Source organism: Acinetobacter sp. 778_lipA (assembly GCF_058242985.1).
In genome coordinates, this window is the sequence record NZ_JBZAYT010000001.1 from 2,422,029 (window position 1) to 2,479,699 (window position 57,671).

A 57,671-nucleotide genomic window follows, 5' to 3' on the forward strand; every position below is an offset into this window, starting at 1 on the left:
CTTGATTTTCGCAATCACTTTTAGATAACCGTCACGACTTTCAATAAATGCCAATTGGTATAAATCGACAGGATTATGGATACTTTTAATGGTAAAACACCCATTAAATGCATCACATTCATTTTCATCAAAAACCAACGTCAACCCAAGCAAATCTTTTAAAAATGGAGATGGTAGCTCCAACCCTTCAAAAGAAATATTTGAATCTATCAATTCATGCGCATAATAAAATGGGCACAACTGAAAGCTGAGATTATAACTATTAGAATATTTGCATTTAGACAAAATAGCTAAACGTGGACTTAATAACTTTTTCTCAAATTTAGCCATTAATTCATCACTAAAAACATCTATCACTCAACAAATAACAATGCCAAACGTACCTGATCATAGCCCATTTTGGGACTGGTTAAATCAACGATTGGACGCAATTTAATCGCACCATCATCATTAAAATGACTTGGATCTTGACGTTTCTTCAATTTTTTATAGATCACACGAATTTTTTCTACAACTTCTTCACCAGGATTTGCAATCGAGATATCTAAACCTTGCTCTCGATGTAAACGAGCCAAATGATTGATAATCGTCGCAGGAGTTAATCCACGTTCAACCGCAATATCCTGAATCTCATACCCACTCTCGAACAATTCACGTGTTTCATCAAGTGTTGCCGAGGCATAATTGGTTTTACCACTATTACGCGCCAGCTTCTTCTCATTACGTTCAATCTCAGTGGTATTTAAAGTCCCGCCACAATGACGAATAAAAGCATTGTGCTGTGAAGTTAAATCTGAATCTGCATAATGCACTTCGGCTTCATTAGATAACTCTTGAAAACGGCGATCTGCTTTAATTGCAAGACTATCCAGTTCCAATGCCTGATCATTAAAACCTAACAATCTTAAACCCTGAATCGATTTAAGCCGTGATAAAGCCACATAACCCTGACCTTTTTCAAAAGTATGGCTTAAGTTGATTTCCGCAGCTTCCAAGGTCATCCCTTGTGATTTATGAATAGTAATCGCCCAAGCTAATCGTAATGGTACTTGTTGTAGACTGGCGATGGTTTTACCACCTTCATTGTCAACAGACCATGTTTCTGGCGCAACCAATAAGGTTGTACCATCGGTCATTTTGACTTTAGGCAACATTCCCAGTTCATCGTCCTCTTCAAAACCAATAACTTCACCTAAACTACCGTTGATATAACCCATATCGAAGTTATTTTTAACGAACATGACTTTGGCATGTTTTTTAAGCGTCAACTCGTCAGGCGCACGTACAGAAGATTTCAATGTTTCGATCAGCTTTTCGTTACCATCTGTCACCGCTACAAATTGATGATCATCCCCTTCAATCGCATTGAGATGCTGAAAGTTGATGCTATCCACATCCATATTGTGGGTATACAAACGCGTGTAGGTATCACCAATGTCTTGATTACGGGTATCTTGTAGCGCTTGAATATGCTGTGGCTGAATATTCTGGGCACGAATCGCATTGAGTACGTCATTCAATGCCGAATCATCTTGACGATGCTGCTCTGTCAGGTAGCAAACACGAAATTTTGCTTCAACCCAAGCGGTTGACATAAAACAAAATTTATCTCGATTTAGTTCGCTGTTTTTACCTACAGGTGGCAACTGGAAAAAATCTCCGGCTGCAATCACTTGAATTCCACCGAAAGCATCATCAGATTCTTTAAAATATTTTAAAACTTGATTGACTAAATTTAGCTGTTTGGCATGTAACATTGAAATTTCATCAATGATCAAGACTTGGGCATTTTCTAAATGCTCTTTTAAGTATTTACGCTCTTTCATACGCTTCAAATCATCATCAGTCAGCGTATCTTTGATCCCAATACCTGCCCAAGTATGAATCGTCATACCATTCATATGTGTTGCTGCAATCCCCGTAGATGCTGTAATTGCAACAGGGACTTTGCGTGCTTTTAAATAATTGATGTACTGATTAAGCGTATAGGTTTTTCCTGCACCAGCAGATCCAGTCAAAAAGACATTTTCACCCGCTTTCATAAGTTTGAGTGCAGTTTCTTGTTTCATAACAGCCTTGAATTACCTAAACAGGATGGGACGGCTATAGCCTAACGATTTTTGTATAAAAAGTTAAGCCAAATGCATCACGAAAAGTGAATTAAAGCCAAGCAGCCCACTTAAAAATGATCTGCGTCAAACTATAAGTTTCCCAATTCTTCATTGGGTTGAATACTGCTTTTCCATTTTAAATGCTGATTTACATCATCAATAAAAGCTTGAGCTTTCAATATATAGAACTCATCAGGAATAAGATTATTGGGTAAACGCAATTGATCAAAGACCAAACGTCCTAATTTATAATAACAACCCAAAGTCATTTCCTGCGTCGCATCATCAACTTTCGATACATGAAATGCTACATATTCTCGATCTACAATCCGCGCACAATAGGACAATGCCAAACAGTGTTTAAACACCAACGACTCTTGAATAATTCGTTTTAGGCTATTCAGTTCCTCATAGCACCACTCATCAAAATAAATCTTTTGCATTGGTGCAACGCGATCCCAATGATCTACATCTATTTTTTCTTTAAGTGTCGATAAGGTATCAACAAAATAATGATGTTGATGCCAACGCTGTGCTTGCTGATATAGACCAGACCAAGTGACATTTCGCTCTATATCGTGATGATCATTAAATAAATGCATCACATAGTCCAAAACAAAGCTGTCGTATATACTAGGGTTAGATGCACGACCGATCTGCATGTGTTTCAGTTTTTTACGAAAATCATCGACTGTTATATTGTGCTTTTGCAACTGAATAAAGAATTCAGCATGTTGTTGTCGTTGCGGATCAATAAATTTAATCAGTTGTTTGGGCAAGCCCTGAGCAATGTGTTGTACAAACAGCATAAATGCTTGAATGATTCGATTTATCTTAAGGTATATTTTTTTATACATCTGCGGTTGATCTGCCAACATCAACGCAGCAAAATCTAACCATTCTTCGATATATAAATAAGAATGAGAAATCGTTTTCTTATTCGATTTATTTTCAATCTCTGTTTTTAAAAAACTATAACGATTGTTCTTTGGGTTTTTTTGCCATTCATTTGTAATTGCAAAGGAATGGCATTCAATTAAAAATAGCCGTGCTGCAATATTTTTAAAATACTTTAAAACACTTACAGTGACTTCAGGATAAATCTTTGAAGTATCAATCAAACTTAATGCTGTGATTGTGATCCGGACATTGGGGTCCTTTATATGTCGGCTAATCCAATCATTGACCTGTTCATCTTGTTTAAATAGCCAATTTGCAGTGCGCTTAAGACTACAAATTGGAATTTGTGGAACTTGATCCTGTTCCCAATATTCAGCATCTTTTTGTAAAAAGTGCTGCTTGCTCAATAAATCCTGATATTGCCAAAAACCGCGTTTCATATATTTTGCATAAGCAAGCATTTGCGGTTGTTGTTGAGCATGTACCGCCAGCAATTGATAACTTGCAAAATACTGGCTGAGTTCTTTTAAGCGTAATGATTCTGGGTGAAAAATCTTTAAAATACGCAAATAATGCGCTGGAATAAACTGATCTAAAGAAAAAATGGCCTGTTGAAATTTGGGTACCAATGACTGAATCGGTAAAAACTCTTGACCCAATACAGAATTAATCAGCACTAAATGCTTAATGTTAATTTCAACACTTAAAGGAATCGCTTTACCATATTTGGCAAAATCAGAAACATAGGCATAATCAAAATATTCATAGTGCAGCAAAATTTGATCAATACGCTCTGCATCTGCTTCACTAATATTATATAAATACTGCTCTACCCGATTTTCACCATCCACCCACTCAAAAACCTGCTCAATCAGCGTTTGGCGGATGATTTGGGCTTTGGTCTTTAAATCAGTTGGATGTATCTCATGATATTTTGTTGTATAAAAATAAATATTTTCTGAGAAATATTGAACAAAACGATTGATATTAATTTTATTTTCTAAACAACGCGGTAACTTTTCAAAATTTAAATCAAAAATTAAACCCTTTTCTTCATCAAAGTAGATATTGAGTAACTGATTTGCCAGACTGAATTGATGCTGCTGTGGATCAAACTGGAAAAAGTTGTGCGCAGTAATCTCGGACAAATAGTCAAATTGATCAAGATAAATCTTATTTAAATTTGCTGAAACCTGAAGTAATTCTTGAGCAGCAAGCTGGTGTCTATCTGGCAGCTGCTCCTGAACTGTCTGCACCATATTTGCCTCAATCCATCTCTTACATATATTGAATTTATTAGGGTCTGTTGACACTTCTTCTATGTTTGCGACAACGAGTTTTTTTAGACGATTCGAGGCACGAAATACGAAATTTAGTCAGCTAAATGAGTAGTTCGTAACGACGTAGCGACAAAAAAACTCTAGTCCCGAAGGGTTATGGTTAAAATTATCTCAGTCTGTGTTATGAAACTCGAAAATAGTCTCGCTATTCTCTTCGTTTCATGCCTTGCCTGCTCAATTTTAGCCTACAACGCAAGCCATTTATGAAATGTTAACAGACCCTATTGTAGGCGAACAATTTTACAAAACAAATTGAATTCCAATTATCTTTTGCAAAAGTTTGTTTAAACTGAGCTGTGATCGTGTAACGGGTTTTATCTTTATTGATTCTAATTTATCCATTCTTTATTCATTATTTAAAATCTATTTTAATTATATGTTATTTATTCAATTAAATTTTTATAAAAAAGATCCCCTTAGTTTTCAAAAAAACTAAGGGGATCTCTATCGCAACACATTTGAAATTTTCACTAAAATTTAAAATAAATGCATTGCAGGCTTAATTAAGAATGTACAGGCTTTGCCCCCATACGCTCTTCAATCAAGTCATAGCACCATTGGAAAATAAAGGTATACACCAAAATACAGGTGGTCATTCCAAAATCCAATAAAATTGCTTGCCACAAAGACATATCCATTGCGTAAGCAACCATTGGAATCGTGGCTAACATCAAACCACCCTCAAAACCAATGGCATGTAAAATACGTACACCAATGGTACGTTTAAGTTTTCTCTTACGTTCAAATTGTTCAAAGAAATGGTTAAACACCATATTCCAAACCACTGAAGTCACGGCCATCGCAACACCTAATACACCAGTAACTTCCATTGGCACTTCAAAAATAAAACTTAATGCAATCGCTATGATCACCAACAGGATGACTTCATAGCTTAATGCATGAATAACCCTTCTTTTGGAAATCATCATTTAAAACTACTCTTTTTTGATTCGATGGATGCATTATATTTTTATAATATTGATCAATCGAGTCAGGTTCTTTCAATTTTATTGAAAGGTTGTATAAATTGGAGTAAATTTAATGATTGAAGAATTAAACAGAATGGTGCCAAGCGCATGAATATTAACCAAGAACAACTCACCATCTTTAAAACGGTGATGGAAATAGGTTCATTTTCAGCAGCAGCCCGACAGCTTGGCAAAGTCCCCTCCGCTGTCAGTATGTCTATCGCCAACTTGGAAATAGACTTAAATCTAAAACTCTTTAATCGTGTGGGACGTGAACCAATCCCTACGCCTCAAGCCCAACGCTTATATGAAAAAACTGAACAACTGCTGGTAGAAATGAATCAGTGGAAACAACAAGCGATTGCACTTAGCGAAGGCTTGGAATCCTCATTAAATATCGTGGTGGTTTCTGAATTACTGCATACAGACTGGGCTGAATACATTGCACTGTTGGGAGAGCATTTTCCAACTTTAGAAATTAATATCTTCTCAGCACCACAAGAAGATGCGCTGAAAATGCTGATGAATCAGACTGCACAACTGGCATTGATGTTTGAACGTGAAATACTTGAAAGCCGTGAGCAATTTGTCGAATTTAAAAAAGAAGCCTTGGTTCCTGTTTCAGCTATTCATCATCCATTATCAGCACATAAACAAGTTACTTTTGAACAAATCCTACAATCCAGACAAATTGTCGTGGCAAGTCGTGATCGAACCATTAAACCTGAACTGCTTTATTCTAAAAACTATTGGCGGACGGACAATCACCACTCAGCATGTGCTTTAATTTTAAAAGAACTGGGTTGGGGAGTACTTCCCTTAGAAATGTTTAATGAAAATCCTGAGCTTAAACATAAGTTAAAAATCTTGGATTTGCTCGATTTCACACCAAAATTTGAATATTTTGTGGACTTAGTCTGGAGTCGTGAGAGCAATTTAGGCTCAGCTGCTCGTTTTTTGATTAATCACATTCGAAATCAAAGAATTCATACAAAATAATAGGCCTTTCAGTACATTTTCCTCTTTTGCTCAAATCGCATTGTGTTATAAATAAATCACAAATATTTTAACTAAGAAATAATCGGTAATGACACAATCTGCATTAGATCAATTAAAACGCTTAACCACTATCGTTGCTGATACAGGTGATTTAAACGCAATTCAACAATTTCGCCCTTTGGATGCAACGACTAACCCGTCACTCATTACAGCAGCAGCACAACAGCCTGAAAGTCGTGAGCTGATTGAAGATGCCTATGCTCAAGCAAAAAAAGAAGGTTATGAATTAGATGCACTCGTTGAACGCACCATCGATATTCTCACCGTCAAACTGGGTGTCGAAATTTTAAATATTGTAGAAGGTCGTGTCTCAACAGAAGTGGATGCAGCCCTTTCATATAATACCGAAGAAACCATTGCCAAAGCCAAAGAGCTACTTGCGTTGTATAAAGAATATGGGATAGACCAAGATCGTATTCTGATCAAGATTGCCTCTACATGGGAAGGTATTCAAGCAGCAAAAGTGCTAGAAGCAGAAGGCATTCATTGTAACTTAACGCTACTTTTTGGTTTACATCAAGCCAAAGCATGTGCAGATGCAAGGGTTACTTTGATTTCTCCATTTGTCGGTCGTATTTTAGATTGGTTTAAAAAAGCTGAAAATGTAGAGAGCTATCCAATTGAGAAAGATCCAGGCGTATTATCTGTTAAACAAATTTATCATTACTACAAGCAACATCAAATCAAAACTGAAGTGATGGGCGCAAGCTTCCGTAGCATTGACCAAGTTTTAGGTTTAGCAGGTTGCGACCTTTTAACCGTTGCACCGGGTCTGCTAGAAAAATTGAAAAATGATCAACGTCATGTGGTTTCTCAACTTAGCTTAGACACTGAACAGACTGCTCAAGAACATCAAGAGATCTCTAAAGCTGAATTTAAACAACAATTGGAAGCTGATTTAATGGCATTCCAATTATTGCAAAGCGGGATTGACGGTTTTATCAAAGCGCGTGAACAACTTGCATTATTATTGCGCCAATCTTTTGGTCTAGATGCTGATTTTATTGACTAATCTATGTATTTAGAATGATTTATATAAATCTAAATTGTAGATGCGCTTTTGGTTAAAATTGCACTAAAATCGCTCACACTCTAAAGCCGAGTTTGTTATCATAACCACTCGGCTTTTTTTATTTCGCTTCTCTTATACAGTGAGAATGTTGTGTTTGGTATTACCGATATAGTGACATATATACTAGGGACTATTTTTATCGTCATTTTACCCGGTCCCAACTCATTGTATGTCATGTCAATTGCCTCTCGATTTGGAATTAAAACGGGCTATATCGGTGCTTTAGGCGTATTTACAGGAGATTTAATTCTGATTCTCTGTACTGTTTTAGGTGCTGCCTCTTTACTACACGCCTTTCCCTGGTTATTTATCATTCTCAAAGTTGTAGGTGCAAGCTATTTGTCTTATCTCGGTATTCGTTTACTGATCGCAAGTATCAAAACTTGGCAAAACAAACCACAAACGCTGCAAACAAATACATCCAATACTGCAACTCACGAACAATTCCATCCATTTCGAACAGCGCTAACCATTAGCTTACTCAACCCAAAAGCAATTTTATTTTATCTCTCGTTCTTTGTTCAGTTTGTTGATCCCGATTACCCTTACCCCGCTTTAAGCTTTGCGGCACTTTCTGTGATTCTGCAAATCATCAGTATGAGTTATTTGACGATCTTGATCTTCTCAGGCGTTAAGCTCGCCACTTTTTTCAATACACGCTACAAAATTGCTGCAGGTTGTGTTGCCTGTGTAGGTTTACTGTTCTGTGCTTTTGGAATAAAGCTTGCTGTTTCAACAATGTAACCTGATTTAGTTAAATAAATCTCCCAATTAAAACATTCGGTGGTGTTTCAAAAAGTATGCTGGCATTAAACGAATCCATTATTGATATAAAAGAATACTAAATCAAAGGCTTTGAAATGATTTTCAAGCTTTTTGGAGAAGTTGCAGCTTCTCCTAAAGCCTCGCCTGATTCGATGCCGTAATCGACAATTATTGCCTTCTATACCCACAGTGAAAAATTTACCAATCAACTGTTTGCATTCTTTAAAGGTCGTAACAAAGCTATCCCAATGGTCACTTGATATACATGTATAGCTTACACCTAACTGCTTCAATTTTAATTTAAGTCGTTTTGCAGTGGCTAAATCTCGGTTACCCCATACATAAGCAACAATTTCACCTGTTTCTCGATGATAGGCATAAATTAGCCATTGTTTATTTTGCTTATGACCAACAAAAGTCCAAAACTCATCTACTTCAAGGGTTTCATAATGACTTTGCTGTGCTCGAAGTTGATATTTTGATTGGCTAAGTGTCCGTAGAACTTTACCGATACTTACTCTTTCAATTTCTGCTATATCCCTGACACCACTGCCTCGCACCATGAGGTGTAATATTTTGGTTTTGATACCTGAGTGACAGCCTTGATAACTGAGAGCATGATCACCAATAAATTGACGTCTGCATATTTTACATTGGTAATTTTGCTTACCATCTACTTTTGTGCCATTTTTCTTTATACTGTCACTTAGGCAGGCTGGACACTTGATTTCTAGAGTTATTCGCATTTCTCTATTTTATCAAAATCCAACCTGCTTTTTTTCAGCATACTTTTTGAAACACCACCAAACATTCTTTTTTGAATCGTTCTTTTGGATAAACTGCGCTTTCTATTCAAGGCAATATCTAATCTTTATCAATGGGTAATCTATAGTCAACCTGTCAAAAAAATCAGACACAAGAATACAACCTCTCTCAATTAATTATTTTTTAATTAAATCAATTACATGAAAAGACTTTTTTGATTATAAAAGCTTGTAATACCACAGCTTACATTCAACGTTTAAATACCTTTGCGTTGGCGATGCCTCCCTTTTTAGAGATAAAAAGGGACAAAAATCTTTTGCTGGGCGAAGGCTATGTCCTGTACCCCCGCCCAACGGCGACATCCATGTCGCCCCACAGTAGGATCACCAACTATAATTCAAAAGTATCAAAAATGAATTGGTGCAAATCACTTATATGAATAATTAGGTGGTTTGACTATACATTGTTTTCAACTAAGATAGTTCTAGATTAAAAAAGCCATATTCTCTCATAATGATAATCTAATCAGTTTTATATTTACTTTTTATATTTAATTCCAATTAACCCTATAAGCTTTAAAATGATCCCTGTATGATGGTTGCATTTTCAACCATTCAATCCAATTTAAAAGCAAGGGATCATGCAAAAGTTACTCCTAGACTTCTCTATACCTGCTGTATTTGCAGGTTTCATTACTTTTTTAATTGGTATCAGTGTTTCGGCTGTACTCGTCATACAAGCAGCTCAATTACTTGGCGCAAACCCTGAACAAATTACCTCTTGGTTTTGGGCACTCGGTTTAGGTATAGGTCTTTCAGGATTAATTCTTTCTTGGAAATTCAAATATCCTGTTGCCACCTCATGGTCAACCGCTGCACTTGCACTCATCATTGCCACTGCCAGCGGCTACTCACTCTATGAAGCCATTGGTGCTTTCTTAGTGAGTGGTTTACTGACCGCCACACTAGGCTTTTTAGGCATATTTGAAAAAATTATTTCGTATATTCCTCAGAGTTTGACCAGTGCCATGCTGGCAGGTGTATTACTCAAGTTTGGTATTGCTCTATTTGCCAGTATGCAAAACGACTGGGCATTTATTCTCAGCCTTTTGATGGTTTATATCGTCACTAAACGGCTATGGGCTCGTTATTGTATTGTGATTACCGTGATCGCAGGAATTATCATTTGTCCATTTTTTATGGAGTTTCATGTTCCAACCTTACAGTGGGGATTGGCAAAACCAGTATGGATGACACCTGAGTTCACATGGTCTGCAATTCTCGGATTGGCACTGCCTTTATTTGTAATCAATATGGCATCTCAGTATTTACCAGGGATTGCGATGATTAAAAGTTATGGCTATAAACCCCATGTTAACCAACTTATTGGTTGGACAGGTACAGCGCAGACTTTGCTTGCACCATTTGGCTGTTATACCGTGAATATTGCTGCAATCAGTGCTGCAGTCAGTCTGGATGACCAAGTTCACCCAGACCCTGCGAAGCGCTATATTGCTGGCATGAGCTGTGGTTTCTTTTATATTTTGATGGGGCTATTTGCGGCAACATTGACAAGTCTATTGATGTCTTTTCCACATCTTTTTATTGTGGCATTAGCGGGGATCGCCTTGTTTGGTACGATTAGCCATAATATTGCGATTGCATTTCATGAAGTCAAAGATCGTGAAGCCGCACTGCTCACCTTCTTATTCAGTGCATCAGGTGTTCAGTTTTTTGGGATTGGTTCCGCTTTTTGGGGACTCCTATTTGGCTTCGCTGTTTCGTTTATTTTAAACTTTAAACTTAAAAAATAGCATTTTGATCAATAAGATGAATGGAGGCTCATTCATCTTATTTTAAATTTTCAATTGTCGAATCAAAGCAAATCGAGAAGCGATAGACAAAAAAAAGCTTACCCTAGGATGGGTAAGCTAGAAAGCTTGGAACAACAATAGAAACTACAGCGAGAATCTGGAAGCTATCTTAGCGATTGGTTAATATTTAAACCAATACTTAAAAACACTTATTGGATATTTCTTAAACGGAAATATCTCCAGAAATAGTCACATTTCTATTAAATAAAGTGATAACAATATCATTTTTAAAGATAAAAAAACAATAAATCATCGATCACAATTCATTCAATAGACTAAAGTCTAAAGTTCAAATTTCCGGGTAGCTTCCAGTGCCTTCAGGCCACGGTGTAAGCAACTCAAAGCCCGTATCTGTGACTGCAACCATATGTTCCCATTGCGCTGACAGTGACTTATCCGCAGTGACCACAGTCCAACCATCTTTCAACTCTTTGACACTGGATTTCCCCGCATTAATCATCGGTTCAATGGTAAAAACCATACCCTTTTTAAGCACTAAGCCCTGCCCGGGTTGACCATAATGTAATACGTTAGGTTGCTCATGATAAATCTTACCAATCCCATGACCACAATATTCACGAACGATCGTATAACCTTCACGTTGCCCAACTTGTTGAATCGCATGACCAATATCCCCAAGTGTTGCACCGGGTTTAACCATATGAATTCCAGCCACCATCGCTTCATAAGTCGTTTCAACCAGTCTTTTCGCTTCAGGTTTAACTGTACCCACATAGTACATACGACTGGTATCACCAAAATAACCATCTTTGATAATCGCAACATCTATATTGATAATATCACCATCATTTAAAACCTTGTGTTTTGATGGGATACCGTGACAGACCACTTCATTTGGAGAAATACAGGTGGTTTTGGTATAACCATAATATCCAATATTTGCAGGGATCACTTTCAACGTATTGACAATAAAATCATTGCAAATATCGTCTAAATACTCAGTCGTCACCCCTGGCTTCACATATTCACCAATCATTGCTAAAACTTGAGCAGCTAAACGCCCCGACACTCTTAATTTTTCAAGGTCTTGTTCGGTTTTAATGGTGACTGTAGAAGCTTTCATTGGATCTGTCCGCAAAAGTGAAAAAATATTATATGCCTTTTCAATACGTTTAGGGCAATTTACCGCCTATCATATTCAATAAAAATGCAAAATCAAGCACACAAATTTTAGAATAAGTATAATTTCTCCCTATAATGTTCTTTCACACTCTATATTTTTTAAAAATTTTGATTTTTGAAAATTAACTGTGAATCATCCACATAAATATAATCAATATAACTAATTGGTTAAAATTTATAAAAAATGGGAATATTATCCATAAAATAAAATACAAAAAATAAGCTATTTCTACTAAAATCGCTGTTTTGCTTTTTCAACCACAGTTTATGACTAATCTCCGTACCAAGGATATTATTGCTTTAGGCTTTATGACCTTTGCCTTATTTATTGGGGCAGGCAATATTATTTTTCCACCCATTGTTGCTCAACAAGCCGGTGAACATGTATGGCTCGCAGCGCTTGGTTTTCTAATCACGGCTGTAGGCTTACCTGTTATTACCATTATGGCACTTTCTAAAACTGAAGGTTCTATTGCGATTTTAAGCTCGCCTTTAGGTAAAGTCGCAAGTTTAATACTGACCGTAGTATGTTATCTCTCGGTTGGACCATTATTCGCGACACCACGTACCGCAACTGTTTCTTATGAAATTGGTTTTTCCTCATACTTTGGCAATGGTGGTACAGCATTATTTATTTATAGTGTTATCTATTTTGCATTTGTGACTTTAGTTTCTCTTTATCCAAATAAATTATTGGATACAGTGGGTCATATTCTTGCACCACTAAAAATTGTTGCACTCGCAATTTTAGGTATTGCAGCATTTCTGATCCCTACTGGTTCAATTTCTCCTGCAATCAACAATTACGCAACCAGCCCTGTTTCTGAAGGTTTTGTGAATGGTTATTTAACCATGGACACTTTAGGTGCTTTGGTTTTCGGTATTGTGATTATTCATGCCATCCATTCTCGTGGTGTAACAGACAAAAAACTCGTAACAAAATATGCCATTATTGCAAGTTTGATTTCTGGTGTAGGTTTAACGCTGGTTTATCTCAGCTTATTTAAACTAGGTTTAGGCAGTCATGATGCTGCTCCAAATGCTGAGAATGGCGCAGTGATCCTGCATGCTTATGTTCAACATGCTTTTGGTGACTTAGGCTCTTTATTCCTTACAGCTTTGATTTTTATTGCATGTATGGTTACTGCGATTGGCTTAACCTGCGCATGTGCTGAATACTTCTCTGAATTGACAAAAATTCCATATAAAGTTTTAGTGATTATTTTGGTGTTATTTTCATTGGTGATTTCAAATCTAGGGTTAACCAAACTGATTGCTTTTTCAGTGCCTGTACTCAGTGCAATTTACCCACCCGCGATTGTGGTCATTCTATTAAGCTTCTTTTGGGGTAAATTCAATAACCCAACCACGGTTATCGCACCTGTCACTGGCATTGCATTTTTATTTGGTCTTATTGAAGGAATTAAGGTCACAAGCTTTAAAGATAGCTTACCTTTGATGATTCAAAACTTACCGTTAAATGAACAGAACCTTGCATGGGTGATCCCATCATTGATCATGTTAATCATCTGTGTCGTAATTGATAAAATTAAAAAATAAAGCTTTTTAATTATCATCCTTAAAATTTGATTTTACCCAAATCTTATTTTAACAGTGATCAATAATTGTCATGTTTACCCCACAGGCCGTTATTGTTTGCGACACAATTTTTAAAACATTTTTTGATCCATCTTAGCACTTCAAGTATTTATAAAATGTACCTAAATAGATCAAATCAAGTTTTGCTCTATGTGTATAAGAACATTTGTCGAAAAATTGAAAAACTCAATTTTCTCTTCATAAAGCTAAATTCAGTAGACGCTTGCATTTTTTTTATTGGTTTAACACCTATTCTTGCTAAAATTGAATTATTTTGAAAAAAAATTGTCTTTTTTTCGATTTTTGCATAAATATTGCATAATTTTTTATCAACTTTAGTCGAAAACACTTTCAAGACCTATTAAGTTATTGTATTTTATTTTGATAACTAGCTCACACTACTTCAACAACTATTACGCCATTTATCAAAAAAATTACACATATTTTCATTTTTTATAAAATAATCATCACTTGTAATAAATATGTCATAATTATTTTGAATAATAGAGGTATTTGCTCTTGAAATAATTATTAGATATGGTACAAATGAATAAACCAATCCAGACTAAAACAATGTGGTTTTTGTCGAGCAGACAGGAGGGATGGAGATGTTATCAATACATTTCAATAAGCAAGTCTTCATTAATTCTTTGAAGACAAATACGAAACTGGTCATCTATCTAAGTACAACGCTTGCACTTTTAATGACACTATTAATTCATGGACTCATTCAAGGAAATTTAAAACCTGAATTTTTTGCCTATGCATTAGTCGTTTCTGCTGCCTTCTATGTTTGGGATGTAGTCGACCATAAATCTCGTAAACTTGCGAAGATTACAGAATAAAAGATGGATGCCATGCATCCATCTTAAATAAGAAAATTATTAAAATAAAGTAATAAACATTCCAAGTAATAATCCACCAGTCGCAACAATCTCCCCTAACACCAACAATACCATTGCTATACGTAACAATATTTTCGGTAATTGCACTGTTCCTAATTGATGTGGTTGCTTAAATTGGTTGGTCGTATCTTTCAAGAAACCATGCAAAACATAACTGGCGATTGAAAAACTAAAAAAGAATAAATTGACCAAAACAAATATCAAATTTATTGTTTCAGTCCAGCTTGAACAATAGGCCATCACCGCTAAAATCAAAGTGGCTGGAGCATAAAGCAAACTACTGCGATGTGCGATATCAACATAATAATGCGCTCGGGCAATTTCTGAACGGCTGATTTGGTAATACTTCCAAACGCCTGTCAACATGCCTACCCATAGATAAATTCCACTAAATATTAACGCTAACTTTACCGACAAATCCAAACTCACAAAATCCATTTAAAACACCTTTATTCAAATTACTTAAAATATTTTTTATTGCATTTGACTCAGAAGTCATACTTTTAACAAGTTTCTTTTTGGAACTTGTGTAAAGTAATCATTAAAGCATACTCATAGAATTGTTATGAATACATTTGAAAATTTAACCATAACTTGTGCAGATAGCTATAGCTTAACTGCACGTTTTTATCCGGCAGAACAATCAACTAATCGTTTGCCTATTTTGGTTTGTCCTGCCACAGGTATTACTCAGAGCTTTTATCATCACTTTATAGAGTGGCTTGCTCAACAAGGTTCAGATGTACTGGTTTTCGATTTCCGTGGTATAGGTGACTCCTTACATGGTCCTATTCGTCAGTCCACAGCAAGTATCCAAGATTGGGGACAACTGGATATTCCTGCTGCTATTGAAACTTTGCTGAATAAGACAGGCAAAGAACAAGTCATACTCTTAGGTCATAGTGCTGGGGGGCAATTACTAGGCATTGTTTCCAACTACAAGAAAGTAGCTCAAGTGATTGCAATTTCAGGCTCTACAGGACATGTAAAAGGACTTAAAGGGAGAACCAAACGTATGGCACCTGTCATGTTTAACATGATCTTTCCTATTTCAAGTTTAGTCAAAGGCTATGGTGCTACTAAGTTTTTAGGAATGGGAGAAAATTTACCCAAAAATGTTGCAAAACAATGGGCGGAATTTTGCAGTAAACCCGGTTATGTGATGAACGCTATAGGTAAAACTATTTTCGAGGACTATCACAACGAAATTCAATGCCCAATTACGGTGTATTGGTCATCGGACGATGAGATCGCCACTGAAGCCAATGTCAAAGACCTACTTCGTTTGTATCCAGAAGCCCCCACTGAAATGATAGAGCTTAAACCGAAAGATACAGGTCATAAAGCCATTGGTCATATGTTAATGTTTAGGAAGTCACATCAAAATTTATGGCCAATTATGACAAAAAATATTTTTAATTAATTTTTAGTTTTAAGTACTTAGATAAGTAATCCTATCTAAGTGCTCTTTTTATTCAAAAAAATGCCTCATTAATGAGGCATTTTTTAGTCTTTTATATCTGCTTACGATTTAATCGCAAAACAGTTACGAAAATTGCTCTGGACGGGTAATTTTTACCGTTTTGATCCGATTTTCATCCATTTCGATGACTTCAAACCAAATGCCCTCTTGTTCAATCTGAGTGCCTACTTTTGCTTCGCCTTGGGTTTTATCTAAAATCAAACCTGCCACGCTAAAATAGCCTGAGTCTTCCTGAACTAGATCCAACATACCAAGTTCCAGCTCAAGTTGATACAAATCCAGCATGCCAGAGGCTTTCCAGGTCGTATCATCCAGTTTAATTAATTCCAACTGCTCATCTGCATCAGGGAATTCACCAGCAATTGCTTCAAACACATCCAATGGAGAAATCAAACCCTGGATATTACCAAATTCATTACTCACCAAGACTAAAGAACCCTTAGACGTTCTTAAAGTATGAATAGCATCAATCACTTTCATTTTTTCAAAAATAAAAATCGGACGACTACGTTTAAGCAAGGCTTGTAATTGCTCTGGTTCATCCAGTACATCAATTAACTCTTTAGCGCGTACAACCGTAACCACTTTATCTAATTGTCCACGACACACAGGAAATAAACTATGCGGTACAGCCAAAATTTGCTGACGAATACTCTCTGCATCATCCTCAAGATTAATCCAAGATATTTGATTTCTAGGGGTCATGATTGATGCAACTGAACGTTCTGCAAGCGTTAACACTCCACCGACCATATAACGCTCTTCATCACCAAAGGCTTTTTGTGCTGCTAAAGTCTCAGGGTTTTGTAATAAATCTGCATCAAGTTTGCTTCCCATCAATTTCAAAATTGAGTCAGCAGTACGATGACGCAATGGTGTTTTCGACTGATGTTTTTCAACATTGCGGCTAGAAAACTGGTTAAAAGCTTCTATTAAAATAGCTACACCAATACCCGAATAAATATAACCTTTTGGAATATGGAAACCAAAACCTTCAGCAATTAAGCTCACACCAATCAATAATAAAAAGCTTAAGCACAGAATCACGACAGTAGGATGCTTATTGACAAAAGATGTTAATGGCTTAGAAGCAATCAGCATCACAATAACAGCAATTGTTACTGCTGCCATCATTACGTAAATATTATCGACCATGCCAATCGCAGTAATCACTGAATCGAGAGAGAATACAGCATCTAAAACAATGATTTGGGCAACAACAGCCCAAAAGCTTGCATAAACGACAGCCCCTGAACTTTTAACCTCGGGCTTACCCTCTATTTTTTCATGCAGTTCAGTGACAGCTTTATAGACGAGGAATAACCCGCCAAATAATAGAATTAAATCCCGTCCTGAGAAAGAGAGACCACCAATTTCAATCAGAGGTTTAGTTAATGTCACTAACCAAGAAATAATAGACAGTAAACCTAAACGCATTATTAATGCTAGAGATAAGCCGATGATACGTGCTTTATCTCTTTGTTCAGGAGGAAGTTTATCTGCAAGAATGGCAATAAAAACTAAGTTATCAATACCCAGTACAATTTCTAAAACTATTAGGGTTAAAAGACCAACCCAAATTCCAGGGTCTAATAAAAATTCCATTATTAGATCTCCTGCTTATTATTATAAATATATAAATTGGAGAAAAATAAATTCGACCTACAAGACGACGGATCCATGAATGATACCTTTTCAACTAAATTGCTATAATTATGCACAATATCTTAGGCTTGTAATTATTTTTCATAAAAAATTTACATTTATTTAAGTTTATATATATGTATAGCCGACTGATACCTGCAAATTTCCTGTATTTCTAATCATCATTTTACAAATATAGTCTTTAACAGATATCGATACATCATATTCAAATTATTTTTCAATCAATATTACAGAAATGTCATTGGTATTTTCGTAAAAAATTACGTATAACTATGTTTGTAGAAGCCTTTAAATTAGTAGACTATATTAATCATAACTATATTTAATCAATTATTTTCAATTAGATATAAGGGCAACTAACGGAGTAAAAAATTGATAAATTTATATAATAAATTTTAACAAAAAAAAATATTTAGAGCTAAGCGAAGTTGATTTCTTTTATTTTTCAGTTAAAATAACATAAGATGTTATTTTTTTTAACTAATGAGCTTGCTTTTAACAACATCTTCTTGGTAATTTTCATAATTAGGCAAGCTGAAATACTTAGGATAGTACTATGACACAAGGACTTTCATTAACATTTAATAAAATCTGCCTTTGGGGTTGGTTTAAAACTTTCTATTCCACGGCGACACTAGAGAATGAATTATATTCATTCTAAATTGCATGAAGAAGCGACTAAGTTTTCGCAAAGTATTACTGATTTCCATCTATCTATAGACAGTCGTACAATGCCTTTACTAAATACTTTAACTTAAGTTTAGTTCAAGCAAAATTTACATTTCGTCGATTTTACTTGTTTTTTTCTTTAAGTGATCTATCACATATTGATTCAAGTATTCAAAGTAAAATATGATTACCGCTTAAGATATGGCAATAATTACAAAAACAGGGACCCTTAAATGACTAAAAAATATGCAAAATTTTTACCTGCAGCTGAAAATTTTAATATCGAAAATTTCCCATACTACTGGATCACTCAAGTACATTCGCAGTATGTTTTAAATTTAGATCACGTACTTAAAAAGTATGGGGTAGACCATTCTAGACGACGATTGTTGGTTGCATTAGAAGCCAAACCAGATGCAAGTGTCTCTGAGCTCTCAGAAATGATCGTTTCAAAAATGTCGACGATAACTAAAATTGTTTATCGCTTAAAAGAGGAAGGATTTGTTGATACTTACTCGTGTGAAAATGATGCGCGTATCACAAGAGTACATTTAACAGAAGCTGGACAACAAATGACGCAAAAAATAAATGACTTAATGAGTGTTGTACTTGAAAAGTCATTTGAAGGTCTAACGCCACTTCAAATTGAAAAAACCATGGAAAACTTAAAAATTATTTTTAAGAACCTTGCACATTAATATTTAAGGCTATTCATCGAAGATGTTCAACTGTGGCGAGTTTTTGTTATTCGATCTTTTGGGGCAATAAAAACACTCAAACTCAGCCACAGGGAACCCTTCGATAAAACTCAAAATATTGGGCTGCGGTAAGCCCAACCATTCATCAAGTCGATGATGTGGAATAACTACCACCGAACGTTTGTCTGTTCGAGGTTCATGAAACTCACTCATCATCGGATGCAGGTGGGCATCCATACTAATCATGGCGGCTGAACGAACAACTTCACCAGTTTTTAATCGAGTAATCTCATAAAGTGCAGCAATATAAAAAGCCTGACCATCTTTACGCCGTACACCCCATCGTTGTGGTCGACCATTGATATATTTGGATTCATAGAACTCTGTCACGGCGATCACACCAAATTGGCACTTGCTAAAAGCCTCGACAAAACTGCGTTTTTCCATCAGAGTTTCATTTCTTGCATTATATGTATGTTTTGCAACATCTTTATCCTCAGCCCATTTTGGCACTAAACCAAAGTTGACTAAACGCCATTCAATCCCTTGATTGGATTTAAATAGCAACGGCGTTTGAAAGCTGGGAAATATTTCTTCTTCATACGGGAAAGGAACTGCAGGCAAGCCAAGCTGCTGAACTTGTATTAAGCTGATCGGTTTAAAATTAGCACACATGATAATAAGATTTAAGATACTGACTTATAATTGTTGAATTTATCTATCGCGCTATCTATTGATAACAACATTAGACATTGATAAAAAATTGAAACAGTTCACAATTTCAATTGAGGATAAAACGAAGTTTACCCTCATTGCTTTTATCCAAAAATCTTTTTCACTTTGGCGCTTAAACCATGAAAAAACTTATGTTTTGCATTGGCTTTTTCGCTAGTCAAAAAATTAATTTGAATGGACTGGCGTTGCCCTTCATAAGGAATATAGCCATGCCAACCATTATCAGTCACTTTAAATGCAACCAGTGAACCTGGTCCTGCATTGATTTCTGTCACATAGTTATTGATGTCTTTATCGTCATTGAGAATACGTAAACGTCCATTCGGCGCATCCCAAGATTCATTTAAATAGATTAAAACCGTCAACAATTTGCTTTTTGAATCACTGTGAATCCGGCCATCTTTTTGACGAGAGTAGCCACGTAAAGTAATCATCATCGGATGTTCCATAACGTTGACATCAAATTTATCTGTTAAAATTTGACGAAATTCTGGTGTATCCAATGATTTTAGAAAGCGATCAAAATTAGGCTTGATTTCTACATCTTCGATGTTAAAGCTTCCGCCTTGTTCAATTTTAGGAAAGTCTTGGATTACTGCCTGGACTTCACTATCTGCCAAAGCATTTTCAACTACAAAATACGGATATGGCGTACTCGCAACTTCAGCATTCTTCAACGCATCTAATTTCAGAATTGATGTCATTTATAATTCAGCTTAATGATTAATTCCCTTAAATTGTATCAGAGATTTTATATCATTGGCTTAAAACTCAAAGTCACGTCTACAAATTTTATATATGGAAGCATAGCAACAGTTAAAATAAACAATAAAAAGAATAAAGCCCCCGAAGAGGCTTTGTTGATAATCAAACAAAATAAATTAGACGATAAAATTAATCGCCTGTATAACCTTTTAACTTTAAGCGATATGCATGTAATAATGGCTCAGTATAGCCAGACGGTTGTTCACCACCTTTGAATACTAAATCATAAGCAGCTTTATATGCATAACCATCAAAATCAGGCGCCATGTTGCTATATTCAGGATCGTTGGCATTTTGTTCATCAACAATTTTCGCCATACGTTGCATAACTTCTTCAACTTGCGCTTTAGTCACAATCCCATGACGCAACCAGTTTGCAACGTGTTGAGAAGAAATACGCAAAGTTGCACGGTCTTCCATTAAACCGACATTGTTAATGTCTAGCACTTTAGAACAACCTACACCTAAATCAACCCAACGAACAACATAACCCAAGATCCCTTGAAGGTTATTTTCAAGTTCTTTGGTCTTCTCTTCTTCAGTCCAGTCTGTATCTGTCGCTAAAGGCGGTGTCAACAAGTCATCTAACGGAAGTGCTTCAGTTTTCAATAACTCTTGTTGGCGTGCTGAGACATTACATTGGTGATAATGAATCGCGTGAATCACTGCACCTGATGGTGAAGGAACCCATGCACAGCTCGCACCCGCTTCAGGATGTTCAATTTTGGTTTTATACATGTCTAAAAGCATGTCAGGTTTAGGCCACATACCTTTACCAATCTGCGCTTTGCCACGTAAACCTGCTTGTAGACCCACCATAACATTACGGTTTTCATAAGCTGGGAACCAAATTTGGCTTTTCACTTCGCCTTTACGAACGAACGGACCTGCTTCCATAAAGGTATGAATTTCATCACCTGTACGATCCATGAAACCAGTATTGATGAAAATTGTACGGTCTTTTGCTTGTGCAATACAGTTTTTCAAGTTTACAGATGTACGGCGCTCTTCATCCATAATCCCGATTTTCAAAGTTTTCGCTGGTAAACCAAGCGCTTGTTCAGCACGTTCAAACAATTCGACAGCAAATGCAACTTCTTCTGGACCATGCATTTTTGGTTTAACGATATACATTGACCCTTTACGTGAGTTTTTGTTTTCGTTTTGACCTTTGATGTCTGCGAAAGTCAGTAATGGTGTGATTAAAGCATCCATAATACCCTCGTAGATTTCAGCACCATCTACAAGGATTGCAGGGTTTGTCATTAAATGACCAACGTTACGAAGAAGCATCAATGAACGACCATGAAGTGTTGTTTCACCACCAATCAAGTTCTTATGCGTACGATCTTTATTTAATGTACGCGTAACGGTTTTACCGTTCTTCTCAATTGATTCTTCAAGCGTACCTTTCATTAGACCTAACCAGTTACGGTAGCCTTCTACTTTCTCTTCTGCATCTACAGCAGCAATCGAATCTTCTAAATCTTGAATCGTGGTAACAGCAGCTTCTAAAACAAGATCTTTTACACCCGCTGCATCAGTTTTGCCTATTGGGCTATTTGCATCAATTTCAATAACAACGTGTAAGCCATTATTTAAAAGTACAATTTCAACGGGTGCAGATTCGTCACCATTGAAACCGACAAATTGTGATTCTTTCGCCAAAGTCGAGGTTGAACCATCTTTGAGTGTGACAACAAGTTTTTTGCCCTCAACAGCATATTTTGTTGCATCTGCATGTGAACCATTCGCCAATGGGAATGTTTCATTTAAGAAATTCTTTGCAAATGCGATAACTTTATCGCCACGAACTGGGTTATAGCCTTTACCTTTTTCTGCGCCACCTTCTTCAGATATCACGTCAAAACCGTAAAGTGCATCGTATAAAGAACCCCAACGCGCATTTGCCGCATTTAAGCAATAACGTGCATTCCGCACAGGTACCACCAATTGCGAACCAGCCAATAATGCGATTTCTTCATCTACATTTTCTGTACTGATTTGAAAATCTTCTACTTCTGGTAATAAGTAGCCAATTTCTTTTAGGAAAGCTTTATAAGCTTGAAGTTCAAATTTGTTGTTGCGGTGCCATTCATCAATTTTAGCCTGAATCTCGTCACGCTTCGCTAAAAGCGCCTTATTCTTAGGACTAAGATCGACAACAACTTGCTCAAAGTTTTTCCAGTATGTTTCACTATCTAAACCAGAACCTGGTAGTGCTTCATTTTCGATGAAATCGTAAAGTTCTTTAGCAATCGCTAACTTGCCTTTTTGAATACGTGCAGTCATTGTCTTTCCTGATATTGCTACTTTTTATAACAAGAGTTTCTAGTATACCGATTTAAACCATGCTGAATAGTACTATCACATTGCTAAATAGTGATCATTTTAATTAAAAAAATAGCTATATTAACTTAAAAAATAACGATCAAAAATACAGCAACACCATCAACTAAATCATCAACTTAAATCGCTTTTTAACAGTGTATAAATTTTTTAAAATGTCTAAATTAGACCAAAGTGCTGAATCAACCCTAATTTCTCCATTTTTTATACACTTTTATTCCTTGAGCAAAGATTAAGCCATGAATAGCGCTAAATGTCGATAAAACCAATCCATAATTCTGTGTAAAGAATTGTTCGACTCACTTATATTTTTTTCTGTTTGTTCAAATCTCATCTTATTGTTTCAATTTAGATGATTAGAATCTTTAGCAACAAGGTGGAATCACATAATTTTTTAAAGCACTTATGCTTTTTTACATTATTTAATCCTACAAGGTGTAGCTGGGGTATCCCCTACACAAATTAAATTTAAAGTTTCATTCTAATACGTGGCTGTGCAAACACATTTGTCTCTTTTAATCATACAGCGTCTATCTATTATCTGGCGACAAGCACGGATAAAGTGCTACACATAAAAAACCTGTTTAAAATTTTCATTCTAAACAGGTTTCTGGAATAGCAAGGTCTAAGCTAAATAAGAGATAGACCTCAACTTAAAACTAAATGCTTCACTTAATTAAAAGTTTTAAAACGTGTTGCATCATCAATAAATGTTTTTTCGCCCGCTGGTGCTTCGATTGAACCAAATACTAATTGTGCGCGAAGTTTCCAGTCTGCAGGTACATCAAATGTTGCTGCCACTTCTTCATCTACGATTGGATTATAGTGTTGTAAAGAAGCACCTATACCCGCTTCAGCCAATGCAGTCCAAGTTGCAAATTGAGCAATACCTGTTGAATGCTCAGACCATACTGGGAAATTGTCTGCATATAATGGGAATTGTTCTTGTAAAGCTTTAATCACACTTAAATCTTCATAAAACAACACTGAACCAGCACCAGCGATAAAGCTGTTAATCTTACCCGAAGTTCCTTCAAATGCTTCAGCTGGAACGATTTTACGTAAAGTTTCTAAAACGATTGTCCAGAATTTAACATGTGAATCACCAAATAAAATCACAGCACGAGAAGACTGTGAGTTAAATGAAGATGGGCTATGCTTGATTGCATCTTTGATGATTTCTTCAATTTTCGCTTGGTCTAAGCTTAAATCTCTACCAATTGCATAAATTGTACGGCGTTGTTTGATTTGATTTAAAAATGACATGGTGTTAATCCTTCTATGACCAAATGGGTCGTGTTATTTAACATGGTTTGAGTGTATTGCATCATTCTTAGTTTCGTCATGCTTATATACATAACAATGTGTTCTATATTTAGAACAATATGTGAAATTGGGTCTTTTAAAATGCCATTGTGTTTCTGTAACCCCTTTTTAAGGTACTTTGTACTTTAAAACGATAAGAATATGTCAAATTTCCTATGGGCTTTTCATTACTTATTTTGTGGTAAAAATATGCAAATTTCGACATACGATTCTAGACATAGTATTAAAATACAACTCAATGACATTCTTATAATGCCTTCTTCCAATAACATACTATCAAGAGCCCCAGTCTTAAAAAAATAAAAAACTCCGCATAAAGCGGAGTCTCATTGAAGATAAATAGTTTTCTAAATTACTTATCTGTTTCAAATAATGCTGCGACAAACGATTTTGCAGAGAATGGACGTAAATCATCTATCTTTTCCCCGACACCAATATATCGAATTGGTACATGGGTACGGCTGGCAATATTAAACAACACACCACCCTTTGCAGTTCCATCTAATTTGGTAATGGTTAAACCAGTTAAACCTACAGCTTCATCAAACATTTCAACTTGGTTAATCGCATTTTGACCAGTACCAGCATCCACCACCAACATCACTTCATGTGGCGCAGTTGCATCAATTTTTTGCATAACACGTTTTACTTTGGTCAATTCAGACATCAAGTTACTTTTGTTATGCAAACGCCCTGCTGTATCGGCAATTAAAACATCCACACCTTTGGCACGAGCACTTTCAAAGGCATCAAAAATGACTGAAGCACTATCTGCACCATGGCCTTGAGCCACGACAGCAATATTGTTACGTTCACCCCAGATTTGAAGTTGTTCAGTTGCTGCTGCACGGAAGGTATCTCCTGCTGCAAGCATGACTTTCTTGCCTTCGCCTTGTAAACGTTTGGCTAATTTACCAATCGTGGTTGTTTTACCTACACCATTTACACCCACCACTAAAATCACAAATGGATTTTTATTGGGATCGATATGCAATGGTTTTACACGAGGCGCAAGTAAAGCAACTAGCTCTTCTTGTAGCGCTTTATACAATGAATGTGAGTAAATTAAATCACCACGTTCCGTACGCTCAGTCAAGTTCGTAATAATGGTTTTAGTCGCCTCTACCCCGATATCAGCAACCAAAAGTTGCTCTTCTACCTCTTCAAGCAACTCATCATCAATTTCTTTACCACCAATCAGGATATTAACCATACCATCGGCAAGGCTTTTACGCGATTTGGTCAAACCTTCTTTCATGCGACTAAAAAAGCCACCTTTGGATTTTTCATCAGCTGATTCAATCTGTGCGGCTTGGCTTTCAGTTTGAATAGGTTCCGCTTTAGGTGTTTCTACATTATTTTCAATAATAGGCACATTGACGGCTGGTAAACTAGGTAATGTGACATCGTCATCCCCGATATCCGCATCAATCAAGAATTTATTTTGCTGTTCTTGCATGCCGATTCCTTGAAAAGCATAGCGTTAAAAAAGAATGAGTTTAGCATAGATTGCATCATTTTTAGAGTTAAAGCAGCGATAAAACAAGCAAACCAAAATGCAACATTCTAACCTTGCTTTAAATCATTAATTTTTTAAGAATAGTTCTAAATTTAAAATAATTTTTTGGGTTATCTGTGTATATTCTGAAATCTAGATTCTTTAATCTTCTTAGACAATCCAAAGTTATCATTGCGCCAATCTTCTTTTTATCATTAAGCACGATAAATACTCAACTTCAGGCAGCACCTCAAAGCCAACTTTCAAGGACTACTTTCGAAACCACACTTAAAAATGGTTTAAAAGTGATTATCAGAGAAGATCATCGCTCTCCAATTGTCATGACTCAAATTTGGTATGGTGTTGGCAGTAGTGATGAGTCTGGTAATGTGCTTGGTATTTCCCATGTACTTGAACATATGATGTTTAAAGGAACTAAAAAGGTTCCAGATGATGAGTTTGCACGTTTAAGTCGTATTTATGGTGGCCGCACCAACGCTGCCACATATACAAATTACACCAACTATTATCAGCTTTACCCCAAGAAGTATTTTCCATTGGCTTTGGAACTTGAAGCAGACCGTATGACAAATCTGGTCCTCAAACAACAAGACTTTGATCCTGAAATCAAAGTGGTTATGGAGGAAAGACGACAACGGACAGATGATAATCCACGAAATCTAGCCTACGAACGTTTTAAATGGATCGCCTATCCAACCAGTCACCACCGTCAACCTGTGATTGGCTTTATGAAAAACCTACAGAATATTCGTCTGGATGATCTTAAACATTGGTATCAAACATGGTACACGCCCAATAATGCGACTTTAGTCATTGTAGGAGATGTCAATGCAGAACAGGCACTTAAACAAGTTGAAAAATATTTTGCAGCAATTCCCAAAAAGGAACTTCCAGACCGTAATGATGTTTTAGAGTTTGACCGAATGGGGTATCGGCATATGGAAGTGCAGTTGCCAGTACAAGTGCCCAACTTATTTATGGCTTGGAATGTCAAATCCATTGCCACAGCAAAAAACCCACAAGATGCCTACGCACTAACCATTATCCAGTCCTTACTGGATGGCGGAATCTCCGCTCGTTTACAAGACCGTCTGATTCGAGATAAGAAAGTGCTGACCGCAATCAGTGTCAGTTATGACCCCTATAATCGTGGCGACAGTTTATTTATGATCTCCGCGATCCCAAGTGATGATGTTTCTCTGGATGAGGCACAAAAAGCGATTGAAAAAGAGATGAATTTATTTAAAACAGAATTGGTCAATCAAACTGAACTCGATCGTGTCAAAAACAACTTCGTTTCAAATTTAATCTATAGTCAGGATGATATTGGTGGACAAGCCAATATGATTGGGAATTTGGAAGTAAATGGCCTAAGTTTTCGTTTAATGGATGAATTACCTAAACATTATGACAAAGTGACACCACAAGATTTACAACGAATTGCCAATATTTATTTTGTCAAAGCCAATCTGAGTAGTTTGTATTTAATGCCTGAAAGTACAAAAGAATAAAAAAGGATCTCTCATGAATTTTAATCCATTCTCGACCTATTCGATAAAAATACCCTTGTTTGTGTTCATCAGCTTACTCTACTCCCCCCTTAACCATGCGGAGGTTGAATTAGACAATCATGATGAAACGGAGGTTGTTGTAGATGATTCAACACTTAAAGCAAATTCGACCTTACAAAGCTTAAAAAATTTAGATAAACATCAACTGTATCAAGCGCCATTTGTTCAAGACCTCTCCAACAACCAAAAAGTCAGGACACTTTTTGTTTCAGCCACCGACCTGCCTATTGTGGATATTCAACTCACCTTTAATGCAGGTTCGTCACAAGATGAAGCACTAGGAAAAGGCTTGTATGGTATGGCAAATATGGCAGCCAAGCTGATCACTGAAGGGACAGATCAATATACAGCAAAACAAATTGCGTCAACATTTGAAGGATTAGGTGCTCAATTTAGTGTTACGGCGTACCGTGATATGTTTGTCGTCCGACTTCGGGTCTTATCAGATCCTGAAAAATTAAACCCTGCCATCAATACCATGCTACATGTGCTGAATCATGCACAATTTAATCCATCGGGTTTAAATCTTGTATTAAACAATACCAAAGTTGGGCAGAAGCAAATTCAAGAAAATCCAAGTCGGATTATGAATATTCGCTTTTATCGTGCTCTGTATGGACAACATCCTTATGCCGAGCCCACTGTTGGCACCAATGGGAGCCTAAAAAAAATTACTCCAGAACTACTTAGAGCGTATCGACAAAAACTGCTTGTTGCCCAAAACATGAATATTGCTATTACTGGTAATTTAACTTCAGCCGATGCAACTCAACTGGCCAATTTAATCAGTCAAAACCTCACCCAAGGTGAAGCTGCACAAGCACTTCCTGAACCACAAGATCAAGATGATTTTAATATCCATTACATCCCGTTTAACTCAACCCAAGCCAACGTAATGATGGGACACTTGGCGATTCAGCGCAGTGATCCAGATCGTGTTGCACTAGAAGTCGCCAATCAAATGTTTGGCGGAAGTGGATTTAATTCCATTTTAATGAAAGAACTTCGAGTTAAACGGGGTTATACCTATGGAGCTTATAGCAATTTGACCTCCACATTGGCTCAAGGTTTCTTCAGCTTGAGTTATTCCACTGAACAAAATCAATTGATGGAGAGTATCAAAGTTACACATCAGGCCTTACGCGATTTTGTAAAAAATCCAATACAAAGAAAACAGCTCGAAGAAACTAAGGAAGGCATGTTACGTTCTTTCCCAATGACCTTCAGCTCCAATGCCAATATCAATGCACAAATCGCATCGATTGGCTTTTATCAACTTCCTGCGGATTATTTAACCCAATATCAAAAGCAATTGAGTCAAGTTACCACCAAACAAGTTCAAAAAGCTATTCAAAAACATCTTCGTGCAGACCGTCTCACTTTGGTTGTTGTTGCACCGATACTGGATCAGAATGCGTTAAAAGACATGTTGAAGGCTGATTTAACCACCCCAGAGCAATCCAGTTCAAATCAAAACCAGCAAATGGATACGCATACCATGCCGGATGTCCCGACTTTGATCATTCAAAAAACTATTCGTACGCAAGCTGGATCAGTCAAATAAATATTATCCATTATTGCGGATCTTTACTATCCACAGCTGGATATCGTTTTACTTGTTGATTTTCAAAATGGTAGGCACGTAATAGACGTAAATATTCAACCACATAAATACGATCTTGGCTGCGTAATTGATTGGCAATCTTTTGTGTCTTTGGATTGCTTGCTTGTTGTGAATATTGCAAAACATATTTGTATTGATTTGGATTAATTGGGCGTGTTAAAGCCAGTATTGCAAGAAAAATCATCAATGCGATGATTACAGCAACAAAACAATTCAAGATTTTTTCCACAGGGAATGAATAGAATAATTTTTGAAAATAATCTTTGAATTTTTGCATGAACTACCTCTAATTACAGATAGTTTATCATCCTGACCATAAAAATATAGGGCTTTCTTCAAGACATCTGAAGATCGGTTGTAAGATGATCTTTAAGATCAAAATTGATAGATAGTACGACAGCGCTTAATAATCCCAGCATAGATATCATAGCGTGTAGAGATGAAAGTTTAAGCCCTCTTCTCATATTCAAGAAAAGGGCTTGAGTAAAGTTAAGCAACTCGTGAATCACTTCAATATTAGTACCAATTAAAGGATCGTTGCACGTAAGAATGCGAAATACAAAATAATCGCGATAATTGCCAATGCAATGCTGACAGCAAAGATACTCACTCCACCCTCTGCATGCGCAGGGTGCAAATCATCATCATCAGCAAGACGCCTCAATTCGCCATCATAGATTCGGTAAAAACCTGCTTTTTGCACTGGATTTAAGTTTCGGGTATAATCGTACACGCGTTTACGCTGGGCTAAACAATAATCCCCAAGATGGATTTCATGATGATAAATTGCCTCATCCAGTTGTTTACGGTGATACTGAGCTAATTCTACGATCTGAGACTCAGCAGCGGGTACATCAAAAATAAAGCCATCTATAGTGTTTGTCATTTTGCTCTCCCTTTGTCTTAATTCTCATATTGATTTTAATAAATATTATTTCTGATTAATGTTTAATCATGTAATCTTATCTTCGTCAAGCATAGATTTCAAATCACTTGACAAACAAGGCTAATTGTAATATTAGTTTAATAAAGTTAAGTTAGATTAGTTAAGTATAAGCTCCGTTGGGGAGCTATGTTAAAAGATCATAATTACAATAAGGAGTTATATATGATTCATCAGATCTCTCACCAAGACTTAGAACATGTTTATGCAGATGCTGTAAATACAATCCAATGTGAAATGAACTTTGTAGAAGCAGTAAAAGCATTAGAAGATGCGGCGAAGGCTGGCCATGGTAAAGCTGCAATGTTTCTTGCAGAACTTTACTACCAAGGTTTCCGCGTTGAACGTGATTCTCTAAAAGCCCAATATTGGCAAAAGATGGCAACCATGCAAGCATAATAAAACGTCACTTAGGTGGCGTTTTTTTTGCCCTATCATTTTTATTTTTTAATAAATCATTACGTTTTCAATACATTTTTTATTGTTTTAATAAATGCTTACGATTGAGCATAAAGCACCAACAGTTCTTATAAGAATTTCAACTACAATAGGCAATGTACTAAATAAGATTATTAATTATGAAAAAGTATATTCATCTTCAGCCCATTTCGAATGAATTGTTTATTAAAATTTCTATTTTAAAATCACTCATGTATTGTGGTGTACTTTGGGGACTTTACCATGATGGCTGGGCAATGAAGTCTGGTTCAAATGAAGTTTATTTTCCTTTTTGGCTAAATGCTGTTCAAGCCCATCAGTATGCAAAGATTCATTGGCCCCACTACACCCCACGTAGAATAACACCTAAAGATTTTAGAGACTCGCTGTTACCCACGTTAACACGGCTCAATATCATGCCAGCATTGTTTAATTCTTCATCTCGAAAATTTAAACTCTCAACGTCTCAAATGGAACATTTCTTTTTTCATAGTCATGTTCAATTTCAAACGACTTAAAGGCGAAGATATATTTTTATCGGTTTAAAATTGTTGTAAAAAATAAACTTTATATTTTATGACTGCCAAGTATTTGCAAAGTTAAAAAATACAGTTAATTTAAAGGTGTGCAGATTGGTAAGTACCCTAGAAAAGGAAGAATAATTATGACGACAGTAGCACAAGTAATCCAAGATAAGATTGGTCGTGAAATTTATACGATTTCACCCTCTGCCACAGTATTAGAAGCCATTACACTTATGGCAAACAAAGGTATTGGTGCTGTGGTTGTCACTCAAGATACAAAGGTCGTTGGAATTCTTTCTGAACGCGACTATACACGTAAAATTGCGCTTATGCAGCGTACATCTGACCATACAACAGTCGCTGAAATTATGACCTCTAGAGTGATTTCTGTGACCCGTGGCCATACCGTTGAAGAATGTTTAAATTTAATGACTGACGGACACCTACGCCATTTACCTGTAATTGAAGGCGAAACACTGGTTGGGTTTGTTTCTATTGGCGATTTAGTCAAAGCTACGATGGAAGATCAAAGAAAATTGATTGAACAGTTAAGACAATATATTTCAGGTTAAGTTAAATTATAAAAATACAACCCTCCCTCCATGTGGAGGGTTTTTTCTTGTGCTTAGAAAACTAACAGCTAAGTTATAATCAAAACTGCCTATTTATTCAAACAAATGACTTCCATCAAGTCATTGATCAGAAATGAAGCACATTTTTTGTATGGACTTTTAAAAACTGTTGGGGGATCAATTCATTTTGGGTATTTTTGAACCCTAGATGGTTATCCTTCTAAGGGGCGACTAGGATGTTTCCGTTGAGGGACCTAAAGGACGTACCCCTCGCCTAACATCAGCAGAAACAAAACACTACTTGGTTTGCAGCGCAAAGTTTAGCAACTCCTACGAAAAGTGAGGCATCGCCTACGCAAAGGCATTTAAGCTTTGAATGTATGGTGTGGCATTGCAAGCGTGTTTATATTCAAATAAATTATTTTTCTCATGCAATTGATTTATTTGAATATTAATTAATAGAAATTCTACTCTTATGTCTGAGTTTTTTACAGATTAGCTATAAAATATCAAATTTTTTTATTTTAATATATTACAAATAATCATCTATTTTGAGTTGCATGTCTTTAATTAATATAGCTATAAACAATTTAGTTCATTAAGTAGAAGCTAAACCTGAATTTCAAATTTAACGACAAAATAAAAACCTAGCCAATGCTAGGTTTTTAGATCAAATCAATTTTTAATCAGTTTAGATTTAACTTTCCAGCAACATAGTCGGCATCTTTGTCACCACGTCCAGAAAGGTTTACAACAATTTTAATTTCTTTCGCTAATTTAGGCGCTTCGCGAATTGCCCACGCCACAGCATGAGAACTTTCTAATGCAGGAACAATCCCTTCTATTCGTGAAAGGGTCATAAACGCATCTAAACACTCTTGATCGGTTGCTGTAGAGTAATCCACGCGGCCTAAATCTTTTAAAAAGCTATGTTGAGGGCCTACACCTGGATAATCTAAACCAGATGCAATCGAGTGCACAGGCAAGGGTTCGCCCTGTTCATCTTCAAGCACATAACATGCCATACCATGAATCTGACTTGGTTTACCTAAAGTCAATGTTGCTGAATGCTGTTGAGTATCCAGACCATGACCTGCTGGTTCCACACCAACAAGTTTAACCTCTGCATCATTTAAAAATGCAGTGAATGCGCCAATTGCATTTGAGCCACCGCCTACACATGCAACTACATAATCAGGTTGTGCGCCAAAGCGATCTTGGGCTTGAACTTTAATTTCATTGCCAATAATAGATTGGAAATCACGTACCATTTTTGGGAAAGGATGCGGTCCAACCACAGAACCAATCGCATAAATAAAGTTTTTAGGATCTTTTAAATACTCTTCAAATGCACTATCTACAGCATCTTTGAGTGTTGCAGTACCTTGAGTGACTGAAACCAGTTTTGCACCCAAAATCTTCATTTTCACGACATTGGGATGCTCTTTTTCAATATCCACCTGTCCCATATGAATTTCACATGGAATGCCGACCAAAGCACACGCTGTTGCAAGTGCAACGCCATGTTGACCAGCACCTGTTTCTGCGATTACTTTGGTTTTACCCATATATTTGGCAAGCAAAGCTTCGCCCAAACAATGGTTAATTTTATGTGCGCCTGTATGATTTAAGTCTTCACGCTTTAAATAGATTTGTGCACCACCCAATTGATCAGAAAGGCGTCTTGCATGGTATAAAGGACTAGGACGACCTACATAATTGGCAAATAAATCAGCCAATTCATTTTGAAATTCAGGCGTTTTACGAATTTCTTCATATGCAATATTGATTTCATCCATTGCTTCTTTTAAATGAGGTGGAATAAATTGACCACCATATTCACCAAAAAAGCCTTGTTCATTTGGTAATGCAATACCATTTATTTGATGATCCATTTCTTTCCCTATTTAATAAATTAGCCGTTGAATTTATGAATAACAACTTTGCTTGAGAATAATTTATCGTGACAAATATTTCGTCATATCCTCAATACCTTTAAGGGTCATTGGAAACATATGATCGTCGAATAATTGTTTAATAAGTGCGATGGTTTGCGTGTAATGCCAGTAACCTTGCTCTTCTGGATTTAACCATGCTGTTTTTTCAAAATGATTGCGTAAGCGACGTAACCATACATCCCCAGCTTCATCATTCATATATTCGACAGAACCACCAACCGATTTCAGCTCATAAGGTGCCATACTTGCATCACCTACCACAATTACACGATAGTCTTTCCCGTAGGTATTAAATAAATCCCATGTATTCATGCGGGTAGACGAACGACGATGATTATCTTTCCACACATAGTCATATAGACAGTTATGGAAATAGAAATACTCTAAAGTTTTAAATTCAGTTTTTGCCGCGCTAAACAGTTTTTCACATTGCGCAATGTGTGAATCCATCGATCCACCCACATCAAACAACATCAAAACTTTAATACGGTTACGCCGTTCAGGCACCATTTGTACATCTAGAATGCCCTGTTTGGCAGTTTCATAAATAGTGCTGTTAATATCTAATTCTTCTGCAGCACCTTGACGAGCAAACTTACGTAAACGACGTAAAGCCATTTGCATTTGTCGAGTACCCAAAATTTGTTCATCATCCAAATTTTGAAACTTACGCTGTTCCCAAACTTTTACAGCTGAATTTTTACGACTCGGGCCGCCAATTCTCACGCCTTCAGGATGGTCACCAAAAGCACCGAACGGTGAAGTTCCACCTGTGCCAACCATACGGTTGCCGCCTTGATGTTTTTTGTGTTGTTCACGCAAGCGCTCTTCCAACATCTTCATCAGTTCTTCAAGCGAACCTGCTTTCAGCAATTCAGCACGTTGTTCTGGTGTTAAATGTTTTTCAAGTAACTCTAAATCAAACCAGTCTTTGGGAAGTTTTTGAACTTTACTGAGCAGATCATCGATATCAAAAGTATGAATACCTTCAAAATAATCTTTCATGGCACGGTCAAATTTGTCAAAGAAGCGTTCATCTTTGACCATGACTGTTTTTACTAATTGATAAAAATCATCTTGATCGGCAAAAACTAATCCTTCACTAATTGCCTGGTTGAGATCAATGAGTTCACGTGTTGAAACTGGAACACCATATTTCCTGAGGGTATAAAATAATCGCACAAACATGTTGCGATCTCCTCATTAACGACGTGACATAAAGGCTAAGCGTTCAAGCAACTGTACATCTTGCTCATTTTTAATCAATGCGCCATATAAAGGTGGAATCGCTTTTGATTTATCATGATTACGCAAAATGTCTTCAGGCATATCATCTGCCATTAACAAGCTTAACCAGTCAATTAATTCAGATGTTGAAGGAGGTTTCTTTAAGCCAGGGACTTGGCGTAATTTAAAGAAGACTTGTAATGCTTCTGAAACCAGTGTTCCGGAGATATCAGGAAAATGAACTGCGATAATTTCACGCATCGTTTCTTCATCAGGAAATTCAATATAATGGAAAAAACAACGACGTAAAAACGCGTCTGGCAGTTCTTTTTCATTATTTGAAGTAATGATCACAATCGGACGTTGAGTTGCAGTAATGGTCTCACCTGTTTCATAGACAAAAAATGACATTTTGTCTAATTCATGTAGCAAGTCATTTGGAAATTCAATATCGGCTTTGTCTATTTCATCAATCAACAATACACAGCGCTCTTCGCTGGTAAATGCATCCCACAACTTACCTGGTTTGATGTAGTTTTTAATATCGTAAACACGGTCATCACCCAACTGGCTATCACGTAAACGAGAAACTGCATCATATTCATACAAACCTTGCTGTGCTTTGGTTGTAGATTTAATATGCCAAGTAATTAATTTAAGGCCTAGACTCTCAGCAACTTGTTCAGCCAATAAGGTTTTACCTGTACCAGGTTCGCCTTTGACTAATAATGGCTTTTGCAATGCTCGAGCTGCTTTTACAGCCAGTTTTAAACTATCCGTTGCGATATACTGTTCAGTACCTGTGAATTGTTGAGAATCTACAGACATAACTTACCTTTATTTTTTATTTAAAGTGGTGAAATATTTTTTGCTACAGCGCTTGCTTGGGCATTTTTCGTAGTTTTGTATTTAGACCAAAAAAATCCAATGACTAAACCAATACCCATAACAAATGTAATTAAGGCAAGATTTGACCAAATCAATGGTGAATCCTTGGTAAGAATACCAAATAACAGTCCAAAAATTGCTGGCGCAATCGCTGAGTTTGGTCCTTCAGAAATGGTCGGGGTTGCTAGAACGGCAAATACAATGATCCATGTAATACCGCCAAGTGGCGATGGCAATCGCTTTGAAATCGAATACCAGCACCATAAAATCAACAGCGTCCCAAGAATATAGACGGATATTGCAATATTATCTTCTGGGATAGAATCAAATAGATCTAAAAAATTTGCCCATATTCCTGATAACTGATCAAGCACCACGTAGTCCCTCTGGTTCAACCGCATTTGGGTTAATTAAACCTTCTGGCGGCATTTGAATAAAGAAGCCTTTTGTATTAAGTGAATCGATTACATGTAACACATTTACACGTGCCAATGGTCTAGTTTCACTTAGTTCAAGATGCATTACATGCGTAGCCCGACCAAAGGCAATACGTAGAGGCTCAGAAAGAGCCGCTAAGGGATCTGCACTTTCATCTTTATTTGGATGATTTGGACGAGCCACATAAAGATACATTTCATCTTTTTTGCTCGATTTATAAATATCACAATGCATTTTAAACAACAGCTTCAGTAAAACTTAGTTGACAGCATACATGAAAAAAACAATGGAGACATTATCGAAAGTTAACGCATCAGTCGTTATTTAGGTTCAATTGCTAATTCTTTGATCAATAGTAACGCAATAGTCTTGAAGATTATTCCCCTAAACAATAGCTCAAAAGAACCAGTTCCAATCACTCATTTACTTTCATCTGCATACTTAAAAATTTAATATCTTCTTGTAGTAAATGGATAAGCGGCTGAGTGAGCAATTCATAGCGCCATCCCAGTAAATACCCAGGTAAATCTTGCTCATTACCATGAAATACCACATGATGATACAAGGCATTCAGCCATTTTTTACGCATAAGTACTTCTTTGGGTACTTGCATTTCAAATGAAACCTGAGAAATCAACTCATCTACTTCAACCGTGATTCCCTGAGATGAATGTTTGATTGGGCGAGCAATACGAAGTGGCCACTCATCTGTTTCAGGCAGGAATTTCAATAAATCTAAAATTGTTTTTCCATGCTCACGAACAATATTGGGACGTATCCCCTTAACAGAAGACAATTGAAAATTATTTTTTGGATTGACTTCAACTAAATCAATCATTGTGGCACTTTTGAGAATAAAGCTACGCGGTTGATTCAGTGCTTTAACCATTTCTTCACGCCAAACACTCAACTGTTGCAATTGCATTAGCTGTTTTCTGGAATGACGGTAATTACCAATATCACAATACAATTTGTCTTTCGGGGTTTCAGAAGCAATTTCAAAGGTCAAATTTTGGCAATCTTCAAGCACATGCGAGTATAAACTTTTTTCGACCAATTCAGCTTTTACTTTTTCAGCCAGACGCATAATGTATAAAACATCATTAGCAGCATAATTCATTTGCTCATCCGTTAGTGGTCGAGCCAACCAATCTGAACGTGTCTGATCTTTATCAATATCGATATCTAAGACTAATTTCAAAGCATTTTGATAACTGACTTGTAGACCATGGCCTAAAAAAGACAGCCCAACTTGCGTATCGAACACATTATTTAGGTTTTTTTTATCTGCATAATGATAAATTAAATCAATATCTTCCCCACAGGCATGAAAAACATTTTGCTGTGCTTTAAAAAGCTCAAACCAAAATTGATCTAAATTTAGAGTTGTACCGTCGAGCAAGAATACTTGACCATTGACATTAATTTGGAATACACCGAGTTTTGGCCAAAGTGTGTCGACTTTAATAAATTCAGTATCTAGACCATAAGTCGAAGTATGTTGCATCAAATTCAACACATGTTCGAGATCGGTCTGTTGATTAATAAATTGAAACATGTCAGTTTAAGTCAAAATGTTACATTCAAATGAAATATGATTTTACCTTAATATATAAAATTTAAATATAATATTTTTAAACTAATTCTCCGTAAACACCTTATTTTTCAATAAAGTTTCTTGTGAATATTTATTTTATATATAGGTTTTACAACTTAATAAAAGCATATTTTAAAGTAATAAATAACCAGGCTAATCATTGATTTAGCTTGAGTGTACATAAAAAATTTAGAATGAATGTAAATAATTTTTAAATTAAACAGAGTTTGTTGATCTTTTAATCGTTATCGCATTTGCGCTAAACATCCAAGCCCAACAAACTCTAAATGCTACAAAACCTAAGATCACTATTTCATTTGCATACGATTATGAACAGCCTGACTTAATGTATGACTATCCACATATTCCAATTCACCACCTTGTGGAACACCTTGTGCGATTCGTGTCATTTGCAAAGACAAATGTTTTGTTGCTTCTACAAGATAATGTGCAGTCGCTTGCCCTTCTACAGTTGCATTGGTGGCTAAAATTACTTCAGTAATTTTACCATCAGTTAAACGTTGCACTAAATATGGAATACCTATCTCTTCAGGACCAATACCATCTAAAGGCGACAAATGTCCACCAAGTACATGATATTTTCCTCTAAAGCTACCAGACTGCTCTATTGCCATCACATCTGCTGGGGACTCAACCACACAAAGCAGTTGATCATCCCGATCATTTGAGCAACAAATATCACAGACTTCATTTTCAGTTAAAGAATGACAAACACTACACTCATGAATATAAGAGGTTGCTTCATTTAGCGCATGCGCCAAACCAATAGCACCTTCTTTATTTTTCATGATCAAATGGAGTGCCATACGTTGAGCCGATTTCGGCCCAACACTAGGTAAGATTCGTAAAGCTTGTACGAGTTGGTCAAAACGGTCGCTAAACACCTATGATTCCTTAGAACAAACCTGAAAGACCTGGTGGTAAACCCATACCTGAATTAGCTTCTTTCATCTTCGCTTCTGTAATAACTTCAGCTTGGCGAGCCGCGTCATTCATTGCTGCTGCTATCAAGTCTTCAATCATATCTGGATCGTCTTGTAACAAATCTGGACTGATTTCGATACGCTTAACAACATTCCGGCAAGTCATTGTTACTTTTACTAAACCGCCACCAGCTTCAGCATTCACTTCAGTTTGGGCAAGTTGTTCTTTTGCCTTTTTAACGTTGCTTTCCATATCTTTCTGCATACGTTGCGCTTGCTGCATAAGCATATTAATGTTCATAAAATACTCCGAACAAAAGTCCTAAATTAAATCTCTGTCTTGCACTTTCATGACTAGTTTTTTTAAATGCCTAGAAGAAAATGAAACAAACTCTTTCACAAATTATGCTTATCTTAAATTAAATCTAATCCATGAGAAAGGTCACGAATAATATCATCGACATCTTCTAAGCCAACAGACAAACGGATTAAACCTTCACGAATACCCGCTGCTGCTTTAGCTTCAGGAGAAAGCTTACCATGAGTCGTTGTCGCAGGATGGGTAATTGTTGACTTAGCATCACCCAAATTGCCTGTAATTGAGATAAATTGTGTGTGGTCAATAACTTTCCATGCTCCTTCTCGCTCACCTTTCACTTCAAAAGAAACGATTCCGCCAAAACCAGTTTGTTGTTTGGCTGCTAACTCATGCCCAACATGGTCTGCTAATCCAGCAAAATAAACCTTTTCCACTTTTGGATGAGCAACCAGCCACTCGGCAATTTTTTGTGCACTTTCAGAATGCGCTTTCATGCGTAGTTTTAAGGTTTCTAAACCTTTCAAAAAGACCCATGCATTGAATGGACTCATCGATGGGCCAGCGGTACGAACATAACCAAATACTTCTTCAAGTAATTTGTGATTTCCGACCACAGCCCCACCCAGTGCACGACCTTGTCCATCTAGATATTTGGTGGCAGAGTAAATCACTAAATCTGCACCAAATTGTAATGGGCGCTGTAAAATTGGTGTGCAAAAACTGTTATCGATAGCCAATAAAGCATCATTTGCATGTGCTAAATCTGATAGTGCTTGAATATCAGCGATTTCAGCCAAGGGATTTGAAGGTGACTCAACAAACAGTAAGCGAGTTTCAGGACGAACCGCGTCTTGCCAAGCTGTTAAATCAGTTAAATCAACAAAAGTCACTGCGACATTAAATTTGGCGACATATTTTTCAAATAATGCAACAGTAGAACCAAAAACAGCACGCGAACAAATCACATGATCACCTGCTTTTAAGAACGACATTGCAACTGCCATAATGGCAGCCATACCCGAACTTGTTGCCACAGCCCGTTCACCACCTTCGAGTGCAGCTAAACGCGTTTCAAACATTGCTACTGTTGGATTGGTAAAACGTGAATAAATATTGCCTGGTTCAGCACCAGAGAATTTTGCTGCTGCTTCCGCTGCATTTTCATACACAAATGACGAAGTGAGGAAAATCGGCTCACTATGTTCACCTTCAAAACTGCGTGTATGACCTGTACGAATCGCTAAAGTATCAAGTTGGTATTCAATGTCGTCGTGCTGGCTCATTTCAACTACTCAGTCCAAAAACTGCCTTTGTAAAATATTGCCAACATTTTGAGCGTCCTATGTATTTAAGGTCAAGGTAAAATCGTAAATTATCACATACACTTCGCTTAAATCTGCATAAAAATGAGACAAACACCGCTTATGACACAAGTATCAGCTAAGTTCCAACAGCGCAAATCCAAATTGAAGAATCTAACCACACGTATCTTCAATGGTAAGTCATTGGTTTTATCTCAAAGTACCCCTTATAAAATTATTGCAGAGCATCATCAAACCAAAGTGCGTTACTATGCAGCTGTTGAAAAAAAATTTAAGGAACCTTTGGTTTTTACAGCACCATTGTCTATCAATATGGCAATCTATGATCTCTACCCTTATCGTTCACTCATTAAATATTTTACTGAACAAGGTTATGATGTTTATCTATTGGACTGGGGAAAACTCAGTTATCAAGATCGCAACTTAAACTTCTTATATTTTATTGATGAAGCCATGCCGTTATGCATTAATAAAATTCGAGAGCATGCTCAAAGTGAGCAAATATCCCTTCATGGGTGGAGTATGGCTGGCATTTTTGTATTACTTTACACGGCATTACGCCAACCCAATTATGTTAAAAACTTAATTATCTTGGCCAGTCCAATTGACAGTTACGCCTCGGGTGGCATTGGTAAACTTTATCAAAAAATAAATAATTTGATTATAAAGAGTCAAAAACTGAAAGATACTTTATATAAAGGTGGTTTACCGAAAAAACTGATACATACCCCCGGCTTACTCAATGCCATTGGTTTTAAGATTTTAGATCCAAAGGGTTGGTATGAGGGTCATAAACAATTGTTGCTAAATTTAGACGACAAAGAACTCTTGCATGAACACGCCACCCTTGGAAATTTTTTAAATCACATGGTGGATTACCCCGGTGGTGTCAATCAAGACATGTTATTTAATGTTTGGCTGCAAAATCCACTGAAAAATGGGGCAATTCAGCTCAGTAACCATAAAATTGAACTTAGAAATATCGACTGTTCACTGATGATTGGAGCTGGAAAAAATGATCAAATGGTCACCGCAGATGCAGTTAAGCCTTTAAGTGAATTGACAAAGAGTAGTGATGTCACGTTTACTCTTATTCCTGGGGGACATTTAGGGCTAATGTCTAGTCAAAAAAGTGCAGATGAATTTTGGCCTACTCTGTCCAGATGGTTAGAACAAAGATCGACAAAAATTTAAGAGATAGATATGAAGACTACAGTTGCATTTATTGGTTTAGGCGCAATGGGCTATCGTATGGCAGCACATTTACCCAAATATTTTGATACCGTATATGTATGGAATCGAAATTTTGCAAAGGCTAAGCAACATGCAACTCAGTTTGGTACTCAAGCGGTCGAACTTAATCAAGCAGTACAAGCTGATATTATTTTTTCATGTTTACCGACTAGCCAAGATATTGATGATTTAATCCAAGATTTAAAGATCAAAAATGGCGCGATTTGGGTCGATTGTACCAGTGGTGTACCTGATGCTGCGCGTAAACAGTCTGAGTATCTTCTCAAAAATAATATTCACTTTTTGGATGCACCTGTAAGTGGTCAAACCATTGGCGCTGAAAATGCAACACTGACCTTCATGGTCGGCGGTTCGGCAGAAGCGTTTCAAATTGCCCTACCTGCAATGCAAGCGATGGGTAAATTAATTAAACGTGTTGGTGACTCAGGTGCAGGCTTTGCAGTAAAAGCTGTAAATAATATGATGATGGCGGTTCATTTATGTGCGGCTGCTGAAGGATTTACCACACTGAAAGCACATGGAGTAGATTTAAATGAAGCACTTGATTGTATCAATGCATCCAGTGGTAAAAGTGGTGTGACTGAAACCGCACTACCGCAACGTATCCTCAATCGTAGCTTTCCACTGACCTTTGCTTTACCCTTATTGGCAAAAGATACCGGTATTGCCATTGATTTAGTTCGTGATGCAAGATTATCAGCACCTATTCTTGGTTTAACACAAAGCTTAATTACCGTAGCCAATAGTCTTTCAGAGCCTGATAGCGATTTTTCTACCGCCGTAAAAATGTATGAATCATGGAGCAAAATTACATTAGATTAATTTTTCGTCATTGAATAATCACAACTAAACCTTATAATCAGATTAAGTGACATGTAAATATGTCAATTTCGAGGTCGTATCATGAATAAATATGTAATTGCTACACTTTCTAGTTTATCTATTTTAGTCGCTAGTCACGCTTTTGCTGATAACACCCAAGAATGTAAAAAATTGCAAGATGATTACAATGTCATTTATGCATCAAAAGGGTTCTGTTTTAAAGATCCTGAAGCAAAAGCAAAATATAATAATGACAATTGTTATACAAGTAAGCCTAAATTTTCTGAAAAAGAGCAGCAAAAACTTGACTCTATCAAGGAACGTCAGAAAGAATTGAACTGTAAATAATCACATTCACACTTTCAAGGAAATAAACATGGCTTATGATGATCAGAATATATTTGCACGAATTTTACGTGGTGAACTTCCTGCAATTAAAGTTTATGAAGATGATCATGTGCTTGCATTTATGGATATCATGCCGCAAGCCGATGGGCACACTCTGATTATTCCGAAGGCTCCTGCTATCACATTGCTCGACTTAGATCCTGAAATTGCAGCTTATACAATCAAGATTGTGCAAAAAATAGCGCAAGCAATTGAAACAGCTTTGAATACTCAAGGTATTGTATTGATGCAACTTTCTGGGGCTTCTGCTGGACAAACCGTACCTCATGTACACTTTCATTTAATTCCGAGCTCGGTGCATGAATTAGGTCGTCACGCTATTCAAATGGGTGATCAGGAAAAAATTAAAGGGTTTGCTGAAAAAATTAAGATTGCACTGGCTTAATTAAAAATCTTTTTAGAATCAATGGGGCTAATCAGGCCTCATTTTTTTATTTAAATTACATAAATGTTAAATTCACGTCATTAAATTGTCATTTTTTCTTCACTGATATGTAACAAAGTTTACAGATACTGCATGCAAGTTAGTAAGTAGTGCACAAATCCACACTTACTGAATAAAAAAAGTAACTGCAAACCCATTGAACATGTTTTGGAGAAATCTCAATGAAAAAAGTGCTACTCGCTGCAGCAATCGCCACCCTTAGCATAAGCGCAGCTCAAGCAGCGCCAACATTGTATGGTAAATTCAACGTAACTTTAGATCAAATCGATAATAATGGCTTTAAAGACGAAAGCGTAACTAAAGTAAACTCTAACGCTTCTCGCATTGGTGTTAAAGGCGAAGAGAAATTAACAGATAAATTGTCTGCAGTTTACTTGGCAGAATGGCAAATCAGTGCTGATGGTGATGGCGATGCTTTTACTAACCGTAACCGTTTCGTGGGGATTAAATCAGACGGTATCGCAACTTTAAAAGTGGGTCAGTTTGATTCATATTTCAAAAATGCTGCTGGTAACAACCAAGATATCTTCAACGATCACAATGAACTCGATATGACTGCGATTTTAGTTGGTGAAGATCGTTTAAAAAACGTGATCGGTTTTGAAACTGATAAAAAATTATTGGCTGGTTTAGCTTTCAACATCATGTTCCAGCAAGGTGAAGAATCATCTGCTTTAAAAAATGATGCTAAAGGCCAAAAAGGTAGTCGTGATAGTTTCGGTGATGGTATCTCTACCTCACTTACTTATGACAACAAAGATTACGGTTTAGCTGCTGCTGTTGCAGGTAACTTCGGTGTTGCATCTAAATATAATGCATATAACTCTGAATTAGGTAGTAACACAATCTACTCTGACGCAATCCGTGTTACAGGTTCTGTAGACTTGAAACCTGCGGGTCTTGATGGCTTAGTATTCGGTGCATTATGGCAAACAGCCAAACCAACTGATGACACTGTTGCAACCACTTCTGGTACTACAGTAACATCGTTCAAAGGCTTGAAAGAAAATGCTTATGGCATCACTGCTGCATATGCGATTCCTTCTACACCAATTAAGCTAAAAGCTGAATATATTTCTGCAACAACAGAACTCGATGGGCGTGATGATCGTAAACAAGACCTTTACGGAATTGGCGCAGACTACAACATCAATAAACAAGCTCGCTTCTATGGTGTTGTTGGTCAACAAAAACGTGATTGGTCAACGACATCTACCCCAGAGAAAAAGAAAACTGTTATTGGCTTAGGTATGGAATATAACTTCTAATCCTAATCTTTATAAAAACGGTAAGTCATCTTGCCGTTTTTATTTCGACTCAACAATAAAAAACTAATTTTATAAAATTCATATTCATTAATGAAGTAACCATAATACAAATTCAGCATTTTTATAAATAGCACATACGTTTAATCATCCATGACAGACCTGTCATTTAGCAACATCAATTTCATCATTGGATAGGCATACAGTTTCTTAAACGAAAACTAAAAATCATTAAATTTATGTTTTGTATGAACTCCTAGAAACTGTTAGCTATCGATTCATTTTTTGTACTTTTGAATCATAGACGGTTATCCTACTGTGGGGCGACATGGATGTCGCCGTTGGGGGGAGGTACAGGTGGTACCCTCGCCCATGAGCAAAAACAAAGCACTGCTTTGTTTGAAGCGCAAGGTTTGGCATCCTCTACAAAGTGAGGCATCGCCTACACAAAACTATTTAAACTTTAATGTAAAGTGCGGTATTGCAAGCTTTTTTATAATGAAACACTTTATTTACTCATGCAATTGATTTAATTAAAAATATAAATTAAGAGAAATTATATTCTTGTGTCTGAGTTTTCGACAAGCTGACTATAGGCTATGACAGGAGTTATATTCTAAACAAAAAAATAAAAACAAGCTCGATAGAATCTTAGGATTTCACTATCTCAGTTTTAAACGGTTAAAGTTTAATATAGGTTCGAAAACCACGACTCGCATAATATGAAGCAGCACCATTATGATAAGTAAATGTACGCCCATAACGCTGATCACAAAAGATCGCGCCACCTTGCTCACGTAATACTCTTGGTGTCTCGACCCAACTGGATGTTTTTAAGTCAAAATTGAATATTTGTTGTAGGGTATAATACTGTTGTTCAGTCATTAGCGCTAAAGCATGCTTCTGCACCCAATCGATCACCGTATCTTCAGGAGGATGATCCTTGCGGCTGAGTAACGCCTCTCGATCATAACACATGCTACGCCGCCCTTTTGGCGACTCAATTGCACAATCAAAAAAATACAGACCTTCTGTATTCGGTAAAACAACCACATCAGGCTCACCGCCAGTCATTTCCATTTGTTGTAAAGCCGGTAGCTTTTCAGGACAAAGCAAAAGTTGTCTTTGTATAAAATCCCAGCTCACTTGTGCATGTCGTTCTATATGCTGTTGAAAGCGCTGTTCTAAAGTTTTTAATAGATTTTCAATTTGTAACGGACTATGTTTTTCTTGCTGTTTTGTCATTTTATTTTACTGCCTTATTTTAAGTCTTTATTAGCATAGCATTATCTCTCAAGCCTAACCAAATCCAATTTTTAGACATACGGAATTGGAATAATTAAACAGTGTGGCACTGATAATTCAATGAATTTCTCTGCATATGCAATTCCTTTTATACCAATTCAACTAAAGTTAAATATATTTTTGCAATGACAAAAAAATGGCCATGGCGATCATAAGTTATGGAATTAGCGTTGACTACAATATCAATAAGCAAGCTCGCTTCTACGCAATTATTAATTAAAAAAAGTAATGAGACAGTTGCATATAGAGAACAAAAACTGTTATCAACTTAGCTATGGAATATAACTTCTAATCCTAATCTTAAAAATAGCAAGAAATCTTGTCATTTTTTACTTAACAATAAAATATTTTAAAAATCTCGTATTTCATCAAACCAAGTATTCACTGTTTCTTGATCTATATCTAATGTTGAAGCTTCAACCAGTTGCTGTATAGCAAGACCAATATCTTCTCTTTCAACAGTTTCAATATTGGGCAATGTATTAACCATCGCTACAAGTTCAATAATTACCTCCTCCACATCTTGCTTCGTCTTCGCCTTGGAGATTTCTTTTAAAGCAAATTTATATGCTTTGATCGCTATTTTTGCATTACAGCTTTCCCAATTTTCAAATGGAATCCCATATTCATTGGTAAACCATATTGAACTCCTCAATTTAGACACCGAAGAATAATCCAATTGCTTTTCTTTAGCTAAATGCTTTAATTCAGCATTTAACCTTTTCCCTATTTTTTCATCAATATTCCATCCAATGAAGGAGGTTAAATTTTCCCAAGTATTTAAAGCTGGAAAGCCTTCCAAATTTACGGCATAGCGTATCCCAATACGTTCAAGTCGGTGAAGTTGTTTTAAACTTGTTGTATTGGTTATATTCCCAGTTAAGTTTAGATTTTTTAAGTTAGGAAACTGTAATAAACTTCCACAATCAAAAGCTTGGCCTAAAGGTTTAACAGTTAAATCTAACGAAGTTATTGCCGCTAAATTTTTCATAACAGGAAGATGGTATGCCGATATCATTGGATCTTGGTTTGTTGTTGGCTCTATTCTAATATGGGGATATGGTGCGGTGGTAATAATTTCAAAATGCTCAATATGACCAGCCAAATGAAGCGAATATAACGCCTTCTTATTCTCATCATCAGGATGACTTAAATCCAGTATGATTGGATGTTCGTCTGCTTTGATTGAAAAGTTATGAATTTGAGCATGACTTAAATCTAGACAAATCGCTTGCGTAGGTCGCCAAGAAAAATCTTCTATTACTCTTTTCTTCGACCATTCAATAAAACCCTGATCATTTCCCCAATAATAAAAAAATCTCGGCCAATTTCCATAAGGATACAAATGCGGATTTTGTTGACCATGTGGCGTATAAAAAATATTAAAAGCATCCCAATTGATTACAGCATTTTCATCGACAAGAACATCAACCTTTTTCTTGTCCATTCCGATTCGACCAATTGAGAGGCTTCCTTGCCCTGCTGGAATTTTTATCTGATGGCTATTTGTACCTATTAAAGAAACATAAATGGGAGTATTTCTATCCATGTTCATCCATTATTTGTAAATTGCAGTGTTCAGATTTCAGCAAATATAAGTACTTATGATTGTGCAAATAAACTCTACATAGAATATATCAAGTTCAAAGCTTAGCCTTTGTTACATTTTAACAAAAATATGAACATGTTAGGTTTAGCTCTATATTTCAACTTTCCCAATTTAGATACTTAGATGGTCTAAATGACCTTGATGATCTATTTTGACCACAATCAGCTGATCAGATAATTTCTGATTAACAGTATAATCAAAGATGGTAAAATATGATGTATCATATTTTCCATCTGGATAAAGCCCACGCCCTGTTAAATATAATTTGGTAAAAATAAAAAATCATCACCTAATTCTTTAATATGAAAATCCACATTTTCTTTACCCCCTCCAACTTCAAAATCCTGTTGAATGATGCATTGGTTTTATTGATCAAATTTTGCGATATTTTCTAGAAAGTGATTTATTTGATCTAAAGTTTGCTTATTTAAAATATCTTGCCAATTTACCAATATAGCACTAGCTCCAAAAATGTTGGCACTCTTTACACTTCGTTCCATTTTTATAAAAAAAGAGTGGAAAACCAAGCAGTAAAAAAACCAAATAAGCGGGACGTTTTCCTTGTGTGTATGACTGTATATCACTACTACCACAATTTGGGCAACTTTCACTTGCTCCAAACTGTTGTTCTAATTCTTGGCTAAAATCTTGGGTAAGTAATCCTTTAGCCTCTTCTGCATAGCTTTCAGGAACTAACAGTCGCACACCACCCAAAGCATTGGAGTAAAGCCAATCCATGTTAATGGTGTGTTCATTTTCAATACGTGCTGGAATTTCAGCTGCTTCTAATTGTATTTTGGCAATCTGAGCCTCGTAAGGAAATGAATATGTTTCAGCGACCACCCATTGCATAAGAACACCTAACAGAAATAAAATTGAATTTTAAGCTCAATTCATTTAACTGTATATTGCATAAATTTATTCAGTTGATACTTTCATTTTTTAAGCTATGTCAAAGCAAAGCAAATTTCATAAAAAATAAGGAAATACGTTGAAGGATAGATAGGTTTTAAATTCCTGTACAAATTCTTCCGAGCTAATAGAAAAATTATTATGAATTATTTAAATTTTATCCTATTCTGCTTAAGTCACCCATAACTATAGTTTGTCGTAACTCTATCCTACTTTTCTATATTTTGATGAGGATATAAAACAACAAAATTTACATCTTATTCTTACTATTTATTATTTTCTTTCACGTATAAAAAAACACCCCGGTCTCTAACGAGACCGGGGTGTTTTAGATTTAAAAGCTGGCGATGACTTACTCTCACATGGGTAACCCCACACTACCATCAGCGCTAAGAGGTTTCACTTCTGAGTTCGGGAAGGGATCAGGTGGTTCACTCTTGCTATTGTCGCCAGCAAACTGTTATGGACTTGTTCGGGTCTTATTTAAATGCCTTACTTCGTACCAAATGAGTTTAACAGAACATTTGAGTTGAATATTTTAACTAGCTTTACAACTAAATCAAGTATGTTTGATCTTTTATGAATCAAATGATGCTTCGTATACAACTGCTTGGGTGTTGTATAGTCAAGCCTCACGAGCAATTAGTATTGGTCAGCTTCATGCGTCACCGCACTTCCACATCCAACCTATCAACGTCGTAGTCTTCAACGGCTCTTTAGAGGACATAAAGTCCTAGGGAAATCTTATCTTGAGGTAGGCTTCCCGCTTAGATGCTTTCAGCGGTTATCCCTTCCGAACATAGCTACCCGGCGATGCGACTGGCGTCACAACCGGTACACCAGAGGTTCGTCCACTCTGGTCCTCTCGTACTAGGAGCAGATCCTCTCAAATTTCCAACGCCCACGGTAGATAGGGACCGAACTGTCTCACGACGTTCTAAACCCAGCTCGCGTACCTCTTTAAATGGCGAACAGCCATACCCTTGGGACCTGCTTCAGCCCCAGGATGAGATGAGCCGACATCGAGGTGCCAAACACCGCCGTCGATATGAACTCTTGGGCGGTATCAGCCTGTTATCCCCAGAGTACCTTTTATCCGTTGAGCGATGGCCCTTCCATACAGAACCACCGGATCACTAAGACCTACTTTCGTACCTGCTCGACTTGTGGGTCTCGCAGTTAAGCGCGCTTTTGCCTTTATACTCTACGCGTGATTTCCGACCACGCTGAGCGCACCTTCGTACTCCTCCGTTACTCTTTAGGAGGAGACCGCCCCAGTCAAACTACCCACCAGACATGGTCCTCGTCCCGGATAACGGGACAGAGTTAGAACCTCAATATTACCAGGGTGGTATTTCAAGGATGGCTCCATAGCAACTGGCGTCACTACTTCAAAGCCTCCCACCTATCCTACACAAGTAAGATCAAAGTTCAATGTCAAGCTGCAGTAAAGGTTCACGGGGTCTTTCCGTCTAGCCGCGGGTACACCGCATCTTCACGGCGAATTCGATTTCACTGAGTCTCTGCTGGAGACAGCGCCCCCATCATTATGCCATTCGTGCAGGTCGGAACTTACCCGACAAGGAATTTCGCTACCTTAGGACCGTTATAGTTACGGCCGCCGTTTACTGGGGCTTCGATCAAGAGCTTCGCTTACGCTAACCCCATCAATTAACCTTCCAGCACCGGGCAGGCATCACACCCTATACGTCCACTTTCGTGTTTGCAGAGTGCTATGTTTTTAATAAACAGTTGCAGGGGCCTGGTTTCTGTGGCTGCCAATAGCTCAAGGAGCAAGTCCTATCACCGTCAGCAGCGTACCTTCTCCCGAAGTTACGGTACCATTTTGCCTAGTTCCTTCAGCAGAGTTCTCTCAAGCGCTTTGGTCTACTCGACCTGACCACCTGTGTCGGTTTCGGGTACGATTCCTGTGTAACTGAAGCTTAGAGACTTTTCCTGGAAGCATAGTATCAGCCACTTCGCTAGTAAACTAGCTTGCTATCAGCTCTCAGCATAGAGCACCCCGGATTTGCCTAAGATGCATGCCTACTGCCTTTCACCTGGACAACCAACGCCAGGCTGACTTAACTTTCTCCGTCCTCTCATCGCATTACACAGAAGTATTGGAATATTAACCAATTTCCCATCGACTACGCCTCTCGGCCTCGCCTTAGGGGTCGACTCACCCAGCCCCGATTAACGTTGGACTGGAACCCTTGGTCTTTCAGCGTGCGAGTTTTTCACTCGCATTGTCGTTACTCACGTCAGCATTCGCACTTCTGATACCTCCAGCATACTTCTCAATACACCTTCATCGGCTTACAGAACGCTCCCCTACCACGTATACTAAGTATACATCCGCAGCTTCGGCATATAGTTTTAGCCCCGTTACATCTTCCGCGCAGGCCGACTCGACTAGTGAGCTATTACGCTTTCTTTAAAGGGTGGCTGCTTCTAAGCCAACCTCCTAGCTGTCTATGCCTTCCCACATCGTTTCCCACTTAACTATAATTTTGGGGCCTTAGCTGGCGGTCTGGATTGTTTTCCTCTTGACTACGGACGTTAGCACCCGCAGTCTGTCTCCCGGATAGTACTCATAGGTATTCGGAGTTTGCATCGGTTTGGTAAGTCGGGATGACCCCCTAGCCGAAACAGTGCTCTACCCCCTATGGTATTCGTCCGAGGCGCTACCTAAATAGCTTTCGGGGAGAACCAGCTATCACCGAGTTTGATTAGCCTTTCACCCCTATCCACAAGTCATCCCCTGGCTTTTCAACGACAGTGGGTTCGGTCCTCCAGTTAGTGTTACCCAACCTTCAACCTGCTCATGGATAGATCACCCGGTTTCGGGTCTATACCCAGCAACTAAACGCCCTATTAAGACTCGATTTCTCTACGGCTCCCCTATACGGTTAACCTTGCTACTGAATATAAGTCGCTGACCCATTATACAAAAGGTACGCAGTCACCGAACAAGTCGGCTCCCACTGCTTGTATGCATGCGGTTTCAGGATCTATTTCACTCCCCTCACAGGGGTTCTTTTCGCCTTTCCCTCACGGTACTGGTTCACTATCGGTCAGTCAGGAGTATTTAGCCTTGGAGGATGGTCCCCCCATATTCAGACAAGGTTTCACGTGCCTCGCCCTACTCGTCATCATTATATGTGCCCTTTCGTGTACGGGACTATCACCCTCTACGGTAGCACTTCCCAGAGCTTTCCGCTAAAACACATATAACTTAATGGGCTGATCCCCGTTCGCTCGCCGCTACTGAGGGAATCTCAATTGATTTCTTTTCCTAAGGGTACTGAGATGTTTCACTTCCCCTCGTTCGCCTCGCATGACTATGTATTCATCATGCGATACCTACCTTATGGTAAGTGGGTTTCCCCATTCAGAAATCTCCGGATCACAGGATATTTGCCGCCTCCCCGAAGCTTATCGCAGGCTATTACGTCTTTCATCGCCTCTGACTGCCAAGGCATCCACCACATGCACTTAATTACTTGACTATACAACCCCAAACAGTCGCTAATCCCTACAAGGAGGATCAACAATGTGGATTCAACCACTTCTATTTGTTGCCTGTGAATTTAATCACTATACAGCTTCAATTTAATTCATATACCAAAACGCTTGATTCAGTTTTATCGCTAGTTCTCATTTCATTCAATATTAACAATTGCTTGCTAACATCAACTAAAACGAGTTAAACAATTATTTCAACTCAAATATATTCTGTTAATGATTCACTACCGCCTCGTCAGCGAGTAGTTAACTGTGATAAATCACAGAACTTAATAAGCTATCGGCTTACTAAGTTCTGTAATCACTTAGTCTGTAATTAGTGGTGGAGACTAACGGAGTCGAACCGTTGACCTCCTGCGTGCAAAGCAGGCGCTCTACCAACTAAGCTAAGTCCCCAGCTTAAGATCTTAATATATCTGCTCTTCTGTGTTCAGTAGACTTGGTGGGTCTGACAAGACTTGAACTTGTGACCCCACGCTTATCAAGCGTGTGCTCTAACCAACTGAGCTACAGACCCTCAGATACATCAATGAAGAACAACTTGTTGTGGATTCTTACCAATCGTCAATCTTTCGTTAAGGAGGTGATCCAGCCGCAGGTTCCCCTACGGCTACCTTGTTACGACTTCACCCCAGTCATCGGCCACACCGTGGTAAGCGTCCTCCTTACGGTTAGACTACCTACTTCTGGTGCAACAAACTCCCATGGTGTGACGGGCGGTGTGTACAAGGCCCGGGAACGTATTCACCGCGGCATTCTGATCCGCGATTACTAGCGATTCCGACTTCATGGAGTCGAGTTGCAGACTCCAATCCGGACTACGATCGGCTTTTTGAGATTAGCATCCTATCGCTAGGTAGCAACCCTTTGTACCGACCATTGTAGCACGTGTGTAGCCCTGGTCGTAAGGGCCATGATGACTTGACGTCGTCCCCGCCTTCCTCCAGTTTGTCACTGGCAGTATCCTTAAAGTTCCCACCCGAAGTGCTGGCAAATAAGGAAAAGGGTTGCGCTCGTTGCGGGACTTAACCCAACATCTCACGACACGAGCTGACGACAGCCATGCAGCACCTGTATGTAAGTTCCCGAAGGCACCAATCCATCTCTGGAAAGTTCTTACTATGTCAAGACCAGGTAAGGTTCTTCGCGTTGCATCGAATTAAACCACATGCTCCACCGCTTGTGCGGGCCCCCGTCAATTCATTTGAGTTTTAGTCTTGCGACCGTACTCCCCAGGCGGTCTACTTATCGCGTTAGCTGCGCCACTAAAGCCTCAAAGGCCCCAACGGCTAGTAGACATCGTTTACGGCATGGACTACCAGGGTATCTAATCCTGTTTGCTCCCCATGCTTTCGTACCTCAGCGTCAGTATTAGGCCAGATGGCTGCCTTCGCCATCGGTATTCCTCCAGATCTCTACGCATTTCACCGCTACACCTGGAATTCTACCATCCTCTCCCATACTCTAGCTTCCCAGTATCGAATGCAATTCCCAAGTTAAGCTCGGGGATTTCACATCCGACTTAAAAAGCCGCCTACGCACGCTTTACGCCCAGTAAATCCGATTAACGCTCGCACCCTCTGTATTACCGCGGCTGCTGGCACAGAGTTAGCCGGTGCTTATTCTGCGAGTAACGTCCACTCATCCTAGGTATTAACTAGAAGAGCCTCCTCCTCGCTTAAAGTGCTTTACAACCATAAGGCCTTCTTCACACACGCGGCATGGCTGGATCAGGGTTCCCCCCATTGTCCAATATTCCCCACTGCTGCCTCCCGTAGGAGTCTGGGCCGTGTCTCAGTCCCAGTGTGGCGGATCATCCTCTCAGACCCGCTACAGATCGTCGCCTTGGTAGGCCTTTACCCCACCAACTAGCTAATCCGACTTAGGCTCATCTATTAACGCAAGGTCACAAGTGATCCCCTGCTTTCCCCCGTAGGGCGTATGCGGTATTAGCATCCCTTTCGAGATGTTGTCCCCCATTAATAGGCAGATTCCTAAGTATTACTCACCCGTCCGCCGCTAGGTCAATTACCGAAGCAATCTCCCCCGCTCGACTTGCATGTGTTAAGCCTGCCGCCAGCGTTCAATCTGAGCCATGATCAAACTCTTCAGTTAAAAATCATTAGTGACTTAAGGTCACAATTCTGGCTCATCAATGTACTGACAAATTCTCTCAAATAAACTTCGAGTAATTTAAACCAATCAATCAATGATAATATTTCGATCAATCAATCAGTAAAAATCCACACAAGTTGTTCTTCATATTCTCTTAATGATTAATTTATCACTTCGTCAGTGATAAATAAGACGCAATAAACATTTAACAACCTAACCCTCTAAGCTAAGTTCGTTTGCTGTATCGCGTCGGGATGCTGCGTATTCTATACAGATTTTAAACCAGCGCAAGCCCTATTTTCAACAAAATGCATTGTGTGATTGTTTTTTAATCTAAATACTCAAAAAACCGCATAATTCACTCATTTTTTAAGCAATTTGAGAAATTCAGCTTAAAAGTAAGCTAAATCGATCATTCAAAATAGTCACCAGAAGATTGTGCATGTAGAAACGCAGGAATTAATCCCGTTAATGCTGCACGTATATCCGCCCGCTCATTAATCAATTGATGCGATCCTTCTTCAAGAATCAATAGGGTCTGTAATCTAAATTGTCGACGTACAAAATCAATATTATATTTCCAGTCTACAGTTTGGTCTTGTGCGCCTTGGGCCAACCAAACTGGAATGCGGCACTTTGGAAAAGCTTCCATTTCTAACATCCACTTAGACATTGCCAAAATCCAATCCATTCCCATCATTCTGGGCTGTAAAGGATCTTTAAGGCGTACAAATCTTAAAAACTCAGGATTATGATTATTTCTTTTAAAATGACGAGGGACTTCTCTTTTAATTCTTCGAATAATTCCTAAACCAATAGAATTATGCCACCACGCTGTTTTTGCCGGTCGTACTAATGGTGAAAGCAGTAATACCCGATCCACAATTGGATTCTCACGTTTTTGTGCATACTCAAGTAAATGATGCATCCAAATTGCACCACCTGTACTTTGCCCCACTCCCAACCATGGCTTCGGAAGCTGCTCTGCATTTTTTACATATTGATAGACCGCATGTAACACTTGTTGGTAATGATCAAAATTTTGAATATTTGCAGGAGAACCATTACTCAGCCCATGCCCAGGCAAATCATAAGTAATCACACTAAACCCTTGTTCAAGTATTTCTTTCACAATCGGCTGATAAATACCACTATGTTCTAAATAACCGTGCAATAAACACACAGTACCCTTTATTTTATCTATATTAGGTTTGAATACTTGCACATGTAATTTAAACAATGGCATATCAATAAAACCTTGCCATTGCACACAGTCCAGTTGATCAAAACCATAAAGACGTTGATAGGATTTTATTTCTTTATTTGGAATATATTCACGATTTAAGTTTAAGGCTTCTAATAGTTGTGGTGTTGTATCTCGACTTGGTATAGGTAAATCGAGTTGCTTTAGAATTGTTGGATTTAAAAATGGAATATCTGCCATTAAGGCACCTCTCTACAGCCACTCGAACCAAACAACATATCTCGGATTGTTGCTAAAGTTTCATAATTGGCTCTACGACTATGATCATAATTTTGTTTGCTAGGCTGCCATGCTGTTAATTGAGTTGGCATAGGTGCATTGACAGGAATTGTTTCTATACCATTTAATGCAAATAACCGACGTGTTCTAGGCATATGGTAACGATCGGTAATTAATAATACTGTGGGTGCACCACCTTTCTTTTGTAAAAGTAATGAGCTGAAACGTGTATTTTCACATGTGTTCATACTCCTATTTTCTAATAATTTTGCTTGAACACCACGGTCAGACAACCATTTTTGCATATAGGGCGCTTCTACACCGCTGAGTACAATAGGAAGCTTATTTTTTTCTTCTAAGGCCAAGGTTGTTTCAAGTCTTAGCTTAGTGTAGTCATTAACAATAATATCTTTTTGATTTTTATCTAAAGTTAAACCACCACCCAAGACTACAATTGCATAAGGCTGACTGATGGGCTTCGGTTGTTCACTGGTTTTGGTTGGCAAACTCTCAAGATCTTCTTGTACCTGCGAACTGGACAATTCATTTGCCAATGTGTGTGAGTTTTCTTGAAGTAATTTTTCATCAATTTTATGTTTTTTTAAGAATGTTAAATATTCATCCATTAGTGCTTTATTGTCTTCGCTATTTAAATCCAATAAGTTTTTAACAACATCACTCGACTGATTTTCAACAACATCTGATGCAGCACGTTCAGAAACTAAAGGAATTACGGGTTTATTTTGTTGTAGTTCTTCATTTTTTTGCTCTTTAGCAATTTTTTCTTGTAAGGCTTTATATCGTAACTGAAGTAAGATTAAATCCTGTGCATTTTTACTCTTAATCGCTTCATCCATTAGCTTAAGATAGGCTTGTCGAGCAATCCATAAATCAGAACCAGGTTCTAAGTTTTCAGCCTCCGAAAGCGCAGCATTTTGTTGGCTCTTTGCTGCCACCCGATTCACTTCAACGGGAACAATACTATTTAGGATTTTAACCATCATTGTCGAATAAAATGGCGTATACCAAAAAACGACCAAACAGCCGAACAATACAAATAATATGGCAATTATTCGTAGAAATCTGACCATCCAATGCGGTTTGACCATATATTTACTCAATCTAATGGTTTTCGATTAACCCTAATTCATCATAAAGCACAGGTTCAGGTTCTAAGTGCACACCAAACTTCTCAAAAACATCTTTTTGTACTGCCTGATACGTTGCGCGTACATCTTTCAGTGTTGCATCGGCATAATTCACCAATACCAAAGCTTGTTTATGAAACATTCCTACCTGATTAAGCTGTTTACCTTTCCAACCTGATTGATCAATCAACCAACCCGCTGCAATTTTAACTTGATTCCCTGTTTGAGGATAATGTGGAATATTAGGGAATTTTGCAATTAATTGTGAAAACTCTTGTTGCTTAATAATTGGATTTTTAAAGAAACTTCCCACGTTTGGGTATTCATTCGGGTTCGGGAGCTTACTTTGACGAATCTGAATCACTTGCTTTTGTAAGTTTTCAGCACTCATATCTCCCATCATCGCATTTTTTAAATCTCCATAATTTACTTTTAAATCAGCATGTTTAAGTAATTTAAAAATTACATGGGTAATGACATAACGATCTGGATTATCTTTAAAAATACTGTGTCGGTAAGAAAACTGGCAATCTCGTGCTTGAATTGAAAGAGTTTGTGCTGATAGACGATCATAGACTTCCACAGATTGAATAAATTCACCGACTTCCACACCATACGCGCCAATATTTTGCACAGGCGATGCGCCGACTAAACCAGGAATTAAAGCCAGGTTTTGTAAACCATAAAGCTGTTGTGTGGTCGTCCACAACACAAAATCATGCCAAACTTTCCCAGCACCCACCTTGATTGTTTTGCTTCTTGCATCTTCGCTTAAAAATTCAACACCTTGTATATCTATAGCAACAACAAGCGCATGGATATGTTCAGGCAACATTATATTACTACCACCTGAAAGCAGTAAAACGTTTAAATCATGTGCTTTAGAAAACTGTAATGCTTGCTGAAGATCTACAATAGATTGTATTTTGACATAATGTGATGCAATCGAGCTCAAACTCAATGTATTGAAAGGTTTGAGTTGAACCTGTGATTCAATATTCATAACTTAAATTTATTTCCTAAAAATATTTCAATCACGTGCATTAAAACTGTTGTTGAAACACATGTACCCAAGCCGAACTACTTGATTCACACTGATCAAGTACACGTTCAAATCCATCAGCTTCACCATAATAAGGATCTGGAAGCGCCTGTTGTGGATAAATGCAATCGTGCTCACTCATTAAAGCAATTTTAGCTTTAATTTGAGCAAGACCAAATTGGCTACTGGCTTGGTTATACAAATGCTGTATATCCGCAAGATTTTCATGATCCATGGCAAGAATTAAATCAAACTCTAAAA

The 57,671-nt window shown here is 37.5% G+C and carries 49 protein-coding genes, 2 tRNA genes and 3 rRNA genes (2 of these 54 cut by a window edge); 18 read left to right on the forward strand and 36 right to left on the reverse strand.

Annotation, left to right across the window (positions count from 1 at the left end; all coding sequences use genetic code 11):
- From AC4CUY_RS11500 to aceI, 4 genes are all read right to left on the reverse strand, one after another.
- Window positions 1-330 carry the 5' portion of a hypothetical protein gene (locus AC4CUY_RS11500; RefSeq protein WP_262086329.1) on the reverse strand. It extends 84 nt beyond the left edge of the window, so the window shows 330 of its 414 coding nt (coding positions 1-330); the start codon lies at window positions 328-330; the stop codon falls past the left edge of the window.
- Window positions 331-353: 23 nt separating this feature from the next.
- Entirely contained in the window at window positions 354-2,069 is a 1,716-nt protein-coding gene (locus AC4CUY_RS11505; RefSeq protein ID WP_336950759.1) for an AAA family ATPase, read from the reverse strand.
- 131 nt (window positions 2,070-2,200) lie between these two features.
- A complete protein-coding gene (locus AC4CUY_RS11510; RefSeq protein ID WP_336950758.1) occupies window positions 2,201-4,270 on the reverse strand; it encodes a hypothetical protein in 2,070 nt (689 codons plus the stop codon).
- A gap of 584 nt (window positions 4,271-4,854) precedes the next feature.
- Complete coding sequence (aceI, locus tag AC4CUY_RS11515; protein ID WP_004822192.1) at window positions 4,855-5,280, reverse strand: chlorhexidine efflux PACE transporter AceI; 426 nt, start codon at window positions 5,278-5,280, stop codon at window positions 4,855-4,857.
- A gap of 147 nt (window positions 5,281-5,427) precedes the next feature.
- On the opposite strand from aceI, the gene aceR reads away from it, so the two are divergent.
- From aceR to leuE, 3 genes are all read left to right on the forward strand, one after another.
- Window positions 5,428-6,318 (forward strand): HTH-type transcriptional regulator AceR, encoded by an 891-nt coding sequence (aceR, locus tag AC4CUY_RS11520; protein WP_419359972.1) that lies wholly within the window; start codon window positions 5,428-5,430, stop codon window positions 6,316-6,318.
- A gap of 88 nt (window positions 6,319-6,406) precedes the next feature.
- The gene (gene tal / locus AC4CUY_RS11525) at window positions 6,407-7,390 is read left to right on the forward strand and encodes a transaldolase (protein WP_336950756.1); all 984 of its coding nucleotides are present in this window, start codon (window positions 6,407-6,409) and stop codon (window positions 7,388-7,390) included.
- 150 nt (window positions 7,391-7,540) lie between these two features.
- Window positions 7,541-8,194, forward strand: coding sequence for a leucine efflux protein LeuE (gene leuE / locus AC4CUY_RS11530; protein ID WP_336950755.1), 654 nt, complete (start codon window positions 7,541-7,543; stop codon window positions 8,192-8,194).
- A gap of 65 nt (window positions 8,195-8,259) precedes the next feature.
- On the opposite strand, the gene AC4CUY_RS11535 is transcribed toward leuE, so the two are convergent.
- Window positions 8,260-8,961, reverse strand: coding sequence for an IS1 family transposase (locus AC4CUY_RS11535; RefSeq protein WP_004282341.1), 702 nt, complete (start codon window positions 8,959-8,961; stop codon window positions 8,260-8,262).
- Between the two features lie 659 nt (window positions 8,962-9,620).
- Here AC4CUY_RS11535 and AC4CUY_RS11540 point away from each other — a divergent pair.
- Window positions 9,621-10,793: a benzoate/H(+) symporter BenE family transporter gene (locus tag AC4CUY_RS11540; RefSeq protein WP_490774137.1), complete on the forward strand. Its 1,173-nt coding sequence runs from the start codon at window positions 9,621-9,623 to the stop codon at window positions 10,791-10,793.
- Between the two features lie 349 nt (window positions 10,794-11,142).
- Here AC4CUY_RS11540 and map read toward each other — a convergent pair whose 3' ends face one another.
- Window positions 11,143-11,937, reverse strand: a complete 795-nt coding sequence (gene map / locus AC4CUY_RS11545) for a type I methionyl aminopeptidase (protein ID WP_151802897.1) — start codon at window positions 11,935-11,937, stop codon at window positions 11,143-11,145.
- Between the two features lie 326 nt (window positions 11,938-12,263).
- Between map and brnQ the strand changes: the two genes are divergently transcribed.
- On the forward strand, window positions 12,264-13,556 hold the full coding sequence (gene brnQ / locus AC4CUY_RS11550) for a branched-chain amino acid transport system II carrier protein (RefSeq protein WP_490774138.1): 1,293 nt from the start codon (window positions 12,264-12,266) through the stop codon (window positions 13,554-13,556).
- Window positions 13,557-14,203: 647 nt separating this feature from the next.
- Window positions 14,204-14,440, forward strand: coding sequence for a hypothetical protein (locus tag AC4CUY_RS11555; protein ID WP_336950752.1), 237 nt, complete (start codon window positions 14,204-14,206; stop codon window positions 14,438-14,440).
- A 39-nt stretch (window positions 14,441-14,479) separates the two neighbouring features.
- Here AC4CUY_RS11555 and AC4CUY_RS11560 read toward each other — a convergent pair whose 3' ends face one another.
- Complete coding sequence (locus tag AC4CUY_RS11560; RefSeq protein WP_490774139.1) at window positions 14,480-14,938, reverse strand: hypothetical protein; 459 nt, start codon at window positions 14,936-14,938, stop codon at window positions 14,480-14,482.
- 127 nt (window positions 14,939-15,065) lie between these two features.
- Between AC4CUY_RS11560 and AC4CUY_RS11565 the strand changes: the two genes are divergently transcribed.
- Window positions 15,066-15,923, forward strand: a complete 858-nt coding sequence (locus AC4CUY_RS11565) for an alpha/beta hydrolase family protein (protein ID WP_490774140.1) — start codon at window positions 15,066-15,068, stop codon at window positions 15,921-15,923.
- 123 nt (window positions 15,924-16,046) lie between these two features.
- Here the strand turns inward: AC4CUY_RS11565 and AC4CUY_RS11570 are convergent, their stop codons facing one another.
- Entirely contained in the window at window positions 16,047-17,588 is a 1,542-nt protein-coding gene (locus AC4CUY_RS11570) for a TerC family protein (protein ID WP_336950749.1), read from the reverse strand.
- Between the two features lie 962 nt (window positions 17,589-18,550).
- Between AC4CUY_RS11570 and AC4CUY_RS11575 the strand changes: the two genes are divergently transcribed.
- Window positions 18,551-19,015 carry a MarR family winged helix-turn-helix transcriptional regulator gene (locus tag AC4CUY_RS11575; RefSeq protein ID WP_336950748.1) on the forward strand — a complete coding sequence of 155 codons (465 nt, stop codon included), beginning with the start codon at window positions 18,551-18,553 and terminating at the stop codon, window positions 19,013-19,015.
- A gap of 9 nt (window positions 19,016-19,024) precedes the next feature.
- On the opposite strand, the gene AC4CUY_RS11580 is transcribed toward AC4CUY_RS11575, so the two are convergent.
- The 5 genes from AC4CUY_RS11580 to ftsY all read right to left on the reverse strand — a co-directional run bounded on the left by AC4CUY_RS11580 (window position 19,025) and on the right by ftsY (window position 25,649).
- Window positions 19,025-19,690, reverse strand: a complete 666-nt coding sequence (locus AC4CUY_RS11580) for an SOS response-associated peptidase family protein (protein WP_336950747.1) — start codon at window positions 19,688-19,690, stop codon at window positions 19,025-19,027.
- Window positions 19,691-19,833: 143 nt separating this feature from the next.
- Window positions 19,834-20,454 (reverse strand): 2OG-Fe(II) oxygenase, encoded by a 621-nt coding sequence (locus tag AC4CUY_RS11585; protein ID WP_004719624.1) that lies wholly within the window; start codon window positions 20,452-20,454, stop codon window positions 19,834-19,836.
- 190 nt (window positions 20,455-20,644) lie between these two features.
- The gene (locus AC4CUY_RS11590; RefSeq protein WP_490774141.1) at window positions 20,645-22,807 is read right to left on the reverse strand and encodes a malate synthase G; all 2,163 of its coding nucleotides are present in this window, start codon (window positions 22,805-22,807) and stop codon (window positions 20,645-20,647) included.
- Between the two features lie 729 nt (window positions 22,808-23,536).
- Window positions 23,537-24,130, reverse strand: a complete 594-nt coding sequence (locus tag AC4CUY_RS11595; RefSeq protein ID WP_004719619.1) for a nitroreductase family protein — start codon at window positions 24,128-24,130, stop codon at window positions 23,537-23,539.
- Between the two features lie 412 nt (window positions 24,131-24,542).
- Window positions 24,543-25,649 carry a signal recognition particle-docking protein FtsY gene (ftsY, locus tag AC4CUY_RS11600; RefSeq protein ID WP_336950744.1) on the reverse strand — a complete coding sequence of 369 codons (1,107 nt, stop codon included), beginning with the start codon at window positions 25,647-25,649 and terminating at the stop codon, window positions 24,543-24,545.
- A 176-nt stretch (window positions 25,650-25,825) separates the two neighbouring features.
- Here ftsY and AC4CUY_RS11605 point away from each other — a divergent pair, with 176 nt between their 5' ends.
- Together AC4CUY_RS11605 and AC4CUY_RS11610 are read left to right on the forward strand one after the other, a co-directional pair.
- Entirely contained in the window at window positions 25,826-27,220 is a 1,395-nt protein-coding gene (locus AC4CUY_RS11605) for a M16 family metallopeptidase (protein WP_419359963.1), read from the forward strand.
- 13 nt (window positions 27,221-27,233) lie between these two features.
- A complete protein-coding gene (locus tag AC4CUY_RS11610; protein ID WP_483770927.1) occupies window positions 27,234-28,844 on the forward strand; it encodes a M16 family metallopeptidase in 1,611 nt (536 codons plus the stop codon).
- Between the two features lie 10 nt (window positions 28,845-28,854).
- Here the strand turns inward: AC4CUY_RS11610 and AC4CUY_RS11615 are convergent, their stop codons facing one another.
- Complete coding sequence (locus tag AC4CUY_RS11615; RefSeq protein WP_336950742.1) at window positions 28,855-29,181, reverse strand: hypothetical protein; 327 nt, start codon at window positions 29,179-29,181, stop codon at window positions 28,855-28,857.
- A 249-nt stretch (window positions 29,182-29,430) separates the two neighbouring features.
- Complete coding sequence (locus AC4CUY_RS11620) at window positions 29,431-29,790, reverse strand: hypothetical protein (RefSeq protein ID WP_490774142.1); 360 nt, start codon at window positions 29,788-29,790, stop codon at window positions 29,431-29,433.
- A 222-nt stretch (window positions 29,791-30,012) separates the two neighbouring features.
- Between AC4CUY_RS11620 and AC4CUY_RS11625 the strand changes: the two genes are divergently transcribed.
- The 3 genes from AC4CUY_RS11625 (at window position 30,013) to AC4CUY_RS11635 (ending at window position 31,381) form a co-directional block, all read left to right on the forward strand.
- Entirely contained in the window at window positions 30,013-30,246 is a 234-nt protein-coding gene (locus tag AC4CUY_RS11625; RefSeq protein WP_004719607.1) for a hypothetical protein, read from the forward strand.
- A 179-nt stretch (window positions 30,247-30,425) separates the two neighbouring features.
- On the forward strand, window positions 30,426-30,803 hold the full coding sequence (locus tag AC4CUY_RS11630) for a DUF2750 domain-containing protein (protein WP_336950740.1): 378 nt from the start codon (window positions 30,426-30,428) through the stop codon (window positions 30,801-30,803).
- Window positions 30,804-30,949: 146 nt separating this feature from the next.
- Window positions 30,950-31,381, forward strand: a complete 432-nt coding sequence (locus tag AC4CUY_RS11635; RefSeq protein WP_004822228.1) for a CBS domain-containing protein — start codon at window positions 30,950-30,952, stop codon at window positions 31,379-31,381.
- Window positions 31,382-32,067: 686 nt separating this feature from the next.
- Here AC4CUY_RS11635 and trpB read toward each other — a convergent pair.
- The 9 genes from trpB to AC4CUY_RS11680 all read right to left on the reverse strand — a co-directional run bounded on the left by trpB (window position 32,068) and on the right by AC4CUY_RS11680 (window position 40,035).
- Entirely contained in the window at window positions 32,068-33,276 is a 1,209-nt protein-coding gene (trpB, locus tag AC4CUY_RS11640; RefSeq protein ID WP_336950739.1) for a tryptophan synthase subunit beta, read from the reverse strand.
- 63 nt (window positions 33,277-33,339) lie between these two features.
- Entirely contained in the window at window positions 33,340-34,527 is a 1,188-nt protein-coding gene (locus AC4CUY_RS11645; RefSeq protein WP_336950738.1) for a vWA domain-containing protein, read from the reverse strand.
- A gap of 15 nt (window positions 34,528-34,542) precedes the next feature.
- Complete coding sequence (locus AC4CUY_RS11650; RefSeq protein ID WP_336950737.1) at window positions 34,543-35,394, reverse strand: AAA family ATPase; 852 nt, start codon at window positions 35,392-35,394, stop codon at window positions 34,543-34,545.
- A 20-nt stretch (window positions 35,395-35,414) separates the two neighbouring features.
- Window positions 35,415-35,828 carry a hypothetical protein gene (locus AC4CUY_RS11655; RefSeq protein ID WP_419359960.1) on the reverse strand — a complete coding sequence of 138 codons (414 nt, stop codon included), beginning with the start codon at window positions 35,826-35,828 and terminating at the stop codon, window positions 35,415-35,417.
- Window positions 35,821-36,126: a YcgL domain-containing protein gene (locus AC4CUY_RS11660; protein WP_336950735.1), complete on the reverse strand. Its 306-nt coding sequence runs from the start codon at window positions 36,124-36,126 to the stop codon at window positions 35,821-35,823. The genes AC4CUY_RS11655 and AC4CUY_RS11660 overlap by 8 nt, the downstream gene beginning before the upstream one ends.
- 181 nt (window positions 36,127-36,307) lie before the next feature.
- On the reverse strand, window positions 36,308-37,450 hold the full coding sequence (locus AC4CUY_RS11665) for a ribonuclease D (RefSeq protein ID WP_336950734.1): 1,143 nt from the start codon (window positions 37,448-37,450) through the stop codon (window positions 36,308-36,310).
- Between the two features lie 347 nt (window positions 37,451-37,797).
- The gene (gene recR, locus AC4CUY_RS11670) at window positions 37,798-38,394 is read right to left on the reverse strand and encodes a recombination mediator RecR (protein WP_419359958.1); all 597 of its coding nucleotides are present in this window, start codon (window positions 38,392-38,394) and stop codon (window positions 37,798-37,800) included.
- Window positions 38,395-38,404: 10 nt separating this feature from the next.
- Entirely contained in the window at window positions 38,405-38,734 is a 330-nt protein-coding gene (locus AC4CUY_RS11675) for a YbaB/EbfC family nucleoid-associated protein (protein ID WP_004719585.1), read from the reverse strand.
- A 113-nt stretch (window positions 38,735-38,847) separates the two neighbouring features.
- Window positions 38,848-40,035: an O-succinylhomoserine sulfhydrylase gene (locus tag AC4CUY_RS11680; protein WP_490774143.1), complete on the reverse strand. Its 1,188-nt coding sequence runs from the start codon at window positions 40,033-40,035 to the stop codon at window positions 38,848-38,850.
- Window positions 40,036-40,176: 141 nt separating this feature from the next.
- Here AC4CUY_RS11680 and AC4CUY_RS11685 point away from each other — a divergent pair, with 141 nt between their 5' ends.
- From AC4CUY_RS11685 to AC4CUY_RS11705, 5 genes are all read left to right on the forward strand, one after another.
- A complete protein-coding gene (locus AC4CUY_RS11685) occupies window positions 40,177-41,268 on the forward strand; it encodes an alpha/beta fold hydrolase (protein ID WP_336950731.1) in 1,092 nt (363 codons plus the stop codon).
- Window positions 41,269-41,277: 9 nt separating this feature from the next.
- On the forward strand, window positions 41,278-42,150 hold the full coding sequence (locus AC4CUY_RS11690) for an NAD(P)-dependent oxidoreductase (protein WP_336950730.1): 873 nt from the start codon (window positions 41,278-41,280) through the stop codon (window positions 42,148-42,150).
- 81 nt (window positions 42,151-42,231) lie between these two features.
- Window positions 42,232-42,498, forward strand: a complete 267-nt coding sequence (locus tag AC4CUY_RS11695; RefSeq protein ID WP_004719576.1) for a YARHG domain-containing protein — start codon at window positions 42,232-42,234, stop codon at window positions 42,496-42,498.
- 28 nt (window positions 42,499-42,526) lie between these two features.
- A complete protein-coding gene (locus AC4CUY_RS11700; protein WP_336950729.1) occupies window positions 42,527-42,943 on the forward strand; it encodes an HIT family protein in 417 nt (138 codons plus the stop codon).
- Window positions 42,944-43,164: 221 nt separating this feature from the next.
- A complete protein-coding gene (locus tag AC4CUY_RS11705) occupies window positions 43,165-44,271 on the forward strand; it encodes a porin (protein ID WP_336950728.1) in 1,107 nt (368 codons plus the stop codon).
- Between the two features lie 678 nt (window positions 44,272-44,949).
- Here AC4CUY_RS11705 and AC4CUY_RS11710 read toward each other — a convergent pair.
- The 12 genes from AC4CUY_RS11710 to AC4CUY_RS11765 form a co-directional block, all read right to left on the reverse strand.
- Complete coding sequence (locus tag AC4CUY_RS11710; protein WP_419327357.1) at window positions 44,950-45,513, reverse strand: DUF4256 domain-containing protein; 564 nt, start codon at window positions 45,511-45,513, stop codon at window positions 44,950-44,952.
- Between the two features lie 409 nt (window positions 45,514-45,922).
- Complete coding sequence (locus AC4CUY_RS11715) at window positions 45,923-47,122, reverse strand: hypothetical protein (RefSeq protein WP_490774144.1); 1,200 nt, start codon at window positions 47,120-47,122, stop codon at window positions 45,923-45,925.
- Window positions 47,123-47,641: 519 nt separating this feature from the next.
- Window positions 47,642-48,034 (reverse strand): putative signal transducing protein, encoded by a 393-nt coding sequence (locus tag AC4CUY_RS11720; RefSeq protein WP_419359954.1) that lies wholly within the window; start codon window positions 48,032-48,034, stop codon window positions 47,642-47,644.
- 399 nt (window positions 48,035-48,433) lie between these two features.
- Window positions 48,434-48,548 (reverse strand): 5S ribosomal RNA (gene rrf, locus AC4CUY_RS11725).
- Between the two features lie 167 nt (window positions 48,549-48,715).
- A 23S ribosomal RNA gene (locus tag AC4CUY_RS11730) occupies window positions 48,716-51,606 on the reverse strand.
- Between the two features lie 336 nt (window positions 51,607-51,942).
- A tRNA-Ala gene (locus AC4CUY_RS11735) sits at window positions 51,943-52,018 on the reverse strand.
- 44 nt (window positions 52,019-52,062) lie between these two features.
- Window positions 52,063-52,139, reverse strand: a tRNA-Ile gene (locus AC4CUY_RS11740).
- 59 nt (window positions 52,140-52,198) lie between these two features.
- A 16S ribosomal RNA gene (locus AC4CUY_RS11745) occupies window positions 52,199-53,737 on the reverse strand.
- Together the 16S, 23S and 5S rRNA genes with 2 tRNA genes alongside form the textbook arrangement of a ribosomal RNA operon.
- 412 nt (window positions 53,738-54,149) lie before the next feature.
- Window positions 54,150-55,181 (reverse strand): alpha/beta hydrolase, encoded by a 1,032-nt coding sequence (locus AC4CUY_RS11750; RefSeq protein WP_490774145.1) that lies wholly within the window; start codon window positions 55,179-55,181, stop codon window positions 54,150-54,152.
- Complete coding sequence (locus AC4CUY_RS11755) at window positions 55,181-56,329, reverse strand: YdcF family protein (RefSeq protein WP_336954179.1); 1,149 nt, start codon at window positions 56,327-56,329, stop codon at window positions 55,181-55,183. Before AC4CUY_RS11755 ends, AC4CUY_RS11750 begins: the two co-directional genes overlap by 1 nt.
- A gap of 13 nt (window positions 56,330-56,342) precedes the next feature.
- A complete protein-coding gene (gene murB, locus AC4CUY_RS11760; protein WP_336954181.1) occupies window positions 56,343-57,371 on the reverse strand; it encodes a UDP-N-acetylmuramate dehydrogenase in 1,029 nt (342 codons plus the stop codon).
- Between the two features lie 40 nt (window positions 57,372-57,411).
- Window positions 57,412-57,671, reverse strand: partial view of a low molecular weight protein-tyrosine-phosphatase gene (locus tag AC4CUY_RS11765; protein ID WP_490774146.1) — the 3' portion only. It continues 244 nt past the right edge of the window; only the last 260 of its 504 coding nucleotides appear in the window; its start codon lies off the right edge, out of view; the stop codon is at window positions 57,412-57,414.

Excerpts from the sequence above, each read along its gene's own strand:
- AC4CUY_RS11575 (WP_336950748.1), top strand. The coding sequence starts at position 18,551 with ATGACTAAAAAATATGCAAAATTTTTACCTGCAGCTGAAAATTTTAAT.
- AC4CUY_RS11755 (WP_336954179.1), bottom strand. The coding sequence starts at position 56,329 with ATGGTCAAACCGCATTGGATGGTCAGATTTCTACGAATAATTGCCATA.
- AC4CUY_RS11715 (WP_490774144.1), bottom strand. The coding sequence starts at position 47,122 with ATGGATAGAAATACTCCCATTTATGTTTCTTTAATAGGTACAAATAGC.
- AC4CUY_RS11585 (WP_004719624.1), bottom strand. The coding sequence starts at position 20,454 with ATGACATCAATTCTGAAATTAGATGCGTTGAAGAATGCTGAAGTTGCG.
- map (WP_151802897.1), bottom strand. The coding sequence starts at position 11,937 with ATGAAAGCTTCTACAGTCACCATTAAAACCGAACAAGACCTTGAAAAA.
- AC4CUY_RS11610 (WP_483770927.1), top strand. The coding sequence starts at position 27,234 with ATGAATTTTAATCCATTCTCGACCTATTCGATAAAAATACCCTTGTTT.
- AC4CUY_RS11505 (WP_336950759.1), bottom strand. The coding sequence starts at position 2,069 with ATGAAACAAGAAACTGCACTCAAACTTATGAAAGCGGGTGAAAATGTC.
- AC4CUY_RS11540 (WP_490774137.1), top strand. The coding sequence starts at position 9,621 with ATGCAAAAGTTACTCCTAGACTTCTCTATACCTGCTGTATTTGCAGGT.
- AC4CUY_RS11695 (WP_004719576.1), top strand. The coding sequence starts at position 42,232 with ATGAATAAATATGTAATTGCTACACTTTCTAGTTTATCTATTTTAGTC.
- brnQ (WP_490774138.1), top strand. The coding sequence starts at position 12,264 with ATGACTAATCTCCGTACCAAGGATATTATTGCTTTAGGCTTTATGACC.
- aceI (WP_004822192.1), bottom strand. The coding sequence starts at position 5,280 with ATGATGATTTCCAAAAGAAGGGTTATTCATGCATTAAGCTATGAAGTC.
- AC4CUY_RS11620 (WP_490774142.1), bottom strand. The coding sequence starts at position 29,790 with ATGACAAACACTATAGATGGCTTTATTTTTGATGTACCCGCTGCTGAG.
- AC4CUY_RS11560 (WP_490774139.1), bottom strand. The coding sequence starts at position 14,938 with ATGGATTTTGTGAGTTTGGATTTGTCGGTAAAGTTAGCGTTAATATTT.
- AC4CUY_RS11570 (WP_336950749.1), bottom strand. The coding sequence starts at position 17,588 with ATGGAATTTTTATTAGACCCTGGAATTTGGGTTGGTCTTTTAACCCTA.
- AC4CUY_RS11590 (WP_490774141.1), bottom strand. The coding sequence starts at position 22,807 with ATGACTGCACGTATTCAAAAAGGCAAGTTAGCGATTGCTAAAGAACTT.
- AC4CUY_RS11720 (WP_419359954.1), bottom strand. The coding sequence starts at position 48,034 with ATGCAATGGGTGGTCGCTGAAACATATTCATTTCCTTACGAGGCTCAG.
- AC4CUY_RS11555 (WP_336950752.1), top strand. The coding sequence starts at position 14,204 with ATGTTATCAATACATTTCAATAAGCAAGTCTTCATTAATTCTTTGAAG.
- AC4CUY_RS11645 (WP_336950738.1), bottom strand. The coding sequence starts at position 34,527 with ATGTTTGTGCGATTATTTTATACCCTCAGGAAATATGGTGTTCCAGTT.
- AC4CUY_RS11685 (WP_336950731.1), top strand. The coding sequence starts at position 40,177 with ATGACACAAGTATCAGCTAAGTTCCAACAGCGCAAATCCAAATTGAAG.
- murB (WP_336954181.1), bottom strand. The coding sequence starts at position 57,371 with ATGAATATTGAATCACAGGTTCAACTCAAACCTTTCAATACATTGAGT.
- AC4CUY_RS11625 (WP_004719607.1), top strand. The coding sequence starts at position 30,013 with ATGATTCATCAGATCTCTCACCAAGACTTAGAACATGTTTATGCAGAT.
- AC4CUY_RS11675 (WP_004719585.1), bottom strand. The coding sequence starts at position 38,734 with ATGAACATTAATATGCTTATGCAGCAAGCGCAACGTATGCAGAAAGAT.
- AC4CUY_RS11700 (WP_336950729.1), top strand. The coding sequence starts at position 42,527 with ATGGCTTATGATGATCAGAATATATTTGCACGAATTTTACGTGGTGAA.
- AC4CUY_RS11680 (WP_490774143.1), bottom strand. The coding sequence starts at position 40,035 with ATGAGCCAGCACGACGACATTGAATACCAACTTGATACTTTAGCGATT.
- AC4CUY_RS11630 (WP_336950740.1), top strand. The coding sequence starts at position 30,426 with ATGAAAAAGTATATTCATCTTCAGCCCATTTCGAATGAATTGTTTATT.
- AC4CUY_RS11710 (WP_419327357.1), bottom strand. The coding sequence starts at position 45,513 with ATGACAAAACAGCAAGAAAAACATAGTCCGTTACAAATTGAAAATCTA.
- AC4CUY_RS11635 (WP_004822228.1), top strand. The coding sequence starts at position 30,950 with ATGACGACAGTAGCACAAGTAATCCAAGATAAGATTGGTCGTGAAATT.
- ftsY (WP_336950744.1), bottom strand. The coding sequence starts at position 25,649 with ATGCAAGAACAGCAAAATAAATTCTTGATTGATGCGGATATCGGGGAT.
- aceR (WP_419359972.1), top strand. The coding sequence starts at position 5,428 with ATGAATATTAACCAAGAACAACTCACCATCTTTAAAACGGTGATGGAA.
- tal (WP_336950756.1), top strand. The coding sequence starts at position 6,407 with ATGACACAATCTGCATTAGATCAATTAAAACGCTTAACCACTATCGTT.
- AC4CUY_RS11705 (WP_336950728.1), top strand. The coding sequence starts at position 43,165 with ATGAAAAAAGTGCTACTCGCTGCAGCAATCGCCACCCTTAGCATAAGC.
- AC4CUY_RS11595 (WP_004719619.1), bottom strand. The coding sequence starts at position 24,130 with ATGTCATTTTTAAATCAAATCAAACAACGCCGTACAATTTATGCAATT.
- AC4CUY_RS11660 (WP_336950735.1), bottom strand. The coding sequence starts at position 36,126 with ATGCATTGTGATATTTATAAATCGAGCAAAAAAGATGAAATGTATCTT.
- AC4CUY_RS11750 (WP_490774145.1), bottom strand. The coding sequence starts at position 55,181 with ATGGCAGATATTCCATTTTTAAATCCAACAATTCTAAAGCAACTCGAT.
- AC4CUY_RS11510 (WP_336950758.1), bottom strand. The coding sequence starts at position 4,270 with ATGGTGCAGACAGTTCAGGAGCAGCTGCCAGATAGACACCAGCTTGCT.
- AC4CUY_RS11650 (WP_336950737.1), bottom strand. The coding sequence starts at position 35,394 with ATGTCTGTAGATTCTCAACAATTCACAGGTACTGAACAGTATATCGCA.
- AC4CUY_RS11535 (WP_004282341.1), bottom strand. The coding sequence starts at position 8,961 with ATGCGAATAACTCTAGAAATCAAGTGTCCAGCCTGCCTAAGTGACAGT.
- AC4CUY_RS11690 (WP_336950730.1), top strand. The coding sequence starts at position 41,278 with ATGAAGACTACAGTTGCATTTATTGGTTTAGGCGCAATGGGCTATCGT.
- AC4CUY_RS11580 (WP_336950747.1), bottom strand. The coding sequence starts at position 19,690 with ATGTGTGCTAATTTTAAACCGATCAGCTTAATACAAGTTCAGCAGCTT.
- AC4CUY_RS11565 (WP_490774140.1), top strand. The coding sequence starts at position 15,066 with ATGAATACATTTGAAAATTTAACCATAACTTGTGCAGATAGCTATAGC.
- trpB (WP_336950739.1), bottom strand. The coding sequence starts at position 33,276 with ATGGATCATCAAATAAATGGTATTGCATTACCAAATGAACAAGGCTTT.
- AC4CUY_RS11615 (WP_336950742.1), bottom strand. The coding sequence starts at position 29,181 with ATGCAAAAATTCAAAGATTATTTTCAAAAATTATTCTATTCATTCCCT.
- AC4CUY_RS11665 (WP_336950734.1), bottom strand. The coding sequence starts at position 37,450 with ATGTTTCAATTTATTAATCAACAGACCGATCTCGAACATGTGTTGAAT.